This is a genomic window from Paracoccaceae bacterium Fryx2 (genome assembly GCA_032334235.1).
Classification (GTDB): domain Bacteria; phylum Pseudomonadota; class Alphaproteobacteria; order Rhodobacterales; family Rhodobacteraceae; genus JAVSGI01.
In genome coordinates this window covers 1-57,671 of sequence record JAVSGI010000008.1, presented here as the reverse complement: position 1 = coordinate 57,671, position 57,671 = coordinate 1, and the positions used below count along the sequence as shown (strand labels likewise).

Here is a 57,671-nt window from a genome sequence, read left to right as displayed (position 1 = left end):
CTTATCGGTCGACAAACTCTCTAACTTCATTGTCATTTGGGGGTCTTGAGGGGGCAGGGGCAGCGCCGAAAGGCTGATTACTTCGATCTGTGGCGGGGCTTCCTTAGCAAGCCCAATATCAGAGGAGTAGATTACCTCCGCCCCTTCGACTTTCGCGATTGCAATGATCTGGTCGTCGAACTTGGCCTTTGGTCGTGGTTCGGACCTTTTTGTGCCACTCTCTTTATGATCGCGTTGCATCGCGGCAAACTCTACTGCTGCCCGCAAGTCAAATGGCACAACGCGGATAAAGCGGTTCTCGCTCATGATCCTCAGCCACGCCGGGCCTGCGGCGCCCGCCTTAACCAGTATCTCTGCCAACGACGGAGTGGGAATGATGATCTTGGCCCGGTCGCGCGTCAGGGTTTCTATCAGGTGGTTCACCCGCTCGTAGCACTGCGGCAAAGGGTGCCCCGTAGCCGGTTCAAGCGGGCCGGAGGCATCCTTCTCAAACAGGAAAATCAAAACGCTGGCATCGAATACGGCGATCAATGGCGGTCAGTGCCTCCGTGTCGATCTTCCAGCAGTTCTCGTACTGGGTCAGGAACTTCGCTCCAACCGCTTCCGCGAACGGCTCGAAGGCGCGCCACAACGCCATCCAATGGGGTTTCATCCAGCAATTCAAAATCGCTGATGCGAAAGCTCTTAAGCTGCCAAGTTCCGTCGCCTTCGCGAAGCCAAGTCCCTGTCCCATGCACCCGAACAGTTGGTCCCAGAAGGTGTTGTGCAATGCGGCGCGCGACATCTTCTGTCGCGTTTAGGCCCGTATGCACAATGGCTCCGTCACGAAGATGAACTGGAATGGTTTCGTCCTTGCCACCGACGCGGATGACCTGGCCTTCCAGTGTCCCGTCTTGCCGGAAGGGCCCAAATACAACGGGTTCCGGTCGGTTTCGCCCGGGAAACGGGATAACCACCTGCCCGCCGAACTCAACCAACTTCCCTGTGGCATTGTCCTTCCGGAGCATGTCGTCCAACACGCCGAAAGCGCGAGCCACTTCCCTGCTGGTCGAACGGCTGCCGAGGCCGCCGACGCGTTCGCGCACCTTCACTTGCGCAGGCTGATCGATCGCGGCATGCAAGACAACCGACCCTTCAGTGACCCCGCCGAAGTGAACCGAACCGGTTTCGCCGATCAACTGGGCCAACGCCTTGATGTACTCAGCCAGCCGCTCCATCGGAATGGTGGCAGGCGTGAAACTGTCATCTATGTGAAATCGATATTCCACGGCGCGATTTTCTCCCAAGCTTGATTATAGGATAGAACGAACCCATTGACGAGACGTTCCCGAAGACGCCCGGCGGTTATCCGGCTGAATGAGTCCGATTGGCAACGGCTTAGCGCTTTAGCAGCTCACACCCTCGGCAGTGGAGCCACGTTCCAGAACAGCACACGCCCCTGCCCGCGCATCGCCACGCACAGTTCCCAAGCCTTCGCATCATAGTGCGGGTCAGCCGGAAAAGGTACCCCCATGATAGCCACCTGTCCGAAGGCGCGCGGGTAGACGTGTATCCGTGCCCCGGCGACGTCCTTCGGTGCCAGTTCCCGCCCGATCTGGACGACATGCCGCCGGGCTTTCGGCCAGGCCAGCGCCAGACCTCGCGCCAAGACGCCCGATCCTGCGGCACACCACACCTCGTCTGGCTCAAGCCCTGTCGCCAGTGCCGCCGCCGCGAGGGCCTCGGTCGCGCCCGGGATGTCAGCGCCGAAGGGGATCAGCGATGCCCCGCTGTCGCGGCAATATTGCCGTGCCCGGCTTTGCACGACGGTCAGATATCCGGGCGACACCGGCACCACCTTCGCCCCCATCCGCGCCGCTTCCAGCGTCCGGGCGTGCGGCTTGGCGCGCTGGGCGACAAAGATCGTGGCCTTCTTGCCCAGCGCCCGGGCGACATGTGCCAAGGCCGTTTGCGCGCCACCTTCAGGAGGGCTGGCATAGACCGCCTCTTGCACTCCGTCGAACACACGGCCAATGAACCGTGCCTTGGTACCGCCCGGGTGGAGATCATCGCGAACGACCCAGATTCCCGAATAGGTTTGAACGATCGGCGCGGTCATTCTTGGGGTGCCTCGTCGCCGGTGCCATCGGCCTCGTCGATTTCGCCGAACTCCACCTGCCCGACCGCCTCGGTGGCGCGCTTGGGATCGCCCTTGCAGAATACCAGCACGTTCTGATGCGTGCGGCCGAGTTTGCGCGACGCCTCGAATTGCCGCCCGGCGCGGATCGGCAACGATCCCACAGCGGTGACGAGGATCGCGTCGTTGTAGAACCGGGCGCCTGCGGCCTCGAAGGCCTCGACCGTTTTGCCCGGCAAGTTGACAAAGAATCCGCCCACATCACGGACATCACCGATCACCCAGACAGCAAAGCGATCGTCGCGCAGGCGGGAGACGACCCCGGCGATGATCTTGGCGTAGGCATCGAAGAACGCTTCCTTGCCAAGGGTGGAAAGGTCGGCCGGATCGTCGGAATAGACCTCAAGGTTCCAATAGGGCGGGCAGCTGAAGATCAGATCGGCGTCGATGCCTTTGGCCAGCTTGGCGATATCGCGGCTGTCGCCGGTGATCCAGCGAGGGGCAGGGCCAGCGCCCAGCGCCGCCTGCGCCTTATTGGCAGCGACCTGTTCGGCGCGCAGTTCGATACCGACGTAAGCCCGGCCAAGCTGGGACGCGACGATTCCCCGCACCGACCCACCGGCGAAGGGGTCAAGCACTGTGCCACCCTGTGGGCAGAACCAGCGATAGGCGATTTCGCACAGGACCGGGTCGAAGATCGATGTGCCGGAGGCGGTGGCGGCATCAGAGGCTTGGTAATGATCGGCAAGGAAGGCTTCGGTGGTCAGTTCATGGCCCAGTTCGGCCTCCTTGGCGCGCTTCTTGGAATAGAAGCTGGGATCGCCCGACGAATGCGACGGCATCAGGACGCCGCCGTTGGTTTTGTCGGCGCCGACCACATGCTCGCCGCGCATTAGGTCTTGGCCGAAGGTGCGGGCGAGGGATTTAGCCATGTGCGGCCTCCTTTTTCTGGCGGCGGGCGGTGGCGGCCTTGGCGACCTGATCGGCGAGCCCGCCACCGCCGAGGACCGCGCCGTCGTTGAACGCCTTGGCGGCACCGGGCTTGTAATCCTTGCGCGAGCCGTTGCCGGGCATCGGGCTGCCACCGGGACAGGCGCGATCGCCCTCGCCGCGGCCGAGTTCCGACCGGATGCCCATATCCAGCCAGGCGCGTTTGCGATCCTGCCACCAGCCCTTTCGGGCATCGAGGACTGAGAACGGCGGGATGCCAAAGCGCGCGGCCAAGCTGCCGGAGGACGAGGCGGCCGGTTGGTGATCGCTGTCGCCAACCCCGCCGCCTTGCCCTTCGCCGCCCAACGCGCCTGCATCGCCAAATTCAAACCCCGCCAGCAATTCTTCGAGTTCAGCCTCGTCGAAGCCGATCATGTCCAGATCGAAGTTCTCATCGCGCAGCGCCGCCAGTTCCGAGGCCAACATCGCGTTGTCCCATCCGGCGTTTTCGGCGATCCGATTGTCGGCGAGGATCAACGCCCGGCGCTGGGCCTCGGACAAATGGTCCAGCACGATCACCGGAACTTGTGCCAGGCCGAGGGATTGCGCTGCCATCAGCCGTCCGTGCCCGGCGATGATCACATCGTCCTCGCCGATCAGGATCGGGTTGGTGAAACCGAACTCCGCGATCGAGGCCGCAATCTGCGCTACCTGATCGGCGGAATGGGTGCGGGCATTGCGAATGTAGGGCACCAGCCGGGAGGTCTGCATCATGTCGATCTGCAAAGGACAGTCTCCTGAAAAAGGAACGGCCCGGTGATGAACACCGGGCCAGTTGAGGCAGGGCAGGGAGGCAGAAACGACGATCAGCAGGTGCGTGCGTACCTGCGAACCCAAGAGTGCGCACCCAAGGCGCGAACCCAGAAAAAATGTTTGACGCTAGAGACTTACCGCGCCTCTGCCCCCCGCATACACCTCAAGCCCGGGTGGAACCGGGGGCCGGGGGGGCATCGCAAGGGGCGCGGGGCAGTGCGATCTGATCCGCACAAGTCTTCCGAGCATAGGGAATTTATGCCCTGAAAGTGTTGCATCTGTCGCGCCCGAAGTTCGACGTGTTTTCCCGTCATAACAACGTGTCCGACCCGCTTTCGAACGGTTTGACTACGTTCCTATCCGCCACCCTTTTCGGCGCGCTCGCCTTGCGCCCTGATTTCTCCAATGCGTTCAGATGCTTGGCAATGGTCAGGAGGGAAGCCGCCCACCGCCGCCACGCGGTCGATCGCACCACCCCCGCACGGATGCAGACCTGCCGCCACCGGACCCCTTCGGCGCGCAGCCAGACGATCCGCGCATCCTCGGGGTCGAGCCAGGCCAGCCAGCCGATGCAATCCTCCATCCGCTGGATATCGCGGGCGCTGGGCACGACCCGCATCCTGACCTCGTCGTAGCCATAGGCCTGCTTGGCATCGTGGACGTATTCAGGCCAGGACTGGCCAAAGCCCTTTGCGCCCGAGCCTGGGGGGTTGGGCAGCCGCCGCAGGGTGAGCGCTGCATCCTCAAACTGATCTTCGATTTCGCGGGGTGTGATGGGCATCGGGGCCTCCAATCGGGTCAATAAATCTGGCGGGCGCGCAGGGTGGCCTCGGTCACCAGCCCTGCAGCCAAGAGCGCTGCGCGCTTTGACGTGGACACAGCGCTGGGCGGGACGAAGCCACCGGAATTGATCCACCCGGCCGCTTGGACCAGCATCTCGTACTCGGTGGGTCGGGCAGTCTGCTTCACTTCCCCAGCACTTTTTGCCTTGGCAGCCAGCGTCGTCCGCTGGGTGTGGCGCTTCGCGATCGCCATAGTGAAATACGCCCATGTCCGGATCGGGCTATCGCGTCTGCGCAGGGTGCGGGCACGCAGCACCGGCAGGATGTCAGCATCAAGGTCGTAGCCTGCTGACAGCCAGCCATCGATCACCGGCGCGGTGGCCAGGATCACGGCCCTTGCCTCGGCGCACAGACCCTCGCCACAGACTGCGAGGCAGGCCGCTTCGGGGGCTTCCTTCGCGTGCGTGTCATGCGTGCTCGCGTGTGCGCTACGCGCGGTAGTAGTTTCTTTCTTTCTTACTAAGTTAGTGTCCAATATCTGGACATGGCTTTGTCGTGGATTTGGACATGGCTTTTCGCCTTTTTGTTTCAGATTTGGACATGGCTTTTGCCCATTCCCATGTCCAGAATCTGGACATGGCTTTTCGGCGAAATCTTCCTCGAAGCCGAGAATGTAGCGCGTCGATTTGCGCTGTTTGGTGCCCTGTTCTGAGCGCCTATGCCTGCGGATCAGGCCCGCCTCTTCGAGCTTACGCAGGTGGGTGTTCAGCGAAGCCCGCGAGATTTCGGCATCGACGGCCAGCTGGTCTTGCGACGGATAGCACCCGAAGTCCGGGGTGTGCCGGTCGCAGAGATACCAGAGCACTAGTTTGGTCGCAGGCATGAGCCCGCTCTGCTGGATCGCCCAGTTGGTGGCTTTGTGGCTCATAGTGCCGCCGTGACGGTCAGGCGTTTGACGATCGTGGCCATCAGGGCGATGCGCTTGTCGGCCTCATCCTGGCGCATCTTGCCCGCGCGGACGCGGGACCAGTAGAATTGCCGCCGCAGATCCAACTCGCGCTGGGCCTCCGCGATCAACGCGGTGACCGGGATGGTGCCGCTGGGGGTGATGGTGGTCGCCATGATCTCCCCCCTCAGCGCCGACCGGCGACAGCGCGGCTGACACCCGCTTTGCGGGCCTCCTGTTCGCGCAGCCAGTCCCTGACAGCCTCCATGCGGTAGAGCACCTTGCGCCCCACCCGAACGCAGGGTGGGCCCATGCGGCGGGTCTCCCAGCGCTGCAGGGTATCCACCGAAAGGGTCAGTTCCCGGGCAAGGTTGGCCCGGTCCAGCCAGCCGGTCAAAAGACCGCTGTCCACTTCTGGCGCTGAGGCCTCAACTTCCTTCAAGGCGATGTTTTTCATGTCTTTCTCCGGTGTATGGCGGGCCTTGAGCGGCGCAGCCAAATCAGTGAAGGCAGACAAGCACAGTCGATCGACCGGAATGCAGGGGGAAACCGGGGGAAACAAACGGGGTAATTAATCCGGTCGTTTATCCACCGAAATCGGCGACGGGCGCGCAGATTTTGATATGAACAAAGTGCGAACTCTGACACCTTAAAGGCGAGCAGTTCACACATAGAATCGCCAAGTGATCTCCCCCGCTGTGAGGCAGGGGCCGGTTTCGTTTTGCCGGAAGCAGGGTCATCAGGGCGGTCGAAAAGAGGTAGGTCATGGCGTTCCCGGCGCGGTGTTTGTTTACGATTGTCGAAGTGTCAGCACGCTGGACATGCAGTCCGACGCAGGTTGTGGACTGGGCGATTTCGGACGAAATCGATCTGGTCGCGGCGTTTGGCCAGGTGAAAATTGGCGACGAAAACGCCTCTGGTTTGCTCAGCGTGCCGGGCACCGAAGTGCGGCCGCTGTTCCGCCCGTTCGGTGATGCGGCAAAGAAAGTGTATGTAAAACAAGCGCGTCGTCCCAAGACATCTGACTGGTTAACGATAACCGACCCGGCGCGCGGCGTTCGGTTCACCGCCGCCGACATCATGATCACCGCCGCCGAAATCGAGCGCTTCGAGCAAGCTCATGATATCAACCGTTCTCGCAGCGGCGGGCCCGGTGCGCCCGGAAGATACGACTGGGATGGCTTTCACATCGCGCTGATGAAACGCATCCTTGATCGAGGCCTTCCGGCCACGCAAACGGCGCTGATCGTCGAGATGCAGGAATGGTTCATTGCCAACTCCACACATGGGTCCGCACCCGACGAAAGCACCATCCGGCAGCGGATCAAGGTGATCTGGCATTCACTGAAGGCCGCCTGATGCGATTGGCACAAATCTGGGGCTTTGCCGCAAACAGCCGCATTCGACCGCATTCGACCCGGATTAATGTCCGGTTTGTTTCCCCCGGTTTCCCCCTGAATTCCGGACGCACGCGTGGAGCATGTTGCTCTTTGCCGATTCTCTTTGGGGCACCTCGATTTTTGACTGTTTTCGCGGCAACGGCATAGCAGGTTCTGCCCGAAGCGCGGCAGCGACCTTCAGCTGACCGATTGTTGCCTTGGTTTTTATGATCTGCCGCCCATTTCGCCTCGCGGACCTTCGGTTCAGGGCCGTTTTTAGCGATGCGCGGGGCGATCTGCGTCCTTGGCCGACCGTTTTCAGGCTGGGTGCGGGTTGATGCGACCCAGTTGGCCGAGGCGGCGCATGTTGTAGGCGAGATTCTTCATGCCGACTTTGGCCTTCGCCCGCACCAAGCCGATGGTGCGCACCAGGGTGCCGCCCATGTCGTTGGCCTGCGCGCCGAAGATGTGCTCAACCCGGACCCGCACGGTGGATTTGGTGCGGTTGCTGCCCTTGGCCTGGTCGGTCAGCGGCTTGCCCCGATTGCCCTTGCGGTGGATGTGGCTTTTCAGTTTTAAGGCGCGGAGTTTGGCCTCCATCTCCTCGGACCGATAAGCAGCATCCGCCCACACGCCAGACCCGGTGTTGCCCTGCATCAGCAGATGATCCACTGCCTGGCTGTCATGCACAGCGGCGTCGGTGACGTGGTAGCGCCGGACCAGCTTATGCGTGCGGTCCACATTCACATGGTTCTTGTAGCCGTAGTGGCTCTTGCCGTGCTTTTTCGTCCAACGTGCGTCCACATCCTTTTGCACCCGTTTCGCTGGCTTATCAGCCCAATCCTCGGGGACCTCGCCCTTCTTGATCGTTGCGTTTTCATCGCGCGTGTTGTGATTGCGCGGCACCGGCACGATGGAGGCGTCCAGGATCTGACCGCCGCGCGCAATGTAGCCCCGCCGCGCCAAATGACCGTCAAACAACCCGAACAACTCCTCCACCTTGCCGGCCTGCGCCAGCGCATCGCGATACAGCCACACCGTCTTGGCGTCGGGCACCCGGTCACCAAGGCCCAACCCCAGGAAGCGCATAAAGGAAAGCCGGTCGCGGACCTGATATTCGATCTGATCATCCGACAGGTTGTAAAGCGCGCTCAGAACCAGCGTCTTGAACATCAGCACCGCATCTATCGGCTTGCGCCCCGCGCGGGACTTGCGATCCGCAACAGGCTTGCGCCAGACCCGCTCAAGAGCCGGACGAAACTCCTCCCACGGCACGACGGCATCAATTTCGACCAGCGGATCCCTTTTGGCATCGAGGCTCGCGTAACGGTCCGAAAGATCGAAAAAACCCATCTGCGCCATCGTTGCATCCCCAATGCCAGTTCACTGTCTCACCATACCGAAGTGCGGGGGATGGGGCAATTTATAGAGGTGCCCTTTGCTCAGTCGGTGCGTAAAGGGGGACCGACATGGCCACGCATTTGACGGAACGAGTTGTAAAGGCTGCCGAAATTGGCACGCGCAAGTATGTGGTGTTCGACGAGGATTGCGCGGGCTTTGGCCTGTGCGTGTTCCTGTCGGGTCGGAAGGGGTTTATCCTGATCTACCGCGCCGCTGGGCGGCAACGGCGCATGACGATCGGCACGTGGCCGAGCTGGTCGGTCACTGCCGCTAGGGACGAGGCCAAGCGCCTGAAGCGCGACATTGATCGTGGCGAAGATCCGATGGACACGCGGACCAATGCCCGTCACGCGCCCTCCGTTGACGAACTGGTCGAGCGGTACATCGACGAACATCTGCCGAAACTGTCGGCCTCAAGCAGCAAGGATCAGGCCAGCATGCTCAAGACGCTGGTCTTGCCCGACTGGCGATCACACAAAGTGACCGACATCACGCCGACCGATGTCGACAGGCTGCTGATAAAGGTCGCGGCAGGGCGACCGCGGGTCTGGAAGAAACCCGTCAAGCCGATCGCGGTGCCACGGGCGTCTAAATCAAAGGGGGCCAAACCAAAGTCTCCGCCGAAGACTTTCAAGCCGACGCCCGTGCGCGCAAATCGTGTGGGTGAGGTGCTACGCAAGATGTTCAGCCTAGCGGTCACGTGGAAATTACGGACCGACAATCCAGCGACCAGTTTCCGCAAGCGTCCCGAAACGGCCCGCGAGCGGTTCCTGTCCTTCGAGGAAATCCAACGTCTCGCCGAGGCCCTCTGTGCCGATCCTGATCAGCGCGCCGCCGGTATCATCCGCCTGTGCATGCTGACCGGCGCCCGCTGCGGCGAGGCCCGCACCGCCACCTTTGACCAATTCAATCTCGATCTGGCCATCTGGACAAAGCAGGCCGCCTACACCAAGCAGCGCCGCGTCCACCGTGTGCCGATCTCGCACGAGGCCGTCGCTCTGATCCGCCTGCGCGGCGATGCCGTGCCCAAGGGCTGCCCCTTCCTCTTCCCCGGCGATGTGCAAGGCCAGCCGGTGGTCGATCTCAAGCGGTTCTGGGAACGGATGCGCGTGCAGGCTGACATCGCCGACGTCCGCATCCACGACTTGCGGCATACCTTTGCCTCGCTCCTTGTCTCGGGCGGGGCCTCGCTGGAAATGATCGGGCGGCTGCTGGGTCACACCCAGATCGGCACCACCCAACGCTATGCCCACCTGATCGACTCGCCGCTGCGGGCAGGGGTGAATGCCGTGGGCGAGATGCTGAAGCCGCGGCTGAAGGTGGTGGGGTCTTGAACAAAGCGCTACATCAATCAAAAGATGCTTGATAGCAGTGCAATCATTGCCTACCCTCCTCTTTACGCAGAGGAGGGAACCCGATGGCCAGCATTACGATTCGAAATCTCGACGATGATGTGAAGCGCCGCTTGCGCGTGAGGGCGGCCGAGCATGGCCGGTCGATGGAGGAGGAGGCGCGCGATATTTTGCGGCAAGTTGTCGGCCAGCCCAGCGCCCCAAAAAACCTAGGCCATTCAATCCACCAGCGGTTTGCAGCGCTGGGTGGCGTTGATCTCGCGCTGCCAGCCAGGACGCCAATGCGCGCTTCGCCGGACTTTGAGTGACGCATGATCATCATCGACACCAATGTCGTTTCTGAACTCATGCGCGCCAAGCCGGACACTGCGGTCCTGGCATGGTTCGCCGGTCATGCCGCCGACACGCTGTTCCTGACTGCGGTGAGCGAGGCCGAATTGCGCACGGGTGCGGCCATCCTGCCAGCTGGGCAGCGGCGCGATCGGCTTGTCGGCGCCATCGATGCGATGATCGATCAGGACTTTGCAGGCCGCATCCTGCCTTTCGACAGCCCCGCCGCCCGTTGTTATGCCGAGATTGCGGCTACCCGCCGTGCAGCAGGTAAGCCGATCATGGACGCTGACTGTCAGATTGCCGCAATCGCCTGTGCCTGCGGTGCGGCCATTGCCACGCGAAATGTCAAAGATTTCGAAGGCTGCGGCATAGACATCATGAATCCCTGGAATGCCGTATGAACGCTGTCGAAATTGAACAAGCCATTTCTGACCTCGCTGAACAACCGTTTGATGCTGCCGAATTTCCCTACGCTTTCCTTGAGGCATTCGGGAACAAAGATGCCACACTTAAACGCCTGCGCCAGGGCGTTTCGAACAAGTCCGACCTCGACGGCGTGCTGCAGACCGACAACATCCACATCGCCACCTGCCCTGCCGGGGCTGTCACGCAGATGCTTGACGCGCTGCGCGCCAGCCCGGCGACAGCTAAGGCCAAAGCCAAGTTCATCCTCGCCACCGATGGGACGACGCTTGAGGCTGAAGACCTTACCACTGGCGAAACTGTCGCCTGTGCCTATGCCGATTTCCACGACCACTTCGGTTTCTTCCTGCCGCTCGCGGGTATCACCACCATCAAGCAGATCCGCGAAAGCGCGTTTGACATAAGGGCACCTCGATTTTTGACTGTTTTCGCGGCAACGGCATAGCAGGTTCTGCCCGAAGCGCGGCAGCGACCTTCAGCTGACCGATTGTTGCCTTGGTTTTTATGATCTGCCGCCCATTTCGCCTCGCGGACCTTCGGTTCAGGGCCGTTTTTAGCGATGCGCGGGGCGATCTGCGTCCTTGGCCGACCGTTTTCAGGCTGGGTGCGGGTTGATGCGACCCAGTTGGCCGAGGCGGCGCATGTTGTAGGCGAGATTCTTCATGCCGACTTTGGCCTTCGCCCGCACCAAGCCGATGGTGCGCACCAGGGTGCCGCCCATGTCGTTGGCCTGCGCGCCGAAGATGTGCTCAACCCGGACCCGCACGGTGGATTTGGTGCGGTTGCTGCCCTTGGCCTGGTCGGTCAGCGGCTTGCCCCGATTGCCCTTGCGGTGGATGTGGCTTTTCAGTTTTAAGGCGCGGAGTTTGGCCTCCATCTCCTCGGACCGATAAGCAGCATCCGCCCACACGCCAGACCCGGTGTTGCCCTGCATCAGCAGATGATCCACTGCCTGGCTGTCATGCACAGCGGCGTCGGTGACGTGGTAGCGCCGGACCAGCTTATGCGTGCGGTCCACATTCACATGGTTCTTGTAGCCGTAGTGGCTCTTGCCGTGCTTTTTCGTCCAACGTGCGTCCACATCCTTTTGCACCCGTTTCGCTGGCTTATCAGCCCAATCCTCGGGGACCTCGCCCTTCTTGATCGTTGCGTTTTCATCGCGCGTGTTGTGATTGCGCGGCACCGGCACGATGGAGGCGTCCAGGATCTGACCGCCGCGCGCAATGTAGCCCCGCCGCGCCAAATGACCGTCAAACAACCCGAACAACTCCTCCACCTTGCCGGCCTGCGCCAGCGCATCGCGATACAGCCACACCGTCTTGGCGTCGGGCACCCGGTCACCAAGGCCCAACCCCAGGAAGCGCATAAAGGAAAGCCGGTCGCGGACCTGATATTCGATCTGATCATCCGACAGGTTGTAAAGCGCGCTCAGAACCAGCGTCTTGAACATCAGCACCGCATCTATCGGCTTGCGCCCCGCGCGGGACTTGCGATCCGCAACAGGCTTGCGCCAGACCCGCTCAAGAGCCGGACGAAACTCCTCCCACGGCACGACGGCATCAATTTCGACCAGCGGATCCCTTTTGGCATCGAGGCTCGCGTAACGGTCCGAAAGATCGAAAAAACCCATCTGCGCCATCGTTGCATCCCCAATGCCAGTTCACTGTCTCACCATACCGAAGTGCGGGGGATGGGGCAATTTATAGAGGTGCCCATAAAGGCAACCGGCCGCCTGAACCGGCTTTATGTCGAGCTGCTGAAAGACAACCCGGACTGGGGTACCGAGGCGCGTCGCCATGACATGAACCACTTCGTGGCGCGGCTGATCTTTTGCTTTTTTGCCGAAGACACCGGCATCTTCCATTCCGAGGGGCTGTTCACCACCACCGTCAGCCAGTTCAGCGACAAGGATTCCGGCAACACGAACTGGGTCATCAGCGAAATCTTTCGCGGCATGAACACAAAGCTGGGCGATCGCGCTGCCTCTGACCTGCGGAACTGGGCCAATGCCTTTCCCTACGTGAACGGCGGGCTCTTTTCCGGCGATGCCGATGTTCCGCGCTTTTCCAAGATTGCGCGCAGCTACCTGTTGCACATCGGCAGCCTCGACTGGACCAAGATCAACCCGGACATCTTCGGGTCGATGATTCAGGCGGTCGCGGATGAGGGGGAGCGATCGGCCCTCGGGATGCACTACACATCCGTGCCGAATATCCTGAAGGTGCTGAACCCGCTGTTCCTCGACGATCTGCGCGCACAGATGGACGAGGCCGCCGACAACCCCCGCAAACTGCTGAACCTGCGCAATCGCATGGCCAAGATCAGGGTGTTTGACCCCGCCTGCGGATCGGGCAACTTCCTTGTCATCGCCTACAAGGAGATGCGGGCGATCGAGGCGGTGATCAACCAGCGCCGGGGCGAGGCGGATCGCAAATCTGACATTCCCAAGACCAACTTTCGCGGGATTGAGCTGCGCGACTTTGCCGCCGAAATTGCCCGCCTGGCGCTGATCATCGCCGAGTTTCAATGCGACGTCACCTATCGCGGCGCTGTGCAGGCGCGGACCGAGTTCCTGCCGCTGAACGCGCAGAACTGGATCACCCAGGGTAACGCCCTGCGGCTGGACTGGCTGTCGATCTGCCCGCCCACGGGCACGGGGGTGCGGTATCACGCCGAGGATCTGTTCCACACGCCACTGGATCAGGCGCAGATTGATTTCGAGAATGAGGGCGGCGAGACGTATATTTGCGGGAACCCGCCGTATGTGGGGGCAACAACCAAGGCACCCAAAGGCGCAAGCATTCAAGAGCGCAAGCGGCTAAAGCAGGAGGATGAGAGCAGAAAATCAGATTTGAAGTCCATCTTTGACGGCCGTGTTTCGACTTGGAAGTCACTCGACTACGTTGCTGGATGGTTTATGAAGGCCGCTGATTACGGGCGGAAAACGGGCACAATCGCTGCATTCGTTTCTACCAACTCGATCTGCCAAGGACAGCAAGTTGCTAGTCTCTGGCCACTTATTTCCCGAGCGTGCAACGATATCTGCTTTGCTCATACGAGTTTCAAATGGGCGAACTTAGCAAAGAATAATGCCGGTGTTACTGTGGTAATAGTTGGATTCACATGTTTGCCGGTTACGAATAGACGACTGTATTCAATTGATCGAGAGGGAAATACTTCAGTCAAGGACGTTGAGGCAATCAACTATTATCTTGCTCCCGCACAGAATGTGATTGTTGAAAAGCGCAGTGCGCCACTTAGCGCACTTTCTCAAATGACTAAGGGAAGCGCGCCAACTGACGGCGGCAACCTTCTACTTGATCGCGAAGAGATTACTGCTCTTAAGTTTCACCCAAAGACCCGTCAGGAAGTCGTTCGCCAGTTTATTGGCTCTGATGACTCCATCAACGGGAAAATCCGATACTGTTTGTGGCTCTCGGAATATGCTGTCAGCCAACTATCTGGAAACGCTGAGATTTCAAGACGATTAGCGGCAACACAGAGTATGAGGCTTGAAAGCGACAAAACGCAGACCAACGCCTTGGCGAAAAGGCCATTCATGTTTGGAGAAATACGTCAAATCGGAACCGAGTTACCATTCGTCATTCCGCGACACACCTCAGAAAATCGCGAATACTTGCCATTTGTAGTAGGCAAGGTTGGCGACATTGTTGGCGATAGTGCCTCGGCCCTTTACGATGCTCCGCTTTGGAATTTGGCGATCTACGCAAGCAGGACTCATCTCGCTTGGATTGCAACAGTGTGCGGAAAGATTAAGACGGACTACCGTTACTCCAACACTCTCGGCTGGAACACCTTCCCCGTCCCCACCCTCACCGAAAAGAACAAATCCGACCTGACCGCCTGCGCCGAAAACATCCTCCTCGCCCGAGAGGCGCATTTTCCAGCCACCATCGCCGACCTCTACGACCCCGAAAAGATGCCAGAAAACCTGCGCGCCGCCCATGACCGCAACGACGAAACGCTTGAGCGCATCTACATCGGCCGTCGCTTCAAGAACGACACCGAACGGCTGGAAAAACTGTTCGAGATGTACACGAAAATGACCAAGAAGGTGACCGCATGATGACTCCCGCCGAAGCGATTGTGGCCTCACCACCCAACGTATGGTTGACAAGCTTCTATGGTTTCAACCCATCAAGTTGGGGTTTTTTGGGTTTTTCGAATAAAGGTCAACGTGACCATTTTGTACGCGAAACCAAGCCTGGGGCGCTGGTTGTGATCTACGGCCACAAGAGCAAAGCACCCAAAGAACAACGGGGGCAGATCATCGGCATCCAGCAGGTCTCACATCGTGTAAACTTTGCCAAAGCATTCATGGACCCGGTTGCTTGGGCAACAAAAGAAGCGGACGCTGAAACTATGGGGAAGTGGGACCTTGCTGTTAAGGCAACTCGGGCATGGCACGTTGCCCCAGAATCCTATGCCTTGATCGATCACTTTGCAGATGAAACTTACACTTCGGGTCGTGCGCAAGTTATTGGTTCGCTCGGGATGCGACTGACGGCGAAAGAATCTCAAAAGCTTTTCGATCTTATTTTGGTGGAAACGTCAGTTTTCGGTGAAATCGAAGTTGATGCCGCATCACCGGTTCAGGGCAGCATATTGTTGCAACCTTCGAAGCCGGGCCCAGTGTCTCAGAATGGCTATTTTACGCGAGAGTCAGAAGGTCCAAAACAGCTTTATATACTTAAGCTCAATGGCGACCGGCGTGTATTTTTGGGGAAACCGACAAACGGGCAGTCAATTATTAAAGTGGGATTTTCAGTGAGTCCTCTGTCACGGCGCGATGGACTGAACGCTGCGTTGCCCGCAGGATTGTTTTCATGGACGGCATTGCACTCCAACGACTTAGAGGGCGAAGGTCCTTATCCTTCGTCCAAACATGCTCTGGCTGGAGAATCTGAGATGAAGCGGCTCCTTGTTGAGCACGGCGATTCACTTGGCGGTGAGTTCTTTCTTGCTAGTCCTTCGGCGATCCAAACGGCTTGGGACTCGGCGAGGAAAGTTTCGAAAGGAATTTCAAATGCGTAAGTCCGTCCCCTCCGTCTCGGTCACCTATGCAAGCACCGGCAAGGACCAAAGCCCGAACGAGTTAGGCATGCGTCCGATGCAGGAACGCGCTTATGACAAGCGCGGCGAGCCCTATCTGCTGATCAAATCGCCGCCCGCCTCTGGCAAATCCCGTGCGCTGATGTTCATCGCCCTCGACAAGCTGCACAATCAGGGCCTGAAGCAGGCAATCATCACGGTGCCCGAACGCTCGATCGGCTCCAGCTTTAACGACGAGCCGCTGACCGAGTTCGGGTTCTGGGCCGACTGGCGGGTGGAGCCGAAATGGAACCTGTGCAACGCGCCGGGATCGGATGGCGGTAAAGCAAATGCTGTCGGCGCCTTCCTTGCCAGTGATGATCGTGTGCTGGTCTGCGCCCACGCCACGTTTCGCAACGCGGTCGAGAAATACGGGATCGAGGCCTTCGATGACCGGCTGATCGCTGTAGATGAATTTCACCACGTCTCTGCCAACCCGGACAACCGGCTCGGCCAGCACCTCGGGGCGCTGATCGCCCGCGACAAGGTGCATGTGGTCGCCATGACGGGATCATATTTCCGCGGTGATGCCGAGGCCGTTCTGGCCCCCCATGACGAGTCGAAATTCGACACCGTCACCTATACCTATTACGAGCAGCTGAACGGGTATAAATATCTGAAATTGCTGGATATCGGGTATTATTTCTACTCCGGCTCCTATGCCGACGATATCCTGAAGGTTCTGGACCCTGACGAGAAGACGATCATCCACATCCCCAACGTGAACTCCCGCGAAAGCACCAAGGACAAGCACCGCGAGGTCGAGCACATCATCGATGCGCTGGGCGACTGGCAGGGCCTTGACCCGGTGACTGGCTTTCAACTGGTGATGCGTCCCGACGGCCGGGTGCTGCGCATCGCCGATCTGGTCGACGACGAAGGGCCCAAGCGGGACAAGGTATCGGCGGGGCTGAAAGACCCAGCGCAGAAGATGAACCGTGATCATGTGGACATCATCATCGCGCTTGGCATGGCAAAAGAGGGGTTTGACTGGATCTGGTGCGAACACGCGCTGACCGTCGGCTATCGCGCCTCTCTAACCGAAATAGTGCAGATCATCGGCCGCGCTACCCGCGATGCCCCGGGCAAGACCCGCGCCCGCTTTACCAACCTGATTGCCGAACCGGATGCATCGTCGGAGACCGTGACAGAGGCGGTGAACGATACGCTGAAGGCCATCGCCGCCAGCCTGCTGATGGAACAGGTGTTGGCGCCGCGTTTCGAGTTCAAACCCAAGGTGGCAACGAACGTCGCCACCGAGGGGTTCGACTATGGGGCCGATGGCTATGATCCGAAAAAGTGCAATGTCGGCTTCAACGAGGAAAGCGGCAAGTTCCAGATCGAGATCAAGGGATTGATTGAGCCGAAAAGCAAGGAGGCCGAGCGCATCTGCCAGCAGGATCTGAACGAAGTGATAACCGCCTTTGTGCAGGACAAGACCACGATCGAGCGCGGGCTGTTCGATGAGGAACTTGTGCCCGAAGAGCTGACCCAAGTGCGTATGGGCAAGATCATCAAGGCGCGCTACCCGGACCTTGACGATCAGGATAGCGAGGCTGTGCGCCAACACGCCGTTGCAGCTCTGAACCTGACGCAGCAGGCGAAGGCCGTTGCTTTGACAGGTGCTGTGACCGAGGCGATCGGCAACACGGCGCTGATCGACGGCGTGCGCAAGTTCGCGATGGACGTGCGCGAGCTGGATATCGACCTGATCGACCGGATCAATCCATTCGGCGAGGCCTATGCCATCCTCGCCAAGACCATGAGTGAAGAAAGCCTGAAACAGGTTGCTTCGGTAATTTCTGCCAAGAAGGTGAACCTCACACCAGATGAAGCCCGCGACCTTGCGAAACGGGCCCTGAAGTTCAAGCAGGATCGAGGACGGCTGCCTTCGATCACATCGCAGGACGCATGGGAAAAGCGGATGGCCGAGGGTGTTGCCTACCTCGCCCGGATGAAAGCGGAGGCTGCCCATGGCTGACTTTAATGATGACGATGACGCACTCCTTGCCGAACTAGGCGTCGAGGTCGTACCAAAGAAGGCATCCAGCCGGACGCCGCGCGAAGAACGGATCATTGCTGGTTTTGAGGAGGTTCAGCGCTTCTTTGATGAGCACGGCCATGCCCCTCGCCATGACGATGCCCTTGATATCTTCGAGCGCCTCTATGCCGTGCGGCTGGATCGTCTGCGCGACCTTGCCGAATGCCGGGAAATCCTTGAGCCGCTCGATCATCAAGGGCTTTTGTCTGGGCAAGCGGCGGATTTATCGGCCGAAACAGATGATCTTGATGATGATGCCCTGCTTGCTGAACTTGGTGTGGAAGTCGCAACTGCCAGCATCACAGAGCTTCGCCACGTGCGGTCAAGTGTCGAAAAGCGCGCGGCCGAGGAGATTGCCAATCGAGACAAGTGCGAGGACTTCGAGACCTTTAAGCCTATCTTTGAACAGGTTCAGAAAGAGCTGAATGCTGGCATACGCACCTCGCGGCCCTTTGAGCTCAAGGCAGAAATTCGGCCTGGCAGTTTCTTTATCGTAAGTGGCCAGAAAGCATATGTCGCCGAAATGGACGACGTGTTCACAAATGCCCAAGGACGCACTGATGCCCGGCTTCGTGTGATTTTCGACAACGGCACCCAAAGCAATATGCTGATGCGCTCGCTTCAACGATCGCTGAACAAGGACGACGCAGGCAGGCGTATCACCGATCCCACGGCAGGGCCCTTGTTTGCTGATCACACCGCGGACGGGGACGAGGCGAGCGGCACCGTTTATGTCCTGCGCAGCAAGTCCGACCATCCCACTGTCGCGGCCAACCGCAAACTGGTGCACAAGATCGGCGTGACCAACATGAGCGTCAAGCAGCGTATTGCAGCGGCAAGATTGCAGCCAACATTTCTGCTCGCCGATGTCGAGGTGGTCGCCACGTATGAGCTTTACAACATCAACCGAACCAAGCTGGAGAAGCTGATCCACCGCATCTTTGACGTTGCCCGCCTCGACATTGAGATCAGTGACCGTTTTGGCAATCCCGTCGTTCCTCGTGAATGGTTTCTAGTGCCTCTGTTCGCGATCGACGAAGCGGTCGAAAAGATCAGGGACGGGACGATTTCTAACTACGTTTATGACCCGCAATCGGCCAAGCTGATCGAAAGACAGGGACAATGAAAGTTCGAGGGCAGCACTTTGAGTGACATCAAGCTTTTCCGCATTGGCGCAGGCACGGTTAGCGAACTGACCGGAACGACGGACACGGTCGAAAAGTCGGTCCAGATATTGTTCGAAACCAATCTCGAACCTTTGCTGGGCGTTCGATTTCTTGCCACCGAATTCACCACCACGCACGGAGGCCGCATCGATACGCTGGGCCTAGATGAAAACGGCTGCCCAGTAATCGTGGAATACAAGCGGGCCTCAAATGAGAACGTGATCAATCAGGGGCCGTTCTACCTCGACTGGCTCATGGATCACCGCAAAGATTTTCAGTGGCTGGTGCTGGAAAAATTGGGCAAGAACGCCGCCGATGCGGTCGACTGGTCCGCCCCGCGGCTGATTTGCATCGCCGGTGATTTCAATCGCTACGATGATCACGCGGTCAAGCAAATCCAGCGCAATATCGAGCTGATCCGGTATCGCCGCTTCGGGGGCGATCTGCTGATGCTTGATCTTGTGGCGGCAATATCTGTGAAAGGGGTGTCGGTTCCGGGAGGGACAGGCAATGGCGCGGTGGCTGTCCCGGGCAAGTACAAGACGATCGGCACCGTCATGACAGAACTGGATGCCGCCATGAACGATAGGTTCGAGGCACTTCGGGCCCACCTGACCGCGCTGGGCGATGATGTGCAGGAAACAACGCTGAGGTTCTACATCGCGTTCAAGCGGATCAAGAATTTTGCCTGTGTGGAGTTTCGCCCGACAACTGGCAAGATTCTGATCTTTCTGAAGGTCGACCCCACAACAGTGTCGATTGAGCATGGCTTCACCCGGGATGTCTCGACAGTAGGCCATTTCGGCACCGGCGATCTGGAAATCACCTTGACCACCGCAGATGATCTGGAACGGGCAAAGCCTCTGATCGAGCGCAGCTACGGGGCTTCCTGAATGGGCATCAACCTCGTCCTCGCCGTGACCGACTGGAATTGGTTCGATATGCTCCGGCAGAAGCGGGATTTGGCAGAGGTCAACTTTTGGGCGCCGTCGGGTGGGAATTTCAAGGCATTGACGCCGGGCGAACTCTTCTTGTTCAAACTGCACTCGCCTCGCAACTTCGTTGTCGGTGGCGGTGTATTCGCATATGGGCACCTCGATTTTTGACTGTTTTCGCGGCAACGGCATAGCAGGTTCTGCCCGAAGCGCGGCAGCGACCTTCAGCTGACCGATTGTTGCCTTGGTTTTTATGATCTGCCGCCCATTTCGCCTCGCGGACCTTCGGTTCAGGGCCGTTTTTAGCGATGCGCGGGGCGATCTGCGTCCTTGGCCGACCGTTTTCAGGCTGGGTGCGGGTTGATGCGACCCAGTTGGCCGAGGCGGCGCATGTTGTAGGCGAGATTCTTCATGCCGACTTTGGCCTTCGCCCGCACCAAGCCGATGGTGCGCACCAGGGTGCCGCCCATGTCGTTGGCCTGCGCGCCGAAGATGTGCTCAACCCGGACCCGCACGGTGGATTTGGTGCGGTTGCTGCCCTTGGCCTGGTCGGTCAGCGGCTTGCCCCGATTGCCCTTGCGGTGGATGTGGCTTTTCAGTTTTAAGGCGCGGAGTTTGGCCTCCATCTCCTCGGACCGATAAGCAGCATCCGCCCACACGCCAGACCCGGTGTTGCCCTGCATCAGCAGATGATCCACTGCCTGGCTGTCATGCACAGCGGCGTCGGTGACGTGGTAGCGCCGGACCAGCTTATGCGTGCGGTCCACATTCACATGGTTCTTGTAGCCGTAGTGGCTCTTGCCGTGCTTTTTCGTCCAACGTGCGTCCACATCCTTTTGCACCCGTTTCGCTGGCTTATCAGCCCAATCCTCGGGGACCTCGCCCTTCTTGATCGTTGCGTTTTCATCGCGCGTGTTGTGATTGCGCGGCACCGGCACGATGGAGGCGTCCAGGATCTGACCGCCGCGCGCAATGTAGCCCCGCCGCGCCAAATGACCGTCAAACAACCCGAACAACTCCTCCACCTTGCCGGCCTGCGCCAGCGCATCGCGATACAGCCACACCGTCTTGGCGTCGGGCACCCGGTCACCAAGGCCCAACCCCAGGAAGCGCATAAAGGAAAGCCGGTCGCGGACCTGATATTCGATCTGATCATCCGACAGGTTGTAAAGCGCGCTCAGAACCAGCGTCTTGAACATCAGCACCGCATCTATCGGCTTGCGCCCCGCGCGGGACTTGCGATCCGCAACAGGCTTGCGCCAGACCCGCTCAAGATGCGGATTTCGCGGAGAATGGGCGCTGATTTCGCGCGATCGTGGGCACGCGTTTCGCGCCATTCTGGGCAGTCATTTCACGGGATCGTGGGCAGGCTGGCCGACGCTTTCATGGAGTCAGGCTTGAACGATTTGGTCAAGCTTTTTTGTGACGGCGGAGCGCCTGCGCAGGCTTTCACCTGAGAGGGTGAGGCGGTGTGCGTTGTGAACGAGGCGGTCGAGGATGGCATCTGCGAGCGTTGGGTCGCCGATGGCTTCGTGCCACTGGTCAACGGGGAGTTGGCTTGTGACGATGGTGGAAGCGCGGCCGTGGCGGTCTTCGAGGATTTCCAGCAGGTCACGGCGCTCCGGGGCGGTGAGGACGGCGAGGCCCCAATCGTCAATGATCAGCACATCCATGCGGGCGATGGTTTTGAGGATGCGTTCATGGCGGCCATCGCCACGGGCCAGAGCAAGGGCCTCGAACATGCGCGGCGCACGTTGATAGAGGACGGGCCGCCCATCCCGGCACGCCTTGTGGCCAAGGGCGCAGGCGATCCAGCTTTTGCCCAAACCGGTCGGCCCGGTTATCAGCAGGTTCTCGTGCCGGGCGATCCAGCCGCCATCGGCAAGATGCGCCATGACACTGCGGTCAAGACCACGTGGGCTGCGCAGGTCCAGATCCTCGACGCTGGCATCTTGGCGCAGAGCCGCAAACTTGAGCCGGGAGGCCAGTTTCTTGGTGTCGCGCTCTGCAGCCTCGCGGTCGACCAGCAGGCCGAGACGCTCTTCGAACGAGAGGGCGTCGAAGGCGGTTGACCTGCGTTGTTCTTCGAGCGCCGATGCAATGCCGGTCAGGCCGAGCGCCAACAGTCGGTCGTGGGTGGGATGGGTCAGCATTTTAGTCCTTTCTCAATGGTAATAGCTGCCGCCACGAATGTTGGCGTGCTGGAGGGGGGCGACCTCTTCGGAGCCTTCCAGGAAGGCGCGATCGAGGCCGGTCTTGAGGATCGAACGAATGGAGGTGACGGTGCGGGCCCGGATGGTCACACCCCGCTGGCAGGCCGCATCAACGCGCTCCGGCCCATAGGTTTTGACCAAGGCCAGCACACCCAGGCAGGTGCGGAACCCCTGTTCAGGATGGGGGCGGTCAGCCATCACCATCTCGCAAAAGGCGGCGACGGCGGGGCCGGTCTTGGTTGCCTGCGCCAGCATTCTGGCCGGGGTCCATTCGGCAAAGCGACGATGGGCCGATGGCATATGGTCGGCCACGGTGACATGGCTGCGCCGCCCCGGGGTGCGCACGTGGCTCGCAACCCTCTGACCACGATGGAATATCTCGACCGTCTGGCCGCTTGTGCGAACATCGACCTCTTGTTTGATCAGCGCGAAGGGCACGGAATACCATGAGCTGTCGACCTCAACGTGATAGTCGGGTGCCACGCGGGCGCGCTTCCAGCGGGCGAAGACATAAGGTTCGGGCGGTAGGGGCTGAAGATTGGGCCGATCCAAAGTGGCAAACAGATCGGCGCGGCTGGCGCCATAGCCGCGCATCACGCGCATGTTCAACTCGTCCAGCAGCCGCCGGATCGCCACGTTCAACTCGGCCAATGAGAAGAACCGGTGGTTCCGCAGCCGCGCCAGAATCCAGCGTTGTGCCACTTGGACAGCCACTTCCACCTTCGCCTTGTCCCGGGGTTTGCGCGGCCGGGCGGGCAGAACGGCGGTGCCATAATGCGCCGCCATCTCGGCATAGGTCCGGTTCAGCCCCGGATCAAACCGGTCTGCCTTGATCACGGCGGACTTCAGATTGTCCGGAACCACCGCCTTTGGCACGCCGCCCAGAAAGGCGAACATCCGGATATGCGCGAGGATCCAATCTTCCAACCCCTCCGATGCCACCGCCTCGGCATAGGTGTGATTCGATGCCCCCATTGCCGCCACGAACAGCTTCATGGCCCGCGCTTCGCCGGTCGTGGGGTCGATCACGTCGATGGTGTCGCCGGCAAAGTCGACGAACACCTTCTCGCCGCCCACATGTGTCTGGCGCATCGTCGGGCGCACCCGACCCTTCCAAGCCTCGTAATGCGTGCAAAACCAAGTATAGGCAAAACCCCCGGGGTGCGCGGCACGGTATTCTTCCCAGAGCAGCATCCGCGTCACCCCAGGGCGGCGCAACTCGCGGTCAATCTCCGCCCAGTCGGGCACAAGCCGCTCCGCGTCCGGCACCGTGGGCGGGGCTGGAAACAAAAGAAGTTCAAGGCTGTCGTCATCGATCCCCTCCGGCAAGGGCCACGTGAGCCCGGCATGACGCGCCCGTTGGGTGTAGCTTCCGACGCTCCCCTTGCTCAGACCGAGGGAAGCGGCAATGGACCGCTCGCTCAGGCCTTGCCCAAGCTTCAATCGCAAAACATCTCGTATCCGGCGCATGTTCAATCGTCCTGTCGGCATCAAGCCACCCCTTCATTCCTGAAGGCGCAACTATCCTCAATTTGCCGACCAGACCTGCCCGCGATCCCGCGAAATCAGTGCCCAGCTTCACGCGAAATGACTGCCCATGATCCCGTGAAATCGATGCCCACCATCAAGCGAAACACGCACTCAAGAGCCGGACGAAACTCCTCCCACGGCACGACGGCATCAATTTCGACCAGCGGATCCCTTTTGGCATCGAGGCTCGCGTAACGGTCCGAAAGATCGAAAAAACCCATCTGCGCCATCGTTGCATCCCCAATGCCAGTTCACTGTCTCACCATACCGAAGTGCGGGGGATGGGGCAATTTATAGAGGTGCCCATATGCCAACGTGCTCCCTTGTTCCCTTGCATGGTCGGCGTTTGGCGAGGCGAACGGCGCCCAATCCTCGCAGGAGATGCGTGCCAGGATCGCCCACTACAAGCGCGCTGACCCAAATGATCGGAGCGACTTTCCTATCGGTTGCCGCATCCTGACCCAGCCGTTCTTTTTCGAAGAGGCTGACTGGATGCCCATTCCGGCCAGTTGGTCGCCGAACATCGTTTCATTCAAGACCTACAACACCGATGCCCCCGATGGGCTTAGTATGTGGCATGCGGTCGACGAACGGCTTTCCAGTGCCAGCATGCCAGGCATGGCTGAGCCCGCAGTGCGGTATGGTGAGCCTCACTTGGTCCGTCCAAGGCTGGGGCAGGGCGCATTCAGGGTGCTTGTGACCGATATCTATCATCGGCGCTGTGCGATCACGAAAGAGAAGACTTTGCCAGCCCTAGAAGCCGCCCACATCCGCCCCTACGCCGATGGTGGTGTGCATGAGGCCCGCAACGGATTGCTTTTGCGCCGAGACATTCACAGCCTTTTCGACGCGGGGTATGTAACGGTCACTCCGGAGCTTCGTTTTGAAGTCAGCGGGCGAATTCGGGAGGAGTTCGACAATGGCATCCACTACTATGCTCTGCACGGTCAAACGATCGATTTGCCTGAAGTCCTGAACCACCGTCCCGATCCGGCGGCTCTTTCTTGGCACAACGAGTATCGCTTCAACGGGTAGTCGATCGGCTTTGCCAACGCATGCAAGTGACAGCGATTTTTCTGGGTCAACAATAGGTCAACCTGTTTAACTACTTCGTTCCCCGTTTGGACCCGTCCGCTGCGGTTGGCTGCGGCAAAGCGCGGTTGGAAATCGTTTTGAGATCAAACTCTTATCTCGTAACGTACTGAAGTCAAACGAGAACGCAACTCCCGGGAGATTCGGCTCATAACCTGAAGGTCGTAGGTTCAAATCCTACTCCCGCAACCAAATTATACAAATAAAACAGTAACTTAAAAGTTGACTGTTTTACTTGTGTATAAGTCGTCCGCATTTTGGTCAACACCTGGTCAACATTTGACGAGTCCCCCTCCCTGAAACGCGCGGGGGGCGTGTAGCAGAGAAGCAGTTCGTTGCCATTCAGCGGCAGTCGAGCACGATGCCTCAGTGTTTTTTGAGGGGGAAGGTACGATTTCCCTGTGGCGGCGATTGGCGGAGGGGACGGGACTGACATCCACCCCATCTCTGGCTGGTAAGTTACTGATATTATTTCCTATTTATTTTGGCGCAGAATATTGCGGTTTATTCCCCCTCAAACTTGGCAATGACGCTGGTTGCAGTGGAGTTCCCCTCAATCAATATAGAAATTGGCGCTATCAGCTTGGCACAGGCAATAGCCGTCAAGGGATATCTGCATCGACCCCATCTCTATCGTCCAACATGTCGCCTCCTTCCAATCGGTTTGACCCGCCGCGCCTTGGGAACTATAGAAAGATCATCCGTTGGGGTGCCGTAATGGCTGAGAGACAAAAGCCGACCCATCGAACCTGATCCGGGTCATGCCGGCGGAGGGAACGGAGCAAAGCTGTGGCAATCGCAGCCTTTCACCACCGTGTCCCCACGCCAGGGGAATCGGGTGAAGGATTATGCTTTGATGAGGTTGGCGAGATAGTCATTGTCCCAGGCGGCGGTTTTGAGTCGCAGTCGGATTGAATCCCGGCCCGGGATTTTGCGTGCGAGGTTGGCGGCCATGTATTTGATTGTGAAGAAGTTCTCGGGGGCCTGATCGGTTCGGACGCGGCTTTCGTCATCCTTGAAGGCCATGTCGAGAACCCAGTGCAGGCTGTTCTCAATGGCCCAATGGTCGCGCACCATGGGTGCGAGTTCGGTGGCGTTCAGCGGCGATGATGTGAGGTAAAGCCGGGTCTCGCACTCGGATTTGGCGCCGATTTCGCGGGTGCTGTCGATCACGATCACGGCTTTCAAGCCAGGCCAGTCATGGCGGTCCTGCAGCCATCCGACATCGTGTATCAGGGTTGCGTGCCGTGTTTCGATCCGGCCATGATCGGCGTCAATCGTCTGGCAGGTGCTGATTTTCGCTTGGGCGAAGTTGACAGATTTCTGTTCTTTTACAAACAGTTCGATGTCACTGTGCAAGCTGACCTGGTTCCCCTTCAGCGCCAGAATGTAATCGGCCCCCTTGTCGATGATCTTGCGCGCGATCTCGCGTTGACAGCCCATGGCATCGATCGTGACCACGGCCCCCTTGATCGATAGCAGGTCCAGAAGTGCCGGGATGGCGGTGATCTCGTTTGACTTGGCATCGGTTTTCACCTGAGCCAGAACCAACCGTTCGCGGGCGGCAAAGGCCGAGACCGTGTGCAGCGCATCCCTGGCCCCCTTCCTGCCGCTGCGCCGTGACGTCTTGCCATGAATGGCAATCACCCTGGCAGGGGTTCCGGTCAGGCCCGCCACCCAAGCCACGAAACAGCGCCGGAACGCCTGAGCGTCAAGTGCCGCAAAAAGATCACCCAGGTGGTCATGCGACGGCGTACCGTTGTGGAAGGGCCGAAAGCGGCGCAAAAGCTCAAGCTTCTTCTCGCCAAAGCGCGCGATGTCGGTGAAACCTTCCGCCCCGGCCAACACCGCCATCAGCGCAAGAAGCAGAACCTCATCCAAAGGGTAAGCCACCTTCCCCGCCTGCCGGTGATCCGGCATCTCGTTGAAATAACCAAGAAAAACCGTCGCCTCAACCGCAGCAGCCAAAGCCGCCCCCGAATTCTCCATCGCAACCCTCCATGCCAAGCAATATGGAAAGTCACTGATTCACCACTTCAGACGTTTGTCACCCCCTACTTCACCCGATTGCCCTGACTACAGGGCGAAAAACGCTTGATCTGTCGGCAAAATTCGGCAATCTCTCCATCAAGCGTCATGCCACTTCCCGCATTTCCCAAGTAACTTGATGTTTTCACACATCAGATTGCCAGTAACGTGTTATATTTCAGCATGTTAATCGGGCTGAAGGTGGCGGATTATGGATCACCCAGAGGGTGCACGCGAAACGGGTGATGGGCGACTTGGTTTTGACCGCCGGGTGCGGCTGGAATTTCGTGGCACGCAGCTCAGTTCCGACGGCGGTCTTCTAGTGATGCGCGAGTTGGATGACGCGCTTGGGCTGTCGGACCTCGCGTCCGATGTCTTGCGCGACAGCCGCACCGGCAAGAACACCGTCCACCGGCTTGACGGGCTGTTCCGGCAATCGGTCTATGGACGGTTGGCGGGGTATGAAGATGTCAACGACGCCGACCGCCTGTCCCTCGATCCGGTCATGCGCCAAGTCGTAGGTGGGCGTGCAGTGGATGCGCAGGCTGCCTCGGCCTCGCAAATGGGGCGGTTCGAGACTGAGACGCTGGCCCTGCCCACGAACCGGGCGGCGCTGGCAGACCTGAACGGCCAATGGATCGACCGCTTCCACGACCGCAACGGGCTGAAGTATATCGTGCTGGACATGGACAGTTCTGTCAGCCCCACCCATGGCGACCAGGAGGGCTCGGCCTGGAACGGGCATTTTGACTGCACCTGCTATCACCCGAACTTCTTGTTTAACCAGTTCGGCATGTTGGAACGCTGCGCCCTGCGCAATGGCAACGTCCACAGTGCTGACAGCTGGCAGGATGTGCTCGATCCTGTCATCGCCCGATATGCCATGCGCGACCTCATGCGCTTCTTCCGTGCCGACGCCGCCTATGCGATCCCCGCGATCTACGCGCGGCTGGAAGAGACGGGCTATTTATACACCATCCGGTTGCCCTCCAATGCAGTGCTCAAGGAGAAGATCGCGCATCGACTGACCCGGCCTGTGGGGCGTCCGTCGCTGACCAAGGTCAAGCGCATCTACGAGGACATCGAGTATCAGGCGCAAAGCTGGGATAAGCCACGCCGGGTGATCGCCAAGATCGAATGGCATCCGGGCGAGCTGTTCCCAAAAGTCGGCTTCATCGTCACCAATATGCCGATGGATCCGGACTGGGTGGTGAGCTTCTACAACCAGCGTGGCACCGCCGAGCAGCACCTTCTCGGGACATTGCTGCGCAATACCCTGCCAGGCAATGCATCAAGGAAGGCAAATACGCCTTCCGCTGGACGCGGCTGTCATGCAAGCGGTTTCGTGACAATGAGGTCCGGCTGCAACTGCACGCGCTGGCCTACAACCTGGCAACGTTCCTGCGCTGCATCGAGCTCCCAGAGGCCATGGCCAACTGGTCGCTGACCAGCCTGCAACTGAAGCTGATCAAGATGGGTGCCCGCGTCGTGCGTCACGCCCGCGCCATCACCTTCCAGCTGGCCGAAGTCGCGGTCACCGGCCGGATGGTCAGGGCCATCCTCACTGTGATCCACCGCCTTCGAGCACCTCCGTCATGTGCGTGACAGCGATCCTGACAGAAACTGAACGAAAGCGGCAGGACAGTTCTGTCCACCGCGCTGAAGAACGGCGATGCTGGGCCAGAATGATGCGAGTTTGCGGCCCGACCTGCCCGCATTCGAACGTTCTCGCGCACGCAAACGCCGCTCAGGGCCCAAAACGCTTGATCTGTCGGCAAAATTAGGCGATTTTGCCATCAAGCGGCTGGCCACTTGGGGAATGTCGGTATTTATAGTCTAAGGAAAGAAAAACCATGAAGGCATTTAAGGTTAACGAGGCTGCTGGCGGCCATCACTCGCAGCGCGACCCAAAAGTTGCAGCTTCTTCTGATACCCGCGACAAGCGCTCTGTCTTGACACCTGATAGGACGCGTCCGATTCTTGGCGCGATTGCAGTGTCGTTGATTGCCGCTGGTGTGGCCGAGGCGCAAACGGTCCCCGACGGATACGTTGTGCTCACGTCTGATATGGGGGTCGTATCCGTCCGCGTAACAGACAGTGGCACGCTGGAAGTGACGATGTCGGACGGATCCGTGCATGCCTATGGGGCTGGTTCTTATACCATCACAGAAGGGGGTGTGATCGCCGTCACTGACAGCGTTGCAGCCGAGATCGCCGCTCTGGCCGAAAGTCTGTCTGGTGTGGGCGTTTTGGCCGGCGCGGTTGCGGGTCTTGTCGGTGTCGCAGCAGCTGGTGGTGGTAGTGAAGCAGAAGCGATTAATGTCCCTGCGGTGATCGCGGGTGTTTCAACCGGAGCTGTGACCGAGGATGATGCGACCTCTTTGACCACCACCGGAACCCTGACGGTGACGGATGCCGATACGGGCCAAGCGGTGTTTGCAGCACAGGAGTCGACTGCGGGCTCAAACGGGCATGGCACGTTCACGCTGGGCACGGACGGGGCCTGGAGCTATGCGGCGGACAACACGCAGGCCGCGATCCAGGCGCTTGGCACGGGCGCCACGCTGACCGACAGCTTTACGGCGGTGACGGCGGACGGAACCACACGGGTCGTGACGGTGACGATCACGGGCGTGAATGATGGCGCGGTGATCGCGGGTGTTTCAACCGGCGCTGTGACCGAGGATACCTTGGCCTCTCTGACCACCTCCGGAACCCTGACTGTGACGGATGCCGATACGGGCCAAGCGGTGTTTGCAGCACAGGAGTCGACTGCGGGCTCAAACGGGCATGGCACGTTCACGCTGGGCACGGACGGGGCCTGGAGCTATGCGGCGGACAACACGCAGGCCGCGATCCAGGCGCTTGGCACGGGCGCCACGCTGACCGACAGCTTTACGGCGGTGACGGCGGACGGAACCACACGGGTCGTGACGGTGACGATCACGGGCGTGAATGATGGCGCGGTGATCGCGGGTGTTTCAACCGGCGCTGTGACCGAGGATACCTTGGCCTCTCTGACCACCTCCGGAACCCTGACTGTGACGGATGCCGATACGGGCCAAGCGGTGTTTGCAGCACAGGAGTCGACTACGGGCTCAAACGGGCATGGCGCGTTCACGCTGGGCACGGACGGGGTCTGGACCTATGCGGCAGATAACACGCAAGCCGCGATCCAGGCGCTTGGCACGGGTGCCACGCTGACTGACGCCTTTACGGCGGTGACGGCGGACGGGACCACGCAGGTGGTTACTGTCACGATTACGGGCGTGAATGACGGTGCGGTGATCGCGGGTGTTTCAACCGGCGCTGTGACCGAGGATACCTTGGCCTCTCTGACCACCTCCGGAACCCTGACTGTGACGGATGCCGATACGGGCCAAGCGGTGTTTGCAGCACAGGAGTCGACTGCGGGCTCAAACGGGCATGGCACGTTCACGCTGGGCACGGACGGGGCCTGGAGCTATGCGGCGGACAACACGCAGGCCGCGATCCAGGCGCTTGGCACGGGCGCCACGCTGACCGACAGCTTTACGGCGGTGACGGCGGACGGAACCACACGGGTCGTGACGGTGACGATCACGGGCGTGAATGATGGCGCGGTGATCGCGGGTGTTTCAACCGGCGCTGTGACCGAGGATACCTTGGCCTCTCTGACCACCTCCGGAACCCTGACGGTGACGGATGCCGATACGGGCCAAGCGGTGTTTGCAGCACAGGAGTCGACTGCGGGCTCAAACGGGCATGGCACGTTCACGCTGGGCACGGACGGGGCCTGGAGCTATGCGGCAGATAACACGCAAGCCGCGATCCAGGCGCTTGGCACGGGCGCCACGCTGACCGACAGCTTTACGGCGGTGACGGCGGACGGAACCACACGGGTCGTGACGGTGACGATCACGGGCGTGAATGATGGCGCGGTGATCGCGGGTGTTTCAACCGGCGCTGTGACCGAGGATACCTTGGCCTCTCTGACCACCTCCGGAACCCTGACTGTGACGGATGCCGATACGGGCCAAGCGGTGTTTGCAGCACAGGAGTCGACTGCGGGCTCAAACGGGCATGGCACGTTCACGCTGGGCACGGACGGGGCCTGGAGCTATGCGGCGGACAACACGCAGGCCGCGATCCAGGCGCTTGGCACGGGCGCCACGCTGACCGACAGCTTTACGGCGGTGACGGCGGACGGAACCACACGGGTCGTGACGGTGACGATCACGGGCGTGAATGATGGCGCGGTGATCGCGGGTGTTTCAACCGGCGCTGTGACCGAGGATACCTTGGCCTCTCTGACCACCTCCGGAACCCTGACTGTGACGGATGCCGATACGGGCCAAGCGGTGTTTGCAGCACAGGCGTCGACCGCTGGCTCGAACAGCTATGGCACGTTCACGCTGGGCACGGACGGGGCCTGGAGCTATGCGGCGGACAACACGCAGGCCGCGATCCAGGCGCTTGGCACGGGCGCCACGCTGACCGACAGCTTTACGGCGGTGACGGCGGACGGAACCACACAGGTCGTGACGGTGACGATCACGGGCGTGAATGATGGCGCGGTGATCGCGGGTGTTTCAACCGGCGCTGTGACCGAGGATACCTTGGCCTCTCTGACCACCTCCGGAACCCTGACTGTGACGGATGCCGATACGGGCCAAGCGGTGTTTGCAGCACAGGAGTCGACTGCGGGCTCAAACGGGCATGGCACGTTCACGCTGGGCACGGACGGGGCCTGGAGCTATGCGGCGGACAACACGCAGGCCGCGATCCAGGCGCTTGGCACGGGCGCCACGCTGACCGACAGCTTTACGGCGGTGACGGCGGACGGAACCACACGGGTCGTGACGGTGACGATCACGGGCGTGAATGATGGCGCGGTGATCGCGGGTGTTTCAACCGGCGCTGTGACCGAGGATACCTTGGCCTCTCTGACCACCTCCGGAACCCTGACTGTGACGGATGCCGATACGGGCCAAGCGGTGTTTGCAGCACAGGAGTCGACTGCGGGCTCAAACGGGCATGGCACGTTCACGCTGGGCACGGACGGGGCCTGGAGCTATGCGGCGGACAACACGCAGGCCGCGATCCAGGCGCTTGGCACGGGCGCCACGCTGACCGACAGCTTTACGGCGGTGACGGCGGACGGAACCACACGGGTCGTGACGGTGACGATCACGGGCGTGAATGATGGCGCGGTGATCGCGGGTGTTTCAACCGGCGCTGTGACCGAGGATACCTTGGCCTCTCTGACCACCTCCGGAACCCTGACTGTGACGGATGCCGATACGGGCCAAGCGGTGTTTGCAGCACAGGCGTCGACCGCTGGCTCGAACAGCTATGGCACGTTCACGCTGGGCACGGACGGGGCCTGGAGCTATGCGGCGGACAACACGCAGGCCGCGATCCAGGCGCTTGGCACGGGCGCCACGCTGACCGACAGCTTTACGGCGGTGACGGCGGACGGAACCACACAGGTCGTGACGGTGACGATCACGGGCGTGAATGATGGCGCGGTGATCGCGGGTGTTTCAACCGGCGCTGTGACCGAGGATACCTTGGCCTCTCTGACCACCTCCGGAACCCTGACTGTGACGGATGCCGATACGGGCCAAGCGGTGTTTGCAGCACAGGAGTCGACTGCGGGCTCAAACGGGCATGGCACGTTCACGCTGGGCACGGACGGGGCCTGGAGCTATGCGGCGGACAACACGCAGGCCGCGATCCAGGCGCTTGGCACGGGCGCCACGCTGACCGACAGCTTTACGGCGGTGACGGCGGACGGAACCACACGGGTCGTGACGGTGACGATCACGGGCGTGAATGATGGCGCGGTGATCGCGGGTGTTTCAACCGGCGCTGTGACCGAGGATACCTTGGCCTCTCTGACCACCTCCGGAACCCTGACTGTGACGGATGCCGATACGGGCCAAGCGGTGTTTGCAGCACAGGAGTCGACTACGGGCTCAAACGGGCATGGCGCGTTCACGCTGGGCACGGACGGGGTCTGGACCTATGCGGCAGATAACACGCAAGCCGCGATCCAGGCGCTTGGCACGGGCGCCACGCTGACCGACAGCTTTACGGCGGTGACGGCGGACGGAACCACACGGGTCGTGACGGTGACGATCACGGGCGTGAATGATGGCGCGGTGATCGCGGGTGTTTCAACCGGCGCTGTGACCGAGGATACCTTGGCCTCTCTGACCACCTCCGGAACCCTGACGGTGACGGATGCCGATACGGGCCAAGCGGTGTTTGCAGCACAGGCGTCGACCGCTGGCTCGAACAGCTATGGCACGTTCACGCTGGGCACGGACGGGGTCTGGACCTATGCGGCAGATAACACGCAAGCCGCGATCCAGGCGCTTGGCACGGGTGCCACGCTGACTGACGCCTTTACGGCGGTGACGGCGGACGGGACCACGCAGGTGGTTACTGTCACGATTACGGGCGTGAATGACGGTGCGGTGATCGCGGGTGTTTCAACCGGAGCTGTGACCGAGGATGATGCGACCTCTCTGACCACCACCGGAACCCTGACGGTGACGGATGCCGATACGGGCCAAGCGGTGTTTGCAGCACAGGCGTCGACCGCTGGCTCGAACAGCTATGGCACGTTCACGCTGGGCACGGACGGGGTCTGGACCTATGCGGCCGATAACACGCAGGCCGCGATCCAGGCGCTCAGCCTGGGCGCCACGCTGACCGACAGCTTTACGGCGGTGACGGCAGACGGAACCACACAGATCGTCACAGTCACGATTACGGGCGTGAATGAACCCATTGAGCCCGTCGAACTATCCGCCATCGCGGCGGGCACCGGCGGCTTTGTGATCAACGGCGCATCGGCGCATGACTCCTCGGGCCGGTCGGTGAGTTCTGCGGGCGATGTGAACGGCGACGGGTTTGACGATTTGATCGTCGGGGCCTACGGCGACGACCCGAATGGCAGCAACTCCGGCGCGAGCTTTGTGGTGTTTGGCAAGACGGACGGCACGGCGGTGCAGCTGTCGGCGATTGCGGCTGGCACTGGCGGCTTTGTGATCAACGGCGTGTCGGCGGGTGACCAGTCGGGTAGTTCGGTGAGTTCTGCGGGCGATGTGAACGGCGACGGGTTCGACGATCTGATCGTCGGGGCCTGGTTGGACGACCCGAATGGCAACAGCGACTCCGGCGCGAGCTTTGTGGTGTTTGGCAAGACGGACGGCACGGCGGTGGAGCTGTCGGCGATCGAGGCGGGCACCGGCGGCTTTGTGATTAACGGCGTGTCAGAGTATGACCAATCGGGCCGGTCGGTGAGTTCTGCGGGCGATGTGAACGGCGACGGGTTCGACGATCTGATCGTCGGGGCCCGGGGCGACGACCCGAATGGCGACGGCTCCGGCGCGAGCTTTGTGGTGTTTGGCAAGACGGACGGCACGGCGGTGGAGCTGTCGGCGATTGCGGCGGGCACCGGCGGCTTTGTGATCAACGGCGCATCGGCGCATGACTCCTCGGGCCGGTCGGTGAGTTCTGCGGGCGATGTGAACGGCGACGGGTTTGACGATCTGATCGTCGGGGCCTGGGCCGACGACCCGAATGGCGACAGATCTGGCGCGAGCTTTGTGGTGTTTGGCAAGACGGACGGCACGGCGGTGCAGCTATCGGCGATTGAGGCGGGCACCGGCGGTTTTGTGATCAACGGCGTGTCGGCGGATGACTACTCGGGCTTTTCGGTGAGTTCTGCGGGCGATGTGAACGGCGATGGGTTCGACGATCTGATCGTCGGGGCCTGGGCCGACGACCCGAATGGCAGCTACTCTGGCGCGAGCTTTGTGGTGTTTGGCAAGACGGACGGCACGGCGGTGCAGCTATCGGCGATTGAGGCGGGCACCGGCGGTTTTGTGATCAACGGCGTGTCGGCGGATGACTACTCGGGCTTTTCGGTGAGTTCTGCGGGCGATGTGAACGGCGATGGGTTCGACGATCTGATCGTCGGGGCCTACCGCGACAACCCGAATGGCAGCTACTCCGGCGCGAGCTTTGTGGTGTTTGGCAAGACCGACGGCACGGCGGTGGAGCTGTCGGCGATCGAGGCGGGCACCGGCGGCTTCGTGATCAACGGCGTGTCAGAGTATGACCAATCGGGCTGGTCGGTGAGTTCTGCGGGCGATGTAAACGGCGACGGGTTCGACGATCTGATCGTCGGGGCCCCGGGCGATGACCCAAATTTAAGCAACTCCGGCGCGAGCTTTGTGGTGTTTGGCGGAAACTTCAGCGGCGCTGCAACGCAAGTGGGCACGGTGGGTAATGATACGCTGACCGGCACGGCTGCAAACGATGTGCTGATTGGCGGCACCGGCAACGACACGCTTGACGGCGGCGGCGGCGCGGATGTGCTGCGCGGCGGCGCGGGCGATGATGTTCTCTCGGTTGGCGATCTTGCGTTTGCGCGGATCGACGGCGGCGCGGGTACCGACACGTTCCGGTTAAGCGGCGCCAGTCTGGCGCTGGATCTGACCGTGCTCGACAATACTTCGTTGAGCGGGATCGAAGTGATCGACCTGGCGGCGGGCGGAAACGCGCTGACGCTATCGGCGCTCGAGCTTTTGCGGCTGTCGGATACGTCGAACACCCTGCGGGTGCTGGGCGGGGGCAGCGACACGCTGACGCTGGCAGATACCGGCTGGGTTTATGCGGGCACGCTTACCGACACCGGTAGTTTCACGGTCTACACCAACGGCAATGCCCGGCTAGAGCTGCAGGACGGGGTTGTGGGGATTGGTCTGCCGGCGGCGCCGTTGCCAGCCGTCGAACTCTCCGCCATCGCGGCGGGCACCGGCGGCTTCGTGATCAACGGCGTGTCGGCGGGTGACGAGTCGGGCTTTTCGGTGAGTTCTGCGGGCGATGTGAACGGCGATGGGTTTGACGATCTGATCGTTGGGGCCCCGTTCGACGACCCGAATGGCGACAGATCCGGCGCGAGCTTTGTGGTGTTTGGCAAGACGAACGGCACGGCGGTGCAGCTATCGGACGTTGAGGCGGGCACCGGCGGCTTTGTGATCAACGGCGTGTCGGCGAATGACAACTCAGGCTTTTCGGTGAGTTCTGCGGGCGATGTGAACGGCGACGGGTTTGACGACCTGATCGTCGGGGCCTTAGGCGACGACCCGAATGGCGTCTCCTCCGGCGCGAGCTTTGTGGTGTTTGGCAAGACGGACGGCACGGCGGTGGAACTGTCAGCCATCGAGGCGGGCACCGGCGGCTTTGTGATCAACGGCGTGTCGGCGCTTGACCAGTCGGGCTGGTCGGTGAGTTCTGCGGGCGATGTAAACGGCGACGGGTTTGATGACCTGATCGTCGGGGCCAGGGGCGACGACCCAAATGGCAACGAATCTGGCGCGAGCTTTGTGGTGTTTGGCAAGACGGACGGCACGGCGGTGGAGCTGTCGGCGATTGAGGCGGGCACCGGCGGCTTTGTGATCAACGGCGTGTCGGCGAGTGACCGCTCGGGCTATTCGGTGAGTTCTGCGGGCGATGTGAACGGCGATGGGTTTGACGATCTGATCGTTGGGGCCAATGGCGACGACCCGAATGGCGTCTCCTCCGGCGCGAGCTTTGTGGTGTTTGGCAAGACGGACGGCACGGCGGTGGAGCTGTCGGCGATTGCGGCGGGCACCGGCGGCTTCGTGATCAACGGCATGTCGGCGTATGACCAATCGGGCATTTCGGTGAGTTCTGCGGGCGATGTGAACGGCGACGGGTTTGACGATCTGATCGTTGGGGCCCCGTACGACGACCCGAATGGCGACTACTCCGGCGCGAGCTTTGTGGTGTTTGGCAAGACGGACAGCACGGCGGTGGAGCTGTCAGCGATTGAGGCGGGCACCGGCGGCTTTGTGATCAACGGCGTGTCGGATGGTGACTACTCGGGCTATTCGGTCAGTTCTGCGGGCGATGTGAACGGCGATGGATTTGATGACCTAATCGTCGGGGCCAAGTACGACGACCCGAATGGCGACTACTCCGGCGCGAGCTTTGTGGTGTTTGGCAAGACGGACAGCACGGCGGTGGAGCTGTCGGCGATTGAGGCGGGCACCGGCGGCTTTGTGATCAACGGCGTGTCGGCGGATGACTTCTCGGGCAATTCGGTGAGTTCTGCGGGCGATGTGAACGGCGACGGGTTTGATGACCTGATCGTTGGGGCCCCGTTCGACGCCCCGAATGGCGCCAACTCCGGCGCGAGCTTTGTAGTGTTTGGCGGTGATTTCAGCGGCGCGGCAACGCAGGTGGGCACGGTGGGTAATGATACGCTGACCGGCACGGCTGCAAACGATGTGATCTTCGCCGGAACCGGCGCGGACACGCTGGACGGCGGCGGTGGGACCGACCGCTTGTCTGGCGGGGCCGGTGCGGATATCTTTGTGGCCCGCAACCTTGACGGCACCACTACGGTGATCGATTTCGACGGAGGGGAAGGCGATCGGCTGGATATCACAGCGTTTGGCATAGCAAACTTTGCGACGTTCCAGGCGCTGCTGTCAGCCGAAGGTCCAGGCGGACATGACACCCGGATCACCTTTGATGTGAATACGGTAATGATCCTCGAGGACATCCGGCTTGAAGATCTCGTCGCTGCGCATGTGATGCTCTGATACGTGGTGGTAGACGTGTACGTGATGATAGACGAGGCAAAAGCCGCCCAGCCCGTCAGCTGGGTCCGTCACGGCGCTTGGTCGTGGCAAATGCCAGACGGCTACGCTTTTGCGCTCGACTGGCGCAGCGTAGCAGTGACACATATCGAGGTGGTTTCTGCCGCCTCGTGCTTTGTGTTGGTTTTTGTCCCCGGACCGGCCGGCATCAAGCCACATGTGCTGTTGCGCCGTGGGTCGCAGGGCCGATCGGCTTTTATCGGGCAAGATGGCCAGTGGCAGGCCGCCTGGCTGCCCCCACGTCTGGCCGCCTGGCCCTTCGATCTGGTCGAGGTGCCCGGAGGCGGCCATGCGCTCGCGCTAAATGAACAAAGCGGTCTCGTCTCGAAGGGATCGGGACAGCACCGGATGTTCACACAAAGCGATGGCTCCCCGCCCATCCTCGCGCCGCAGACAGCCCAAACAGCGGCCCTACTCAAGGGGCACGCTGAAGCGCTGCCTGCGACCGTCCGTGCCGCCAAATCTTTGCGCGATCTGGGCCTGTTGGCCGCACTCGACGGGGACGGGTGCATGTTGGTGGTCGACGCGAGCGTGGCCGCCACACTTGACGAGGCTGCCGTCGTGACGCTGCACCGGTCCGGAGCGCTGGGGCTGCTGCATGCGGGGCTCGTTTCGCTTGCGCATCTGGGCTGGATGGCGAAGGCCGAGCGGCTCCTGAGTTCGGCCCCACTGCCACAACCGCTCACTTCTTTTAACCGCAAACACCGTAAGGCCGGTGCGGGCTTTTTGTCAGCGCTTGCCACGGACGCGTCCGGCGATGAACCGCTGATCCAGTTTCCGGGACTGACCAGACAATGACACGGATCCTCCCCGCAGCAGCACTGATCATGACAGCGCTGCTAAGCGCCTGCGCAACCCCGCCGGACCTAACTCCGCTTGAGACGGCTGTTATCACCCGTGAAGCCAGGCTTCCTGCATCTCTTGCAGGTAGTGATTTCGGGCGGGCGGTGGCACAAGCCGTCACAACCAGCCCGACGCTCGGGCGGGGGCAAGCGGCGCTGCGCGAAGCCGAAGCAGGTCTCCTCGCCGAAAGCGGGGCCTTTTTGCCGCAGATCTCAGTCGGTCTGCGCCCGCACAATAGCGGCGACTTCGGCGTGGCCTCCTTCGGTGCGATCTCGCAGCTTCTTTATGATGGGGGCGCCAGCGAGGCGCGCCAGACGGCAGCCAAGGCGCGGGTGCTGGGGGGTCTGGCCGGACGGTTGGACGCTGGATCGCGCGCGGCCCTTTCCGCGGTCGAGGCCTGGGCCCGGTTGGCAACTGCTCGGGCGCTGATGAGGGCATCGGAGGCATCATTGGCCTCTCTGGAGGCAACCACAGCCCAGATCGAGGACAGGTCAGCGGGTGGTCTGGGATCGAGCGCAGAAACGCTGACGGCACAGAGCCGTCTTGCAAATGACCGTGCTGCCGTGGTCGCGGCCCGCTCTGAGGTGATCCGTGCCGAGGCTATCTTTGAGGAAGTTTTCGGGCGCGCGCCCTTGGCGCAGCTCAGCCTGCCGCCGCAGGCACCCCGTGCGCCGGACGGTGGGGCTGCGGAGAGCCCGACGCTGCGCCGGGCAGAAGCCGAGGTCCTGGCGGCACAAGCCGAGCATGCGGCGGCACTGGCCGGGCGGGTGCCGACCGTGTCTGTCTCTGTCTCGGCGATCCCCGGATCTCGGGCGGTGGCGGGGCTCGCTTCGGAACAACTCCTGTCCCCCTCACGTGGTCGGACTGCCCGGGTCGCGGCCGCTGAGGCGCGCATCGACGCCCGGCGGGTTGATTTGGACGCCATCCGCCGTGAACTTGACAGTCGGTTGCGGATCCTGTCCGCTGAATTGGGGGTCATGCCTGACCGCCTGTCCGCAGCCCGCGCCGCGACCGAGGCGAACCGCGCCAACCTTGAGCTCGCCCGGGATCAGTTCCAGGCTGGACGCCGCAGTCTGATCGAACTTCTTGATGCAGAACGTGAGGCATTGGCCTCGGAACGCCAGCAGATTCTGGTGGAACATGATCAAGCCGTGCTGGGCTATGCGGTGCTGGCCGCCACGGGCGACATTCTGGACGTGTTCGGTGTGACCTTGCCCGCTGCGCCTTACTCTGGAGGAGCGCGCGAATGAGTGGGCTTGATGTCGCATCGGCTGCGCCGACCCAAGGGGTGGCCACTGTGCTGGAGCGCTGCGTTCAGCATGTCGCAGCGCATCACGGACGTCCCATGACCCTCGGGGCGCTGCATGACGTTCTGGCAGGCCATGATCATAGCGGAGTTGTGGCCGGCCTGCGCGGGGTGATTGCCGCCGCCGAACAGGCCGGGTTACAAGCCGCTTTCGGTCACCACCCGCTCGGCGAGATCGATGCGGGCCTGATGCCGGCAATCTTGCTGACCAAGTCCGGTGGTGCTGTCGTCTTGCACCGCCGCGACGACAAGGGTGCCGCGGTTCATGACCCGCGCTCAGGAGACGGCCTGATCGAGATGTCGGTCGTGGACCTGTCTGCCGACCTGACGGGTCATGTCCTGATCCTGAAGCCCGAATACCGTCACGCCAGCGATGAGCGCGATGCGGGCGTGCGGGGCCATTGGTTTCGGGACGCGATTGCCATGAACCGTTGGGCCTATATTCAGGTGGGCTTCGCCGCGATGATGATCAACAGCCTGGCACTGGTTACCTCGCTTTTCACCATGGTGGTCTATGACCGGATCCTACCCTCCGCAGCCACAGAGTCGCTGTTTGCGCTGACGATAGGTGTCGGAGTTGCCCTGGCGTTTGATCTGATCCTGAAGACGCTGCGCGCAGGCTTTATCGACCATGCGGGCAAGCGCGCCGATCTCGACATGGGCCAGCGCGTGTTCGACCACATTATCGAGACCGAGATGGGTGCGCGCAAAGGCTCGGTGGGCGCTGTATCGGCCACCATGCGTGAGTTTGAGAGCCTGCGAGACTTCTTCACCTCCGCAACGATGGTTGCCTTGGTGGATCTGCCTTTTGTGGTGATTTTCATTGGCGCAATATTCCTGCTCGGCGGGCCGCTTGCCGTAGTGCCCGCGATCGCAGTGCCCGTGGTCTTGCTGATCGGCGTGGCGGTTCAGCCCATGCTGGGCCGTCTCGCGGATCGGGTACTGGCAGAGGGTCAAATGAAGCAGACCGTCCTTGTGGAGACGTTGACCGGGATCGAGGCTATCAAGGCCGCTGGTGCGGGACGTCAGATGCGCGCCCGCTGGGCCGAAGCGATCGGGCGCCAGTCGGTCTATGCGGTCAAGAGCCGGGCAGTCACGCAAGGCGCAATCAATGCCACAGGCCTCATCCAACAAGGCGCGCAGATCCTCATCGTGGTCTACGGCGCACTGCTGGTCGTATCGGGCCAGATCACCTCGGGTGTGCTGATTGCTGCGGTGATCTTGACGGGCCGTGCATTGGCCCCGCTGGCGCTGATCGCACAAACGCTGACCCGTCTGCATCAGGCACGCAGCTCCTACCGCAGTCTGGAAGCCCTGATGCAGGCTCCGGGCGAACATCCTGCGGGACGGCAGTTCCTGTCGCGCCCCCGGCTCTCAGGCGAGGTACGCTTTGATGGGGTCAACTTTACCTACCCCGACCAGCAGAGCGCAGCGGTTGACGGGGTCAGTTTTGACATCGCACCGGGTGAACGCGTTGCAATCATGGGGCCGATCGGGTCAGGCAAGAGCACCATCGCGCGGCTCTTGCTCGGGCTCTACCGCCCGACCGAGGGGGCCGTGCTGGCCGACGGGATCGACATTCGCCAGATCGATCCGACGGACCTGAGGCGCAATATCGGCGCGGTGCTTCAGGAGCCCTGGCTTTTGTCCGGTTCGCTGCGCGAGAACATCGCATTTGGTGCGGCGCGCCCGCGCGATGAGGATATATTGGAAGCAGCCCGCCTGGCCGGGGTTGAGGAGTTCGCGGCGCGTCATCCCGAAGGCTACGACATGCGCATTGGCGAGCGGGGTCAGGGCCTGTCGGGTGGCCAGCGGCAAGCCGTGGTGCTGGCGCGCGCCCTGATGGGGGACCCACCGATCCTGCTGCTAGACGAACCAACGGCTTCCATGGATATCCAGAGTGAAGCGGCGCTGATTGCGCGATTGAAGGGCGTTCTCGACGGCCGGACCCTGATCGTGATCACGCACCGGACCAGCCTGTTGGAGCTGGTCGACAGGGTGATCGTGATTGATGGCGGCAAGGTGGTCGCCGATGGGCCAAAAAGTCTGCTCACCCGGCGTCAGGCTGCTAGGGCCGACGCATGAGCACGCCGCGGGACCTCGACCGACTGGTGCAGGAGATGAAAGGGCGCACGCCGCTCCGGGCCTCCGCTCTTTTGTTCACGATATTCGCCGTGATTGGGGCGGTGTTTCTGTGGGCCTGGTTGACCGAGATCGACGATGTCACCCGCGCGCCCGGCCGGATTGTTCCCGCAGGCGATGTCCAGCGGGTCCAGGCCGCAGAGGCAGGTGTGATCCGTGCTGTCTTTGTTGAAGAGGGCGCAATTGTTGAGGCGGGCGCACCGCTGGTTGAGCTAGACGGGTTGGCCCAGACCAGCCAGCTTGACCGGGAGGTCCAGCGCGCCATTGCGCTACAAACCCGGATCGAACGGCTTTCCGCCGAGATTGAAGGCCGCGCTCCGGTATTTGCAGCCGCGCTTGAGGCTGCGGCACCAGAGCTGGTAGTCAGTGAACGCGCTTTGCATGCCGGGCGCGCCGCTGCGCTTGCCTCTGAGATCAGCGTTCTGGATCGGCGGAGGGAACAGCGCAGGCAGGAACAGCTTGAAGCCCGCACCGAGATCAGAACGGCCACCCGGACCCGAGATATCCTTGCCGAGGAGCGGGCGATCATCGCGCCTCTGGTGGAACGCGGTGTGGAGCCGCAAACAACGCTTCTGACCCTGCGCCGTCAGGAGGAAGAGATTGGCGGGAGGATTGCCGGGGCCGAGGCGGCGCTGGCGCGCTTGGAGACAGCCCTGGCCGAGGTTGAAGACACTATAGCTGCCACCCGCAGTCAATTTGCAGCCGAGGCGCTGCGCGAACTGGCCGATGCCACTGGCGAGCTGGCCGCGTTACGCCCCTCATTGCCTGCTCTGGAAAGCATGGCCGCCCGTGCAGTCCTGCGCGCCCCGGTCGCAGGCATCGTCAACCGGCTCCATCGGCGCACGATCGGGGGCGCTGTGCGTGCAGGCGAAGAAGTGGCCGAGATCGTGCCGCTGAACGACACACTGCTGGTGGAGGCGTATGTTCTGCCCCAGGACATCGCCTTCCTGCGCCCCGACCAGCCGGTGCGGGTGAAGCTGACTGCCTATGATTTCACCCGCTACGGCGCGCTTGAGGGCCGGATCCTGCGTATCGGTGCCGATGCGGTGCGCCGCAGCGAACGCGATGAAGCGGAGGTCTTCGTGATCGTCGTGCGCACTGAAGGCGCGCTTTACGACGCAGACGGCGCTGCAGTCCGCATCATCCCTGGCATGATCGCTGAGATCGATATACTCGCCAAGCGCCGCCGGGTGATCGACTACCTGCTGCAACCTTTGGAGCGTGTGCGTGCCCGCGCCTTCCAAGAATGACTGGGCCCAAGAATGACTGGGCTCCAAGAATGACTGGGCCCGGCATTCCAGAACAAACCGTTTTTCGAAAGATGTACCATGACTGACCAGAAACAACCCTCACTCGCCTTCCACGGCTCCCGTCTGTTCACCTCCTGGCTGAAGAAGGCCAAGGTCAGCCTCGCCTTGACAACCTATCAGGCGGGCAAGCTTTTCTTGCTGGGGCTACAGCCGGACGGGCGGTTGTCCGTGTTCGAGCGCACCTTCGAGCGGCCGATGGGCCTCGGGGTCGGCCAGGGTCGCTTCTGGATGAGTTCGATCCACCAGCTTTGGCGGTTCGAAGACTTCCTGGACAAGGAGGAAACCCGCGACGGTTATGATGCGCTCTATGTCCCGGTTACCGGCCACACCACTGGCGATCTCGACATTCATGATATCCACGAGGATGCGGATGGCCAGCCGATCTTCGTAGCGACCCGCTTCAACTGTCTGGCTACCCTGGCCGAGCGCGGCAGCTTCCGCGAACTTTGGCGCCCGCCCTTCATCGACCGGCTGGCCGCTGAAGACCGGTGCCACCTGAACGGGCTTGCGATGAAGGATGGGCAGCCTGCCTATGTCACCTGCCTGTCACGGACCAATGTGTTCGAGGGTTGGCGCGAGAAGCGCCACGACGGCGGTGTCGTGCTGGAGGTCCCAACAGGTGAGGTCGTGGCCGAAGGTCTCTCGATGCCCCATTCCCCGCGATTTTATCGAGGCACTCTGTGGATGTTGCAGGCGGGAACCGGGGAGTTTGGCCGCATCGATCTGGATACCGGCCAGTTTGAGCCCCTGTGCTTCCTGCCGGGGTTCGCGCGGGGTCTCGCCTTTATCGGCGACCACGCGGTGATTGGCCTGTCGCGCCCGCGCGAGAACCGCACCTTCGAAGGGCTCAAACTCAATGAGCGGTTGGAGGCTGAGGGTGTGGGCGCCCAATGTGCGATTTGCGTGGTAAACCTGCGCACTGGAGATATCGAGCACCGGTTGGAGATCGGCGGGATCGTCGCGGAGATCTATGATGTCACTTTGCTGCCAGATGTGATCCGCCCGATGGCACTCGGGTTCCGCAATGAGGAAATCCGGTTCACGATCAAGCCAGAGGCGCTTCCCCAGTCGACCAATCCGATGAACTGAGATGTCCGGCGCCCCTACTCCCATCACACCGGAAGCCGCCGCCGCGTTCAACACCGCGAACGCGGCGTTCCGGGAGGGCCGTTTTGATGAGGCCCGGGAAGCGGCGGCGAAGGCGGCGCGGCTCGCCCCCGATCTGGCCATCGCGCATGTGCTGAAGGCGCGCGCCCTGCGCCGCCTTGGTGATGAGGCTGCGGCTAGGGCCGCCTATGATGCAGCCTTGGCCACCGATCCCACAAGTTTCGACGCGCTACTTGAAAGCGGCAATGTGCTGCGGGGGCTTGGAGAGCCAAATGAGGCCGCCGCCAGCTACGCTAGGGCGATGGAGGTGCGTCGTGGGGACGCAAGACCCGCGCTGGCGCTGGCCCGGCTCTGGGAGGAGCAGGCGGGTCAGGATGCCGCGGAACGGGCCGCCGTCGCATTCCAGCATGCGCTCGACCGCGCCGGGGCAGGAGCAGAGCCCGCCCCGGCGATGGCGGGTCTGTGCCGTGACATGGCCCGGTTTCGGCTGGACCGTGCGGATCTGCCCGGCGCTCTGGACGCCTTGCGTCAGGCGCGGCTTCTGGCGGGGTCTAGTGACATCACCGCTGTGATCGACCTTGATCTTGCTGAAGTTTTTCTGCGGCTGGGAATGACCATAAAGGCGCAGGCGCAGATGGAGCGGCTGTCCGGTTCAGACAATCCCGCGCTTCTGCGAGAGCTGGCGCAGCTCGCCTACCGGTTCAATTTCTGGGCCGAGGCGGTTGCGATCCTCGAGCGCTGGACCAAGCTGTTCCCTGATAACGCCCAGGCCCATCTCGATCTGGCCGATATACAGGTGAAGTCCTGGCTGCTGGAGGACGCTCTGGTCTCGCTTGGACGGGCCGAAGCCTCGGGTGCCGTACCTCATGCTGCCAGCGCGGCTCTGCGCGCCTCGATCGCCAACCGGCTTGGGGACGCGGATACGGCTCTCGCCCTGTATGAAGGCCTGGTGGCGAACGGACAGGACAGTTTCGCGCCGAACGCCGCGATGAGCCTGCTCTACGCCGATAGCGCCACCCCGCAAGAGGTGGCCCACCGTCACCGCGCCCTGTTCGCGGAATGGGGAAATGAGGCGCGGTCGCAGGAGAGCTTTCGGGCCGATCCAGACCCGAACCGCCCGCTTCGAATCGGCATGGTCAGTGGCGATCTGCACCATCAGCACCCGGTAAACATCTTCCTCCAACCGCTTCTGGCGCGATGGGACCACGCGGGCCAGCCACTGACTATCTACAACACCGGCTCCACGGTGGACGATCAGACCAGGCTTGCCCGTAGCCGCGTAGGTGCCTGGCGCGACGTGACCACAGCCCAGCTTGCCGCGGCGGTCGAGGCAGACCGGATCGACATTCTGATTGATCTGGCAGGCCATACCGCAGGCGGCACCATGCGCGCCTTTGCCCGGCGCATGGCGCCCCTCCAAGCCAGTTTCCTCGGCTATCCCGGCTCCACCGGCGTGCCGAACATCGACTGGCTGATCGGTGATCCGCTGGTGACGCCCCCCGAAGCTGATCATCTGTGCAGCGAACACGTGATGCGCCTTCCAAACACGGTGTTCTGCTTCGCGCCAGAGGTGGACTATCCCCTGCCGGATTTCGTGGGGCTGACACGTGGCCGCCCACTGACCTTTGGCTCCTTCAACAACACTCCAAAACTGACCCCGCGCACGATCCGCCTCTGGGCTGATGTGCTCAAAGCCGGGCCTGACTCCCAGCTCCTCCTGCGCGCGCCAAGCTTCAAGGATGCGGCTGCCGTCGCCCGGTTCCGCCGCCTCTTCAGCGAGGAGGGCATCGCGCCAGAGCGCCTGACCTTCCGTGGCCCTGTCGCGCTTGACGTGATGATGCAGGCCTATGGTGAGATCGACATCGCCCTCGATCCCTTCCCCTATTGCGGCGGCACTACCACGCTCCAGGCGCTCTGGATGGGGGTGCCAGTCCTGACTATGGAGGGCGGTCAGTTCGTCTCCCGCATGGGCGCAAGCTTCATGACCGCGGCGGGTCTGCCCGATTGGGTCGCCAAGGATGACACCGCCTATGTCGCCAAAGCGGTGGAGCTTGGCCAGGATAGGCCAGCGCTTCTTAACCTTAAACGCGGGCTGCGCGCCCGGCTACTGACCCGCCCGGGCTGGGACGCAGATCGTTATGCTGCGGATTTTGGTGCGGCGCTACGGGCGATGTGGCGTCAAACAACGGAGCGTCCATGAATCCATGAACGCGAGCCGACCCTCTGCAACGGATTGCTTGCGTGCATCTCCCTCTTTGTTATCGAAGCACACGACACGTGTCCCAGCGTAGGATAGGGGATCTGAACTGCCAAGGTCTTTTGCCTGCGGCACAGGGTAGAGAAGTTCGGTACGGGCCAGTTCAGCCCCGCTAACCGGAGCAGGCTGTTGGGTGGGACGAAGCGGATGGCGCTGTGCAGATGCTCGCCGTTATACCAGTGCTCCCCACCTGACATAAGATTCCCAAGGTCAGTTTGGTGGCAAGCCCACGCCGAGGGCCGTCTTTCTGAGCTGACGATATCAGCATAGATCCGGCACTATGACCGACCATAGACACAGACCCGAAGTAGAGATCCTTTGGATTACCCGCGAGGTTAAAGCCCGAGCCTGAGTGTTTCAGCGCTGCTCGACCATGCCACCGATCATCCGAGGATCGATTTCCGGCGCGTCCCATTTGCTGGCGACGGCCATCCACCGTTCGATCTCGGCCTGCAGCCCCGGCTCATCGGCGCAGAGGTGAAACTGTAGAACGTCAACCACCTTGTCAGCGCGCGACAACCATCTTGGCCGGGTTTCAGGCCGCTGAGGTTGGCGTGTCGTTCAATGTTTCTGGTTAGGTTTCTCCTTCGTTTTGGTTGTCGGTGATGGTTGTCGCTGGGGCTTCGGCCTGTGCCCTTTTGTTTGAGGCGGCGGCGCGCTGACGGAAGCTTTCGGCGTTCATCTCAAGAATGCTGGCGTGATGGACGAGGCGGTCGATGGCGGCGACAGTCATGGCTTTGTCGGGGAAGATCTGATCCCAGCCGCTGAACGGTTGGTTGGCCGCGATGGCGATGCTGCGATATTCATAGCGCCGAGCGATCAGTTCGAAGAGGACGCCGGTTTCAGCCTGATCCTTGTGGGCATAGGTGATGTCGTCGAGGATGATCAGGTCGAACTTGTCGAGTTTGGCCAAGGCCGCCTCGAGAACGAGGTCGCGTCGCGCGGCCTGAAGCCTCTGCACGAGATCGCTGGTCCGGGTGTAGAAGACGCGATGTCCTGCTTCGATCAAGGCATGACCAATAGCGCACAGGATGTGGGTCTTGCCGGTGCCTGAGTTGCCGATTGCGATCAGGTTGCCGCCGCCGTCCAGCCAATCGCCTGCCGCCAGGGCCTCGATGCGGGGGCGCGGCAAGGTTGGCAGGGCCTTGAAGTCGAAGGTTGCCAGTGTTTTGCCTGCCGGTAGTTGTGCCTCGTTCAGATGCCGCCTGATGCGGCGCATGTCCCGCTCGGCCAGTTCATATTCCGCCAGAACGGCAAGGAAACGGGCGGCTGGCCAGCCTTCGGTGTCGGCGCGGGTGGCAATCTCGGCCCAGAGTTTGTGGAAGCTGGGCAGCCGCAGCGCGGTCAGCATGCTGGGCAGCGTGTGGATGTCGATCTCGCGGGCGGTCATGCGCTTGCCCCCAAGAGAGCATCGAAGCTGTCCAGCGAGGGGTGAGCGACAGCAACGTCCCTTGGCAATGCTGTGGCCTTTGGAGCCAGCAGCAACACCAGGGCCTTGGGCTCCGGCACCCGACCTGCGTCGAGGTCTGCTGCCAGCAGATGCGCCAGTTCCGCCTCACAGGCTTGAACATGTGCAATGAACAGCAGATCGACCATCCGGCGGCAGGCGTCCCGCCTTGGCAGGTCCCGCTGCAATACCTTCCATGCCTCGGCGTATTCAGTCCGGGGGAACAGGCTGTCGCGGTAGATCGAACTCCACAGGGCTTGCGGTTTGCGCTTCAGGGCGTGGATGACATGGTGGTAGTTGATGACGTGGACGCGATGGCCATCGTTGCGTCCACGGGCCCGGGGATGGGTCACGACGAGGGTGCCGCCCAGAAACGCCTCAATGCGGTCATCGTAGAGGTGAACCCGCAAACGTTGCCCGATCAACTGCGATGGGGCGCTGTAGAAGATGCTCTTGATCAGGAACCCACCCGTCCGGGTGACCGGCGCCACAATCTCAGTGAAGTCTGTCGTCCGCCGTTGCGGCAAGGGCTTCAAATGCGTCCTTTCTGCCTGAACGGCAGCCACCCGTTGCTTGTTGCGCCTGGCAACCAGCATGTCGACAAAGCGCCGGTAGTCTTTGACGCATGCGAAGTCGCGGCTGCCGCGCAGGATCAACGCCTGATTGATTGCGGACTTGAGGTGCCGGTTCTGGGATTCCACCGCCCCGTTCTCGTGGGCCTCACCACGGTTGTTGCGGCTGGCATCCATGCCGTAATGACTGACGAAGGCATCATAGCGCTGCGTCATATCTTCGCGTTGATCGACAGTCAGATTACGGAAAGCGGCTGAGAGGCTGTCGGTGCGGTGGTTTTGCGGCACGCCGCCAAGCGACCAAAGGGCCTGCTGCAGGTTCTCGGCCAAGGCCGTGAAGCTTTCGCCGCCAAGAACCACGCCGACATGTTCCCAGCGGCTGTAGACCATGACGAAGTGATAAAGCAGGTGCGGGAACGGCTGCCCTGCGATCGTCACGCCCAGCTCGTCAGCATGGGTGAAGTCGGATTGGCCCATATATCCCGGCTCCGGCGTCTGGCGGAAGATGATGTCGCGCTCGGGGCCGCTCAGCGCCCGCCACTGGCGCACCCGCCGCTCCAGGGTGCGCCGAATACGATCATCGGGGAACGCCATTGGATGCGCGCTTTGAAGGTGGCGCAACAGGGTGACGGACTGCAACGCGCTGTCCTTCTCAAGCAGAGGAAGAAGATCGGTCTCCCAATAGTCTTCAAGGGGATCGGCCACCGTGCGCCCATGAATGATCTTACGATGCGAAGGCGGTGTCGGGTCGGCATCGAAGCGTCTGGCGGTCCGTTCGCTGAACCCGGCGCGGGCAGCCGCGGTGCGCTGACTGTGATTTTGGAGGTCGGTCATGTATACTCTCAATTGCTGGTCGGTGATGGGTTTGTAGGCCAATCCAGGTCCTCCGTTTGAAGGCAGAAGACCCCAGTTTACCAACCCGCAGCGACCTGCACCTATTCCCAAAATCAATCAGGCCGGTGGGGCTGCCCTCCAGACGGGCATGCCCGTCTTCCGTCCAGCCCCACCGGCCAAGGTGGTTGTCGGCACCGGCCAAGATGGTTGTCGCTCATCAGAAACGTGTAGAGGCGGTTAACAACATCTCGCATCAGGTCGCGCATTTCGTCATCGTTGATGTGCGAGACCTCGGTCCAGGGGATGCGGTTGCCGTCGGCATCCACAACGGTGACGTCGCTCCAGTCGCCGGTCCTGGTGATCGGCACCTTGCCTGCGTGGATGCTTGTCTTATGAAGATCCCAGCTTTTGTGCGAAACAAGAGCCACAGATCAGCATTCTAGAATGCTGATCTGTGGTGGTGGTGGTTGGATCGTAAGACGCTTGGTCTTTGAGGACCGTTCGAGAGTAAGATCAACCACCACCTTCGCCAAAGGCCTGAACGGATACAGAGCGGCGCAAAGCCCTCTAGGACAAGCATAGGATATGACGAAGATGACGGATGATACCATTGGTATAGACATTTCCAAAGCAACTTTAGACATTCACCGGCTGAGCGACGGGAAGATTATGTCGTTTAGCAATTGCCCCGCAGGATTTAGGGCACTTGCCAAGTTCTGCGCACAGACGGCTGTGATACGCGTTGTTTATGAAGCAACAGGCGCCTACCACAGCGGGTGTCAACGGCAGAGTAAAAGTGAGCCAAAGGGCAGCGCAAAATGTTGCCACTTTGGGGTTGGGATAATCAGCGTATAGACGAGCGCCAGCATCCGGGCGGCTGCGCTTGTCATATAGCTGGCGGTTGCCCGGATGCTTTGGCCCGTCAGGGCCAATCTGTGCTGATTGTGATTCAGGTTTTGGGCGTTGCCTGACGCGCCTTACTTTGTCCAAGGCGGTAGCTTTCGCCATTCATCTCCAGGATGTTGACGTGGTGGGTCAGTCGGTCGAGTAGTGCGCCGGTCAGGCGTTCTGACCCAAAGGTTTCGGTCCATTCGTCGAATGGCAGGTTGCTTGTGATCAGCGTGGAGCCGCGCTCGTAGCGTTGGGAGATCAACTCAAACAGAAGCTCGGCCCCTGTTTTGCTCAGCGGAACAAAGCCCAGCTCGTCAATGATCAGCAGCTTGTAACCAACCATCTGTTTTTGAAGCCGCAGGAGCCTGCGTTCGTCTCTGGCCTCCATCAGTTCATGAACAAGCGCTGCGGCGGTGACAAAACCGACAGACAGGCCTTTCTGGCATGCCGACAACCCGAGGCCGAGAGCAATGTGGGTTTTGCCGGTGCCTGAAGGGCCGAGTGCGATGACATTCTCGCGCCGGTCAATCCATTCGCAACGCGCCAACTCCAAGACCTGCATCTTGTTCAAGGCCGGGATCGCCTTGAAGTCGAAGCTGTCTAGGCTTTTGACGGCCGGGAACTTGGCAGCCTTGATGCGCCGTTCGATCATCCGCCGCTCACGGTCGATCATTTCCAATTCAACCAAGCGGGCGAGGAACTGGACATGATCCTGCCCCTCTGTGGCGCACTGGCGGGCCAGTTTGCCATATTCTCGAAGCACCGTTGGCAGCCGTAGTGATTTGAGCCGGTGATCCAGTAAGATTTGAGGGGCTTGTGTCATGCAGCCTTGCCCCGCTGCATCAGGGACATGTAGCTGGCCGCTGACGTCGTGCCCACATTAGCCTTTGGCAGATAAGGATAGACATCCAGATCCAATTTGGGCGGCCGCTTCTCGATCTGGCACAACACGAGGTGTTTGACAGCATCAAAGCCAATCGCGCCGAGACGCAGCGCATTCTTAACGGCGACCTGCAGATCTGTCATCTCGAACGTTTCCAAGAGCCGCAAGACCTGCACATACTCACGCCGGCCAGCCTTGATCATCCGCGCCTCCATCAGGCGGCGCAGGGTCGCAAATTCCTCTGGCAGATCCCATTTAGCCAAAGGGGCCGCCTGATCTAGAGCACCAATCTTGTGCTCTAGAAGAGGCAAGTAGTGAACTGGGTCAAAGACCATATCCTCCCGGTCCCAGCATCTGGGGTGGCGGGCGATCACATTGCCAGCACAGCCAATGACAACCTGATTGACATAGCCGCGCACCCAGACATCACGGTGCCCGTAAGCGACAGGAACCGAGTAATCGTTGGTTTTGTAGCGCACTAAGGATTGCGAGTTCACCTGGCCGGTGGCCTGATCGCAGGCGTCAAACGGGCACGCTGGCAGATCCATCATGGCATCAAGGTCACGGGCCAGACGTTGCCCAATGCTCTCGCTGTGACCGCGCAAGACATCCGCCTGACGCTTGCGGCATTGCTCTTCAAGCCAAAGGTTGAAGGCTTCCCAAGTCGCAAAATGTGGGATGGGCACCATGAAGTTGCGGCGGGCATACCCGACCAGCCCCTCAACGGCGCCTTTATCGTTGCCTTTTCCGGGACGACCATACCGATCCTGAATGAAGTAATGCGACAGGAACCCGCTAAACAGCTTGGTCCGCTTGCGCGAACCGTCCGGCAGGATCTTCGCAACAAGGCATCGGTCATTGTCATAAACAACCGACTGCGGAACCCTACCGAAGAACGCAAAAGCATGGACGTGACCGTCAACCCAAGCTTCAGACACCGCCGCAGGATATGCACGCACAAAGCAGGCGTCACTGTGGGGGAGATCAAGTGCGAAGAAATACGCCTTCTGCTCAACACCGCCGATCACAACCATTGCTTCGCCAAAATCAGCTTGGGCGTGGCCGGGGGAATGCGCCAGCGGCACAAACATCTCCCGACTGCGGCGCATATGTTCCCGGACATAGTTCTTGACCGTCGAATAGCCGCCCCGAAATCCATGTTCGTCGCGCAACCGTTCAAAAACGCGCTTGGCGGTGTGGCGCTGCTTCCGGTTCCGGCTGAGATCGTCCTGCAGCCATTGATCAATGAAGCCGGTGAAGCCGTCCAACTTCGGCCGTTTGATCCGCGCCGTTCGCTGATAACCGGGCGGTACCGAAAATATCATCATCTTCTTCACGCTTGCACGCGATATCCCGAAATGGCCCGCTGCCATCCGTTCGCTCATACCGCCCCGACGCGCGAGGCGGACCTTCAAATATAAATCCACAACTAAAATCTCCCACCCTCCCTGAAACCAGTAAGGGCCAAAGTGGCAACATTTTACGTTGCCCGCAGCGAGATTATCACGCCACTTCCGTGGCTCACTTTTGCACTGCCGTTCTCAGATCCTCTGTAACCGTGGGCGGCCCCGGCGCTGGAATATCAAAAGCATTCGGCAACGCCGTGCGCGGGGCGGCCGCATATATCTGTGCCTCGCTTGCAGACCAGTCGTACACCAGCGGCGAGGTTTCGCGCAGAACCAGTTCTGGCAGCAGCAGTGCCGCATTACCCGAGGCCGCAAGATCAAGGCTGACGCCCTGCACCTCAAACGGTTTGGCAGCAAAGCCCCAACGGGCGTAGGACAGTGTCACCACATCACCGACTGTGGCCGCCCAAGCGGACAGCTTGCCCGACAGTCGCACCGTCATTTGGCGCCGCGCGCGTTCCAGCTCGATCTTGGCCAGCCGCTGCGCCATTGCAGCCGAGATTGTGAAGGGCAGCGAGATGTCGCGCCATTTCTGCTCGCCGCCGTCCTCCGCCAGATATGCCGCGCTGGCATAGGCCGGAAAGTCATCGGGCTGCCAATCGTTCTCTGGGGAAACGAACTGTCCGCGCACCCCGTTGAAGTTTGATGACATCGTCACGCGCGTGGCCAAGGTCAGACCAGCCTCGCGAACATGATCTGCAGTCAGCGCCACGGACGGTGCGCGCCACGCTCCTGCATGAATGCGCCAAGACCCGCCCGAGAAAGCGCAACGCCCGGCAAAGGATGTCAGCAACCCCTCGATGATGGTTTTGGGAACCTCAGAAAGCGTGATGACCCCGTTGCAGGCATAGCGCAGCTCCGTCCCACCCCCTGCGAGTGCCACCGGCTCGTCGCAGATATTGGCCGCCTCAATGAGGGCCATCTCATCAATGCCGTCCGGCTGCCCAACCCGCGCCCCGATGCCCCAGGTGGTGTTTGCCATATAATCGGCCAAGCAAAGAGCGGGGTTTTAGGAATAAACGGACGCTTGGGTGCGCGGATCCCAGATGTCATTCTTGCCCTCCAGACCCACCGTGATGTTTGGAATGCCGCCCGGGTAGGCGTCTTGGTCATACGTCAGCCGCAGATGGATGGCAGCGCAGCCCCGCAAGCGGTTGTTCTCGGTCCATTTGTCGGGCAATGCTGCGTGTTTCGCTTGATGGTGGGCATCGATTTCACGGGATCATGGGCAGTCATTTCGCGTGAAGCTGGGCACTGATTTCGCGGGATCGCGGGCAGGTCTGGTCGGCAAATTGAGGATAGTTGCGCCTTCAGGAATGAAGGGGTGGCTTGATGCCGACAGGACGATTGAACATGCGCCGGATACGAGATGTTTTGCGATTGAAGCTTGGGCAAGGCCTGAGCGAGCGGTCCATTGCCGCTTCCCTCGGTCTGAGCAAGGGGAGCGTCGGAAGCTACACCCAACGGGCGCGTCATGCCGGGCTCACGTGGCCCTTGCCGGAGGGGATCGATGACGACAGCCTTGAACTTCTTTTGTTTCCAGCCCCGCCCACGGTGCCGGACGCGGAGCGGCTTGTGCCCGACTGGGCGGAGATTGACCGCGAGTTGCGCCGCCCTGGGGTGACGCGGATGCTGCTCTGGGAAGAATACCGTGCCGCGCACCCCGGGGGTTTTGCCTATACTTGGTTTTGCACGCATTACGAGGCTTGGAAGGGTCGGGTGCGCCCGACGATGCGCCAGACACATGTGGGCGGCGAGAAGGTGTTCGTTGACTTTGCCGGCGACACCATCGACGTGATCGACCCCACGACCGGCGAAGCGCGGGCCATGAAGCTGTTCGTGGCGGCAATGGGGGCATCGAATCACACCTATGCCGAGGCGGTGGCATCGGAGGGGTTGGAAGATTGGATCCTCGCGCATATCCGGATGTTCGCCTTTCTGGGCGGCGTGCCAAAGGCGGTGGTTCCGGACAATCTGAAGTCCGCCGTGATCAAGGCAGACCGGTTTGATCCGGGGCTGAACCGGACCTATGCCGAGATGGCGGCGCATTATGGCACCGCCGTTCTGCCCGCCCGGCCGCGCAAACCCCGGGACAAGGCGAAGGTGGAAGTGGCTGTCCAAGTGGCACAACGCTGGATTCTGGCGCGGCTGCGGAACCACCGGTTCTTCTCATTGGCCGAGTTGAACGTGGCGATCCGGCGGCTGCTGGACGAGTTGAACATGCGCGTGATGCGCGGCTATGGCGCCAGCCGCGCCGATCTGTTTGCCACTTTGGATCGGCCCAATCTTCAGCCCCTACCGCCCGAACCTTATGTCTTCGCCCGCTGGAAGCGCGCCCGCGTGGCACCCGACTATCACGTTGAGGTCGACAGCTCATGGTATTCCGTGCCCTTCGCGCTGATCAAACAAGAGGTCGATGTTCGCACAAGCGGCCAGACGGTCGAGATATTCCATCGTGGTCAGAGGGTTGCGAGCCACGTGCGCACCCCGGGGCGGCGCAGCCATGTCACCGTGGCCGACCATATGCCATCGGCCCATCGTCGCTTTGCCGAATGGACCCCGGCCAGAATGCTGGCGCAGGCAACCAAGACCGGCCCCGCCGTCGCCGCCTTTTGCGAGATGGTGATGGCTGACCGCCCCCATCCTGAACAGGGGTTCCGCACCTGCCTGGGTGTGCTGGCCTTGGTCAAAACCTATGGGCCGGAGCGCGTTGATGCGGCCTGCCAGCGGGGTGTGACCATCCGGGCCCGCACCGTCACCTCCATTCGTTCGATCCTCAAGACCGGCCTCGATCGCGCCTTCCTGGAAGGCTCCGAAGAGGTCGCCCCCCTCCAGCACGCCAACATTCGTGGCGGCAGCTATTACCATTGAGAAAGGACTAAAATGCTGACCCATCCCACCCACGACCGACTGTTGGCGCTCGGCCTGACCGGCATTGCATCGGCGCTCGAAGAACAACGCAGGTCAACCGCCTTCGACGCCCTCTCGTTCGAAGAGCGTCTCGGCCTGCTGGTCGACCGCGAGGCTGCAGAGCGCGACACCAAGAAACTGGCCTCCCGGCTCAAGTTTGCGGCTCTGCGCCAAGATGCCAGCGTCGAGGATCTGGACCTGCGCAGCCCACGTGGTCTTGACCGCAGTGTCATGGCGCATCTTGCCGATGGCGGCTGGATCGCCCGGCACGAGAACCTGCTGATAACCGGGCCGACCGGTTTGGGCAAAAGCTGGATCGCCTGCGCCCTTGGCCACAAGGCGTGCCGGGATGGGCGGCCCGTCCTCTATCAACGTGCGCCGCGCATGTTCGAGGCCCTTGCTCTGGCCCGTGGCGATGGCCGCCATGAACGCATCCTCAAAACCATCGCCCGCATGGATGTGCTGATCATTGACGATTGGGGCCTCGCCGTCCTCACCGCCCCGGAGCGCCGTGACCTGCTGGAAATCCTCGAAGACCGCCACGGCCGCGCTTCCACCATCGTCACAAGCCAACTCCCCGTTGACCAGTGGCACGAAGCCATCGGCGACCCAACGCTCGCAGATGCCATCCTCGACCGCCTCGTTCACAACGCACACCGCCTCACCCTCTCAGGTGAAAGCCTGCGCAGGCGCTCCGCCGTCACAAAAAAGCTTGACCAAATCGTTCAAGCCTGACTCCATGAAAGCGTCGGCCAGCCTGCCCACGATCCCGTGAAATGACTGCCCAGAATGGCGCGAAACGCGTGCCCACGATCGCGCGAAATCAGCGCCCATTCTCCGCGAAATCCGCAGGCAATGCTGCTTTCAGCGCGGTGAAGGCAGTCTGGGTGGCACCGCCCAGCTTCTTCTCAATGCTTACTTTGCCCGCCCAGCGACCTTGCGCAGCACCGGCTGCGTTCAGCGCGACCTCGCCTTCAAAATAAACAGCGCCGATGGAGTTCACCCGGTGCGTGGCCAGCACTATTACCAAATCAAGGACTGCGTTGTCTGACCCCGAGGAGTTCAGAAACACGATAACCCCGCCCTTGCGGGTGCGGCCGTACACCAAATCGCGCGGCACCACGGGTTCGCGGATGGTCACCGTGCGGTTTTGCAGCGTCGTCTGCGGCTTTGGCATCAAAGCCTGTGCTGCATAAGACAACAGAAGCGTGCCGCCGATCCGGATCAGGGCCGCGCCAATGCCGCCTGCTGCCAATACCCCGCTGATCGCCCCCGCAACGGCGACGACGGCTGAGACGATGAAGGGCATGGGGGTTGTCCAATATCAGGTTGGTGGTTTCAGATGGTCCAGGCAAGTCGGCAGGAAGTAAGCGGCACGGTCATGAGCCCTTCGGGTGCCATGCCGGCCGCCGTAGCGCCGACGCAAATTCCAAAACCAAGGCCTGTGTCGGCCAGCACAATGTCGCCTCGCTGGGCCAGCAGCGGCGTCTCGCGCGGCGCACCGAGCAGTGCGAGCCCCATGTCTTCCAGCGAGCCCCAGCCAAGACGACGCATGACGCGCGCACCGCCAAGCGCAGTGCTGTAGCGTCCGCGCCAGAGGGCCGCCACATCCTCACCGCCGACCAGGGTCATGCGGGTCTCAAAAGCGAAGGTTACGCAGTCATGGAGGCTCCAGACGAAGGGACGTACCCGTGCTGCGTCGATCGCTTCTGCGAGGTGGCGTTCCCAATTTTCGATGTGAGACATTCGTGGTTGATCCTCGTGTCGCGTAAGCAGTTAGACTTGTTTCTTTGGTGTGCTTGATATACACGAATAAATGTATATCCAACTCATGACAGGGAGACCGGAATGCAAGTCGCAAAATGGGGAAACTCGCTCGCCGTTCGTTTGCCTGCCGATCTTGTACGCAAGCTTGGGTTAAAAGAAGGCGATGACATAGATTTGCATCCCGATGAGGCTGGGCTTGTGGTTGCACGTCACCCCCGCCCCGAAGAGGTTTTATCTTCTCTGCGCCAGTTCCGCGGGCGACTGCCTGCGGCTGCGCGCCTAAGCAGAGATGCCGCGCATGAGCGCTGATTTTTTCGACACAAATGTCATTCTCTATCTGCTCGATGATGGCCCAAAAGCAGAAACTGCCGAACGCCTTCTGGGCCAGCGGGGTACCATCAGCGTTCAGGTGCTCAATGAGGCGCTGGTAAATTGTCGCCGCAAAGCGGGGATGTCATGGCAGGAAGCCGGGCTGTTTCTTGGCGGCATTCGCAAGTTATGCACGGTGTGCGATCTGACGGTTGAGACTCATGACGTCGGACGTGCTTTGGGCGAGCGCTATGGATTTTCTGTTTACGATGCAATGATTGTTGCCGCGGCGCTCAGAGAAGGGTGCACAACACTCTACTCGGAAGACATGCATGACGGCTTGCTTGTCGAAGATCAGCTTCGCATTGTGAACCCTTTCAAGGCATGAATGATCTGTTGCTTTGTCA

Annotated in this window: 46 protein-coding genes, 4 pseudogenes and 1 riboswitch (1 of these 51 running past the window's edge); of the genes and pseudogenes, 24 read left to right on the top strand and 26 right to left on the bottom strand. The window is 61.2% G+C overall.

Annotation, left to right across the window (positions count from 1 at the left end; genetic code table 11):
• The 9 genes from RNZ50_26240 to RNZ50_26200 form a co-directional block, all read right to left on the bottom strand.
• Positions 1-531 carry the 5' portion of a PIN domain-containing protein gene (locus RNZ50_26240; GenBank protein ID MDT8858461.1) on the bottom strand. The gene continues 39 nt to the left of window position 1, outside the view, so 531 of the gene's 570 nt are visible here — the first part of the coding sequence; it begins with the start codon at positions 529-531; its stop codon lies beyond the left edge, outside the window.
• Positions 528-1,268 carry a hypothetical protein gene (locus RNZ50_26235; GenBank protein MDT8858460.1) on the bottom strand — a complete coding sequence of 247 codons (741 nt, stop codon included), beginning with the start codon at positions 1,266-1,268 and terminating at the stop codon, positions 528-530. The genes RNZ50_26240 and RNZ50_26235 overlap by 4 nt, the downstream gene beginning before the upstream one ends.
• Positions 1,269-1,393: 125 nt before the next feature.
• Positions 1,394-2,098, bottom strand: coding sequence for a pyridoxal-phosphate dependent enzyme (locus RNZ50_26230; GenBank protein MDT8858459.1), 705 nt, complete (start codon positions 2,096-2,098; stop codon positions 1,394-1,396).
• A complete protein-coding gene (locus RNZ50_26225) occupies positions 2,095-3,048 on the bottom strand; it encodes a DNA methyltransferase (GenBank protein MDT8858458.1) in 954 nt (317 codons plus the stop codon). The genes RNZ50_26230 and RNZ50_26225 overlap by 4 nt, the downstream gene beginning before the upstream one ends.
• On the bottom strand, positions 3,041-3,832 hold the full coding sequence (locus tag RNZ50_26220; GenBank protein MDT8858457.1) for a ParB/Srx family N-terminal domain-containing protein: 792 nt from the start codon (positions 3,830-3,832) through the stop codon (positions 3,041-3,043). The genes RNZ50_26225 and RNZ50_26220 overlap by 8 nt, the downstream gene beginning before the upstream one ends.
• A gap of 337 nt (positions 3,833-4,169) precedes the next feature.
• Positions 4,170-4,640 (bottom strand): DUF6362 family protein, encoded by a 471-nt coding sequence (locus RNZ50_26215; GenBank protein MDT8858456.1) that lies wholly within the window; start codon positions 4,638-4,640, stop codon positions 4,170-4,172.
• Between the two features lie 17 nt (positions 4,641-4,657).
• Positions 4,658-5,569 carry a helix-turn-helix domain-containing protein gene (locus RNZ50_26210; protein MDT8858455.1) on the bottom strand — a complete coding sequence of 304 codons (912 nt, stop codon included), beginning with the start codon at positions 5,567-5,569 and terminating at the stop codon, positions 4,658-4,660.
• Positions 5,566-5,763 carry a hypothetical protein gene (locus RNZ50_26205; protein ID MDT8858454.1) on the bottom strand — a complete coding sequence of 66 codons (198 nt, stop codon included), beginning with the start codon at positions 5,761-5,763 and terminating at the stop codon, positions 5,566-5,568. Before RNZ50_26205 ends, RNZ50_26210 begins: the two co-directional genes overlap by 4 nt.
• Positions 5,764-5,774: 11 nt before the next feature.
• A complete protein-coding gene (locus RNZ50_26200) occupies positions 5,775-6,044 on the bottom strand; it encodes a transcriptional regulator (GenBank protein MDT8858453.1) in 270 nt (89 codons plus the stop codon).
• A 308-nt stretch (positions 6,045-6,352) separates the two neighbouring features.
• Between RNZ50_26200 and RNZ50_26195 the strand changes: the two genes are divergently transcribed.
• Positions 6,353-6,946: a hypothetical protein gene (locus RNZ50_26195; GenBank protein MDT8858452.1), complete on the top strand. Its 594-nt coding sequence runs from the start codon at positions 6,353-6,355 to the stop codon at positions 6,944-6,946.
• A 338-nt stretch (positions 6,947-7,284) separates the two neighbouring features.
• Here the strand turns inward: RNZ50_26195 and RNZ50_26190 are convergent, their stop codons facing one another.
• Positions 7,285-8,328: an IS5 family transposase gene (locus RNZ50_26190; protein MDT8858451.1), complete on the bottom strand. Its 1,044-nt coding sequence runs from the start codon at positions 8,326-8,328 to the stop codon at positions 7,285-7,287.
• A gap of 107 nt (positions 8,329-8,435) precedes the next feature.
• Between RNZ50_26190 and RNZ50_26185 the strand changes: the two genes are divergently transcribed.
• The 4 genes from RNZ50_26185 (at position 8,436) to RNZ50_26170 (ending at position 10,920) form a co-directional block, all read left to right on the top strand.
• Positions 8,436-9,701 carry a tyrosine-type recombinase/integrase gene (locus tag RNZ50_26185; GenBank protein MDT8858450.1) on the top strand — a complete coding sequence of 422 codons (1,266 nt, stop codon included), beginning with the start codon at positions 8,436-8,438 and terminating at the stop codon, positions 9,699-9,701.
• Between the two features lie 83 nt (positions 9,702-9,784).
• The gene (locus tag RNZ50_26180) at positions 9,785-10,027 is read left to right on the top strand and encodes a plasmid stabilization protein (GenBank protein ID MDT8858449.1); all 243 of its coding nucleotides are present in this window, start codon (positions 9,785-9,787) and stop codon (positions 10,025-10,027) included.
• 3 nt (positions 10,028-10,030) lie between these two features.
• A complete protein-coding gene (locus tag RNZ50_26175) occupies positions 10,031-10,453 on the top strand; it encodes a type II toxin-antitoxin system VapC family toxin (protein ID MDT8858448.1) in 423 nt (140 codons plus the stop codon).
• Positions 10,450-10,920 carry a hypothetical protein gene (locus RNZ50_26170; GenBank protein ID MDT8858447.1) on the top strand — a complete coding sequence of 157 codons (471 nt, stop codon included), beginning with the start codon at positions 10,450-10,452 and terminating at the stop codon, positions 10,918-10,920. The genes RNZ50_26175 and RNZ50_26170 overlap by 4 nt, the downstream gene beginning before the upstream one ends.
• Positions 10,921-11,070: 150 nt before the next feature.
• Here the strand turns inward: RNZ50_26170 and RNZ50_26165 are convergent, their stop codons facing one another.
• Positions 11,071-12,114 (bottom strand): IS5 family transposase, encoded by a 1,044-nt coding sequence (locus RNZ50_26165; GenBank protein MDT8858446.1) that lies wholly within the window; start codon positions 12,112-12,114, stop codon positions 11,071-11,073.
• A 51-nt stretch (positions 12,115-12,165) separates the two neighbouring features.
• On the opposite strand from RNZ50_26165, the gene RNZ50_26160 reads away from it, so the two are divergent.
• Genes RNZ50_26160 through RNZ50_26135 form a run of 6 tightly spaced genes read left to right on the top strand, consistent with a single transcriptional unit; the run spans position 12,166 to position 19,900 of the window.
• A complete protein-coding gene (locus tag RNZ50_26160; protein ID MDT8858445.1) occupies positions 12,166-14,562 on the top strand; it encodes a DNA methyltransferase in 2,397 nt (798 codons plus the stop codon).
• A complete protein-coding gene (locus RNZ50_26155; GenBank protein ID MDT8858444.1) occupies positions 14,559-15,530 on the top strand; it encodes a hypothetical protein in 972 nt (323 codons plus the stop codon). Before RNZ50_26160 ends, RNZ50_26155 begins: the two co-directional genes overlap by 4 nt.
• Positions 15,523-17,568 (top strand): DEAD/DEAH box helicase, encoded by a 2,046-nt coding sequence (locus RNZ50_26150; protein ID MDT8858443.1) that lies wholly within the window; start codon positions 15,523-15,525, stop codon positions 17,566-17,568. The genes RNZ50_26155 and RNZ50_26150 overlap by 8 nt, the downstream gene beginning before the upstream one ends.
• Positions 17,561-18,754 (top strand): GIY-YIG nuclease family protein, encoded by a 1,194-nt coding sequence (locus tag RNZ50_26145; protein ID MDT8858442.1) that lies wholly within the window; start codon positions 17,561-17,563, stop codon positions 18,752-18,754. Before RNZ50_26150 ends, RNZ50_26145 begins: the two co-directional genes overlap by 8 nt.
• Positions 18,755-18,772: 18 nt before the next feature.
• A complete protein-coding gene (locus tag RNZ50_26140; protein MDT8858441.1) occupies positions 18,773-19,687 on the top strand; it encodes a DUF5655 domain-containing protein in 915 nt (304 codons plus the stop codon).
• On the top strand, positions 19,688-19,900 hold the full coding sequence (locus RNZ50_26135) for a hypothetical protein (protein ID MDT8858440.1): 213 nt from the start codon (positions 19,688-19,690) through the stop codon (positions 19,898-19,900).
• Between the two features lie 173 nt (positions 19,901-20,073).
• Here the strand turns inward: RNZ50_26135 and RNZ50_26130 are convergent.
• The 4 genes and pseudogenes from RNZ50_26130 to RNZ50_26115 all read right to left on the bottom strand — a co-directional run bounded on the left by RNZ50_26130 (position 20,074) and on the right by RNZ50_26115 (position 23,702).
• A pseudogene (locus RNZ50_26130) lies at positions 20,074-21,003 on the bottom strand (IS5 family transposase).
• Positions 21,004-21,120: 117 nt separating this feature from the next.
• The gene (gene istB, locus RNZ50_26125; protein ID MDT8858439.1) at positions 21,121-21,882 is read right to left on the bottom strand and encodes an IS21-like element helper ATPase IstB; all 762 of its coding nucleotides are present in this window, start codon (positions 21,880-21,882) and stop codon (positions 21,121-21,123) included.
• Positions 21,883-21,894: 12 nt separating this feature from the next.
• Positions 21,895-23,433 carry an IS21 family transposase gene (gene istA / locus RNZ50_26120; protein MDT8858438.1) on the bottom strand — a complete coding sequence of 513 codons (1,539 nt, stop codon included), beginning with the start codon at positions 23,431-23,433 and terminating at the stop codon, positions 21,895-21,897.
• A 137-nt stretch (positions 23,434-23,570) separates the two neighbouring features.
• Positions 23,571-23,702, bottom strand: a pseudogene (locus RNZ50_26115) (IS5/IS1182 family transposase).
• 151 nt (positions 23,703-23,853) lie between these two features.
• On the opposite strand from RNZ50_26115, the gene RNZ50_26110 reads away from it, so the two are divergent.
• Positions 23,854-24,507 carry an HNH endonuclease gene (locus RNZ50_26110; GenBank protein MDT8858437.1) on the top strand — a complete coding sequence of 218 codons (654 nt, stop codon included), beginning with the start codon at positions 23,854-23,856 and terminating at the stop codon, positions 24,505-24,507.
• Positions 24,508-25,259: 752 nt separating this feature from the next.
• Positions 25,260-25,357, top strand: a riboswitch (TPP riboswitch).
• A 53-nt stretch (positions 25,358-25,410) separates the two neighbouring features.
• Here the strand turns inward: RNZ50_26110 and RNZ50_26105 are convergent.
• Positions 25,411-26,553 carry an ISAs1 family transposase gene (locus tag RNZ50_26105; GenBank protein MDT8858436.1) on the bottom strand — a complete coding sequence of 381 codons (1,143 nt, stop codon included), beginning with the start codon at positions 26,551-26,553 and terminating at the stop codon, positions 25,411-25,413.
• A 250-nt stretch (positions 26,554-26,803) separates the two neighbouring features.
• Here RNZ50_26105 and RNZ50_26100 point away from each other — a divergent pair.
• From RNZ50_26100 to RNZ50_26065, 8 genes and pseudogenes are all read left to right on the top strand, one after another.
• Positions 26,804-28,197, top strand: a pseudogene (locus RNZ50_26100) (IS1380 family transposase).
• A gap of 572 nt (positions 28,198-28,769) precedes the next feature.
• Entirely contained in the window at positions 28,770-37,223 is an 8,454-nt protein-coding gene (locus tag RNZ50_26095) for a VCBS domain-containing protein (GenBank protein ID MDT8858435.1), read from the top strand.
• 6 nt (positions 37,224-37,229) lie between these two features.
• The gene (locus RNZ50_26090) at positions 37,230-38,078 is read left to right on the top strand and encodes a SapC family protein (GenBank protein MDT8858434.1); all 849 of its coding nucleotides are present in this window, start codon (positions 37,230-37,232) and stop codon (positions 38,076-38,078) included.
• Positions 38,079-38,227: 149 nt separating this feature from the next.
• Positions 38,228-39,373 carry a TolC family protein gene (locus RNZ50_26085; protein ID MDT8858433.1) on the top strand — a complete coding sequence of 382 codons (1,146 nt, stop codon included), beginning with the start codon at positions 38,228-38,230 and terminating at the stop codon, positions 39,371-39,373.
• On the top strand, positions 39,370-41,514 hold the full coding sequence (locus RNZ50_26080; GenBank protein MDT8858432.1) for a type I secretion system permease/ATPase: 2,145 nt from the start codon (positions 39,370-39,372) through the stop codon (positions 41,512-41,514). Before RNZ50_26085 ends, RNZ50_26080 begins: the two co-directional genes overlap by 4 nt.
• Positions 41,511-42,821: an HlyD family type I secretion periplasmic adaptor subunit gene (locus RNZ50_26075; GenBank protein ID MDT8858431.1), complete on the top strand. Its 1,311-nt coding sequence runs from the start codon at positions 41,511-41,513 to the stop codon at positions 42,819-42,821. The genes RNZ50_26080 and RNZ50_26075 overlap by 4 nt, the downstream gene beginning before the upstream one ends.
• A gap of 78 nt (positions 42,822-42,899) precedes the next feature.
• Positions 42,900-43,970: a TIGR03032 family protein gene (locus RNZ50_26070; GenBank protein ID MDT8858430.1), complete on the top strand. Its 1,071-nt coding sequence runs from the start codon at positions 42,900-42,902 to the stop codon at positions 43,968-43,970.
• Between the two features lies 1 nt (position 43,971).
• Positions 43,972-46,188 carry a tetratricopeptide repeat protein gene (locus tag RNZ50_26065; GenBank protein MDT8858429.1) on the top strand — a complete coding sequence of 739 codons (2,217 nt, stop codon included), beginning with the start codon at positions 43,972-43,974 and terminating at the stop codon, positions 46,186-46,188.
• A gap of 92 nt (positions 46,189-46,280) precedes the next feature.
• On the opposite strand, the pseudogene RNZ50_26060 reads toward RNZ50_26065, so the two are convergent.
• The 8 genes and pseudogenes from RNZ50_26060 to RNZ50_26025 form a co-directional block, all read right to left on the bottom strand.
• Positions 46,281-46,373: pseudogene (locus RNZ50_26060) on the bottom strand (transposase).
• 229 nt (positions 46,374-46,602) lie between these two features.
• The gene (locus tag RNZ50_26055) at positions 46,603-46,764 is read right to left on the bottom strand and encodes a hypothetical protein (protein MDT8858428.1); all 162 of its coding nucleotides are present in this window, start codon (positions 46,762-46,764) and stop codon (positions 46,603-46,605) included.
• A gap of 55 nt (positions 46,765-46,819) precedes the next feature.
• Positions 46,820-47,635: an IS21-like element helper ATPase IstB gene (gene istB, locus RNZ50_26050; GenBank protein MDT8858427.1), complete on the bottom strand. Its 816-nt coding sequence runs from the start codon at positions 47,633-47,635 to the stop codon at positions 46,820-46,822.
• Positions 47,632-49,140 (bottom strand): IS21 family transposase, encoded by a 1,509-nt coding sequence (gene istA, locus RNZ50_26045; protein MDT8858426.1) that lies wholly within the window; start codon positions 49,138-49,140, stop codon positions 47,632-47,634. The genes istB (RNZ50_26050) and istA (RNZ50_26045) overlap by 4 nt, the downstream gene beginning before the upstream one ends.
• A 71-nt stretch (positions 49,141-49,211) precedes the next feature.
• Positions 49,212-49,526 carry a hypothetical protein gene (locus RNZ50_26040; GenBank protein MDT8858425.1) on the bottom strand — a complete coding sequence of 105 codons (315 nt, stop codon included), beginning with the start codon at positions 49,524-49,526 and terminating at the stop codon, positions 49,212-49,214.
• A 521-nt stretch (positions 49,527-50,047) separates the two neighbouring features.
• Complete coding sequence (istB, locus tag RNZ50_26035) at positions 50,048-50,812, bottom strand: IS21-like element helper ATPase IstB (protein MDT8858424.1); 765 nt, start codon at positions 50,810-50,812, stop codon at positions 50,048-50,050.
• Positions 50,809-52,257 (bottom strand): IS21 family transposase, encoded by a 1,449-nt coding sequence (gene istA / locus RNZ50_26030; protein ID MDT8858423.1) that lies wholly within the window; start codon positions 52,255-52,257, stop codon positions 50,809-50,811. The genes istB (RNZ50_26035) and istA (RNZ50_26030) overlap by 4 nt, the downstream gene beginning before the upstream one ends.
• A gap of 136 nt (positions 52,258-52,393) precedes the next feature.
• Positions 52,394-53,260: a phage tail protein gene (locus tag RNZ50_26025; protein MDT8858422.1), complete on the bottom strand. Its 867-nt coding sequence runs from the start codon at positions 53,258-53,260 to the stop codon at positions 52,394-52,396.
• Between the two features lie 350 nt (positions 53,261-53,610).
• On the opposite strand from RNZ50_26025, the gene istA (RNZ50_26020) reads away from it, so the two are divergent.
• Entirely contained in the window at positions 53,611-55,149 is a 1,539-nt protein-coding gene (istA, locus tag RNZ50_26020; protein MDT8858421.1) for an IS21 family transposase, read from the top strand.
• Between the two features lie 12 nt (positions 55,150-55,161).
• Positions 55,162-55,923, top strand: a complete 762-nt coding sequence (istB, locus tag RNZ50_26015) for an IS21-like element helper ATPase IstB (GenBank protein MDT8858420.1) — start codon at positions 55,162-55,164, stop codon at positions 55,921-55,923.
• An 88-nt stretch (positions 55,924-56,011) separates the two neighbouring features.
• Here istB (RNZ50_26015) and RNZ50_26010 read toward each other — a convergent pair whose 3' ends face one another.
• Positions 56,012-56,497 carry a hypothetical protein gene (locus RNZ50_26010; protein MDT8858419.1) on the bottom strand — a complete coding sequence of 162 codons (486 nt, stop codon included), beginning with the start codon at positions 56,495-56,497 and terminating at the stop codon, positions 56,012-56,014.
• Between the two features lie 29 nt (positions 56,498-56,526).
• On the bottom strand, positions 56,527-56,934 hold the full coding sequence (locus RNZ50_26005; GenBank protein ID MDT8858418.1) for a hypothetical protein: 408 nt from the start codon (positions 56,932-56,934) through the stop codon (positions 56,527-56,529).
• Positions 56,935-57,036: 102 nt separating this feature from the next.
• Here RNZ50_26005 and RNZ50_26000 point away from each other — a divergent pair, with 102 nt between their 5' ends.
• Entirely contained in the window at positions 57,037-57,264 is a 228-nt protein-coding gene (locus RNZ50_26000; GenBank protein ID MDT8858417.1) for an AbrB/MazE/SpoVT family DNA-binding domain-containing protein, read from the top strand.
• Positions 57,254-57,652, top strand: a complete 399-nt coding sequence (locus RNZ50_25995; GenBank protein MDT8858416.1) for a PIN domain-containing protein — start codon at positions 57,254-57,256, stop codon at positions 57,650-57,652. Before RNZ50_26000 ends, RNZ50_25995 begins: the two co-directional genes overlap by 11 nt.
• Positions 57,653-57,671 lie beyond the last annotated feature (19 nt).

What these genes read in the sequence shown, in the direction of transcription:
- RNZ50_26230 (MDT8858459.1), bottom strand. Translation starts at nt 2,098, where the DNA reads ATGACCGCGCCGATCGTTCAAACCTATTCGGGAATCTGGGTCGTTCGC.
- RNZ50_26225 (MDT8858458.1), bottom strand. Translation starts at nt 3,048, where the DNA reads ATGGCTAAATCCCTCGCCCGCACCTTCGGCCAAGACCTAATGCGCGGC.
- RNZ50_26215 (MDT8858456.1), bottom strand. Translation starts at nt 4,640, where the DNA reads ATGCCCATCACACCCCGCGAAATCGAAGATCAGTTTGAGGATGCAGCG.
- RNZ50_26210 (MDT8858455.1), bottom strand. Translation starts at nt 5,569, where the DNA reads ATGAGCCACAAAGCCACCAACTGGGCGATCCAGCAGAGCGGGCTCATG.
- RNZ50_26205 (MDT8858454.1), bottom strand. Translation starts at nt 5,763, where the DNA reads ATGGCGACCACCATCACCCCCAGCGGCACCATCCCGGTCACCGCGTTG.
- RNZ50_26200 (MDT8858453.1), bottom strand. Translation starts at nt 6,044, where the DNA reads ATGAAAAACATCGCCTTGAAGGAAGTTGAGGCCTCAGCGCCAGAAGTG.
- RNZ50_26195 (MDT8858452.1), top strand. Translation starts at nt 6,353, where the DNA reads ATGGCGTTCCCGGCGCGGTGTTTGTTTACGATTGTCGAAGTGTCAGCA.
- RNZ50_26190 (MDT8858451.1), bottom strand. Translation starts at nt 8,328, where the DNA reads ATGGCGCAGATGGGTTTTTTCGATCTTTCGGACCGTTACGCGAGCCTC.
- RNZ50_26185 (MDT8858450.1), top strand. Translation starts at nt 8,436, where the DNA reads ATGGCCACGCATTTGACGGAACGAGTTGTAAAGGCTGCCGAAATTGGC.
- RNZ50_26180 (MDT8858449.1), top strand. Translation starts at nt 9,785, where the DNA reads ATGGCCAGCATTACGATTCGAAATCTCGACGATGATGTGAAGCGCCGC.
- RNZ50_26175 (MDT8858448.1), top strand. Translation starts at nt 10,031, where the DNA reads ATGATCATCATCGACACCAATGTCGTTTCTGAACTCATGCGCGCCAAG.
- RNZ50_26170 (MDT8858447.1), top strand. Translation starts at nt 10,450, where the DNA reads ATGAACGCTGTCGAAATTGAACAAGCCATTTCTGACCTCGCTGAACAA.
- RNZ50_26165 (MDT8858446.1), bottom strand. Translation starts at nt 12,114, where the DNA reads ATGGCGCAGATGGGTTTTTTCGATCTTTCGGACCGTTACGCGAGCCTC.
- RNZ50_26160 (MDT8858445.1), top strand. Translation starts at nt 12,166, where the DNA reads ATGGGGCAATTTATAGAGGTGCCCATAAAGGCAACCGGCCGCCTGAAC.
- RNZ50_26155 (MDT8858444.1), top strand. Translation starts at nt 14,559, where the DNA reads ATGATGACTCCCGCCGAAGCGATTGTGGCCTCACCACCCAACGTATGG.
- RNZ50_26150 (MDT8858443.1), top strand. Translation starts at nt 15,523, where the DNA reads ATGCGTAAGTCCGTCCCCTCCGTCTCGGTCACCTATGCAAGCACCGGC.
- RNZ50_26145 (MDT8858442.1), top strand. Translation starts at nt 17,561, where the DNA reads ATGGCTGACTTTAATGATGACGATGACGCACTCCTTGCCGAACTAGGC.
- RNZ50_26135 (MDT8858440.1), top strand. Translation starts at nt 19,688, where the DNA reads ATGGGCATCAACCTCGTCCTCGCCGTGACCGACTGGAATTGGTTCGAT.
- istB (MDT8858439.1), bottom strand. Translation starts at nt 21,882, where the DNA reads ATGCTGACCCATCCCACCCACGACCGACTGTTGGCGCTCGGCCTGACC.
- istA (MDT8858438.1), bottom strand. Translation starts at nt 23,433, where the DNA reads ATGCCGACAGGACGATTGAACATGCGCCGGATACGAGATGTTTTGCGA.
- RNZ50_26110 (MDT8858437.1), top strand. Translation starts at nt 23,854, where the DNA reads ATGCGTGCCAGGATCGCCCACTACAAGCGCGCTGACCCAAATGATCGG.
- RNZ50_26105 (MDT8858436.1), bottom strand. Translation starts at nt 26,553, where the DNA reads ATGGAGAATTCGGGGGCGGCTTTGGCTGCTGCGGTTGAGGCGACGGTT.
- RNZ50_26080 (MDT8858432.1), top strand. Translation starts at nt 39,370, where the DNA reads ATGAGTGGGCTTGATGTCGCATCGGCTGCGCCGACCCAAGGGGTGGCC.
- RNZ50_26075 (MDT8858431.1), top strand. Translation starts at nt 41,511, where the DNA reads ATGAGCACGCCGCGGGACCTCGACCGACTGGTGCAGGAGATGAAAGGG.
- RNZ50_26070 (MDT8858430.1), top strand. Translation starts at nt 42,900, where the DNA reads ATGACTGACCAGAAACAACCCTCACTCGCCTTCCACGGCTCCCGTCTG.
- RNZ50_26065 (MDT8858429.1), top strand. Translation starts at nt 43,972, where the DNA reads ATGTCCGGCGCCCCTACTCCCATCACACCGGAAGCCGCCGCCGCGTTC.
- istB (MDT8858427.1), bottom strand. Translation starts at nt 47,635, where the DNA reads ATGACCGCCCGCGAGATCGACATCCACACGCTGCCCAGCATGCTGACC.
- istB (MDT8858424.1), bottom strand. Translation starts at nt 50,812, where the DNA reads ATGACACAAGCCCCTCAAATCTTACTGGATCACCGGCTCAAATCACTA.
- istA (MDT8858423.1), bottom strand. Translation starts at nt 52,257, where the DNA reads ATGAGCGAACGGATGGCAGCGGGCCATTTCGGGATATCGCGTGCAAGC.
- RNZ50_26025 (MDT8858422.1), bottom strand. Translation starts at nt 53,260, where the DNA reads ATGGCAAACACCACCTGGGGCATCGGGGCGCGGGTTGGGCAGCCGGAC.
- istA (MDT8858421.1), top strand. Translation starts at nt 53,611, where the DNA reads ATGCCGACAGGACGATTGAACATGCGCCGGATACGAGATGTTTTGCGA.
- istB (MDT8858420.1), top strand. Translation starts at nt 55,162, where the DNA reads ATGCTGACCCATCCCACCCACGACCGACTGTTGGCGCTCGGCCTGACC.
- RNZ50_26010 (MDT8858419.1), bottom strand. Translation starts at nt 56,497, where the DNA reads ATGCCCTTCATCGTCTCAGCCGTCGTCGCCGTTGCGGGGGCGATCAGC.
- RNZ50_26005 (MDT8858418.1), bottom strand. Translation starts at nt 56,934, where the DNA reads ATGTCTCACATCGAAAATTGGGAACGCCACCTCGCAGAAGCGATCGAC.
- RNZ50_26000 (MDT8858417.1), top strand. Translation starts at nt 57,037, where the DNA reads ATGCAAGTCGCAAAATGGGGAAACTCGCTCGCCGTTCGTTTGCCTGCC.
- RNZ50_25995 (MDT8858416.1), top strand. Translation starts at nt 57,254, where the DNA reads ATGAGCGCTGATTTTTTCGACACAAATGTCATTCTCTATCTGCTCGAT.